This window comes from Pseudomonas sp. RA_105y_Pfl2_P56, assembly GCF_963970845.1.
Classification (GTDB): domain Bacteria; phylum Pseudomonadota; class Gammaproteobacteria; order Pseudomonadales; family Pseudomonadaceae; genus Aquipseudomonas; species Aquipseudomonas baetica_A.
Genome location: NZ_CAXAPL010000020.1, coordinates 57,672 through 106,550 on the forward strand (window position 1 = coordinate 57,672; position 48,879 = coordinate 106,550).

Genomic DNA, 48,879 nt, shown 5'->3' on the forward strand with positions numbered 1-48,879 from the left:
AACCCGGGACTCATGCGATCACCGCAGCGGTCCGGGCGCATGAATCTGCTGCGCCGCATGAGTGCGAATTCAGCGTGACCGCGATGGCCAGGAGTTCTTGGAAAGACAAGGTCAACATCACATTTGATCGTGGTCTGATCAACCAGGATCGAGGGGTTGCCTGCAAACGAGGTCTCACCCATTCCCTGGAGGTCACTGCCCTCGCCGGCAGTCCTCTTATCGGCCAGGAAATTACGTTGGCATGGGGCATCGACGAACCAGGCATCGGGCTGGTGGTGAGTGAACTTGGCGAGCCCAGGGTATTGCGGGCAGATGAACCGCTGATCTGGACCCTGAGCTCTGAATTCGCCAAGAGCCGCAGCAGCATGTTCGGACTGCGGTTGTTGACCAATTCACTGGAAGATCGAGAGTTGCTCGGCCGCTTGGTTTCACCGGACATTTACGATGAATTCACTCTGGAACTGGATCATATGAGCACCGACCGAGGTCAGTCGCTGTATCCCTGCCTGGGTGCCGTACACCGGTATATTTTCAGAACTAACGCACTGAGTGCCCTGGTGGGGCTTGCCATGGATTTGCAATGGAACGGAACTCCAGCGTCAGAGTTGGATATCGTTCTCGACCCGCCTCCACATAGCCACAATGTTATTGATGAAAGTGGCATGACCTGGACACTGGATTGTTCAGATAGTCGGGGGGGCGGGGCGTTCGGTCTGAAATTCTTGACGTGGGATGGCTCGACGGATGTCACCAGAATGCACTTGGGCCACAACAAACTCAGCATTGAAACCGTACGTGAGTCTGCCGTTTTCCCGATCGTGGGTCAGGATCCAGCATGGATGTGGGCGAAAGTACGTTCGGATTTCTCGCAAGCTGCCATGGTTCAAGTGCCAACTCAGTGGAAGGTGGATGGTCATTCTGAAGAACATGTGACTGCTGACGATGGCTGGGCAGGCTTTGCGTATGGGGCAACCACAGGCGGATCGGCAACGGTTGAGGTGTCTGTCAGCAGTCCGTATGACAATGCTACAGATACACGTTCGATGGAGATCTGTTCGCTGGCCGACGATCCATGGGCTCGATTGCAGTTCAGTATGGACAACGGGCCTGCACAGCCTTTCGGCCAGGACACCGGTTTTGCGCGACGCAAACTGACCCATAGAATCGACGTAACTGCCCCGCAAGACACCTTCTTGTCCGGTCGAAATTTGACGCTGGGCATGGTCGGCACCGGGCCTGAGGCACTCGGCATTCGTTTTACTCAGCCAGTACTCGGTTTGCCAAGGGTCTTTAGCCGCGAGGCGGGATTCACCGATTCCTTCATGGTCGATGACAAGCGTAACGGCAGTTTCGGCTTGTTTCTGGCCTGCGAAAGCCTGGCTCGATGGTCACCTGTCAATGCAATGTCGGTGGGTGAAGGCGCGCAAGTGGTGAAGATCGCCGAGCGTTCGAGGGTTAGCCAGACGCTGTACTGGGGCGAGGCTGTGTCCGAGCAGATCACCGTTGTTTCGACCATCAGCGGCAGGCCGATGGCGGGGATGAATGTTGTCTGGCGCACTCCGGATCTTGGCGAGGTGACGACGACCACCAACTTCTACGGCGAGGCGCGGATCCGCTTTGTGCCCAGGACTCCCGGAGCGGCGCAACTGACCGCGACGGTGGGGGATGCGCAGTATTCGGAATCGATTTCATTGCCGTATTTCCTGCATGAACCGCGAGAGATCAAGGAACTGTTCAGTGATGACCCGAGCGGTTATCCGGGGCAGGAAGTTTCAGCCCGGGTTTACGTCGTCTCGGCCATTACCGGTAATCCCTTGGCAAACGTTGAGGTCAATTGGGAATTCCCTGGAGTCGACATCGCGCCGACGACAACCGATAGCGAAGGTATCGCCAATGTTGTGTTCCGACTTTCGGCTCTTCAACCCGGTCTTCTCGATGCAGGCGTTCGGGGGGGCTTGGCTGGATGGGAGGTCAGTTCGATTCCTTTTACGCTTAAAGCGCATGAGCGAATGATGACTGAGATCAGAGGCAGTGGCAGTTACCCGGTGGATCAATCTGTGCCTGTCTCGTTCAGGATCGTCTCGATCCCCGACGGCAAGCCGATTGTCGGTCAGAAAGTTCTCTGGGGACTGAACAGTGTTCCCGATGGCTCATCATTTTCAACGGAAGATGGATGGGTGAGAAAAAGTTATTCGTCGCAAGGAATGGTTGGCTACAAGACCATTCGTGCTTCTGTTGTCGATGAGCAGGGGGCGGTACTTGATGAGGAAGTATTCCGGCTTCAATTCTTTGACTCGGAGTTGCCTTGAACCTCGTACAGAAATCAGTAGGGGGTCATGCGGTTCCGCTCCTTTTCCAACTGAGATACTGCGTCACCAGTTCGGCCCCCAACTCTGCGGGCCGGACATCCACCACCGGAACCCCATGAGCGCTCAACCGCTCATGGAGTTCTGCCCGCTCATTCAGGTAACTCACCGTGCCGCAGTAAGCCAGCGCTTCGGGCAGCGTTTGCACCGTGGTCTGGCGTAACGTGTCCAGCGTTTCTTCGCGCAGACTGGCGACCAATACCCGATGTTGTGCGCTCAGGCGTTTGACCGCGCTCAGCAGTTCCTCATCGTCCTCATCGCGCAGGTTGGTTACCAGCACCACCAAGGCCCGACGCTTCTGTCGCGTCAGCAGTTGATTGGCGGCGGCCTGATAGTCGGCAGGGCGCTGCGTGCTGTCGAGGTCATAAACCGTGTTCAGCAGTACGTTCAGTTGCGCGCTGCCTTTGACCGGCGCGAGATGGCGTGGGTGATCGCTAGCGAAGGTACTCAAACCCACCGCATCGCCCTGACGCAAGGCCACATAACTGAGCAACAGGCAGGCATTGAGCGCGTGGTCGAAGTGCGACAGTTCATCGTCCTGGCTGCGCATGCGTCGGCCACAGTCGAGCATGAGGATAATCTGCTGATCGCGCTCGTCCTGATATTCACGGGCAATCGGTGAGCGTTGGCGTGCGGTGGCTTTCCAGTCGATCTGGCGCAGGCTGTCGCCTTCACGAAATTCGCGCAGTTGGTGAAATTCCAGGCCCTGACCGCGACGTTGCCGCTGGCGCACGCCGAGCTGGCTGAGCCAATTGTCCACCGCCAGCAGTTCGCCGCCATAAAGTCTGGCGAAATCCGGATAGACGCGGGTGTTGTCGATCACGTCGAGCAAGCGCTTGCCTGACCATAATCCCAACGGGCTCGGCAGGTTCACTTCGCAATGCTCGAAGCTGAAATGGCCGCGTTGCAACGGGCGCAGGCGATAGCTGATCTGGCTGGTTTGACCGGGCTGCAGCTCGACGTTCAGTGGCAGGTTTTCAAAACTCAGGCCATCCGGCACATGGTCGAACAGCTCAATGTTCAGTGGCATGGCAAAGTCATGTGCAACCTTGAGTTGCACCTCACCCCAGCGCCCGAGCGCCAGACTGCCGGGCATCTGCCGTGTGATGCGCAATGCCGGCAGACGCTTGAGGCGCAGGGCGTCGAGCGTCGCCAATGCCAGCAGTGCCAGCAGCAATCCCCAGTTGATTGAAATCAGGCTGGCCGGGAGGTCGATCTGCAATGCCTGCAAGGTGCCCAGCAGTGTGCCGATGAGCAGCAGCAGAGCCAGCCAGATCAGCAGCAGGCGCGAGGGTTTCACAGGCGCGGCGCCGGAACTTGGTCGAGCAGTTGCAGCAGTACCTGATCGACTTGCAAACCTTCTATGTCCAGTTCTGGCGCGATGCGCACGCGGTGGCGCAGCACGGCCAGTGCGCAGCCCTTGATGTCATCGGGAATCACGAACTCGCCGCCGCGCAACAAAGCGCGGGCACGGGCGCAACGCACCAGCGCAATCGAGGCGCGTGGCCCGGCGCCAAGGGTCAGCCCCGGCCAGGTGCGCGTGCTGCGCGCCAGACGCACGGCGTAATCGAGCACCTGATCGTCCAGCGGCAAATCGCTGGCAATACGCTGCAAGGCCTGCACGTCCTTGGCTTGCAACACCGTGCGCAGCGGCTGCACATCGAGCATGTCGGCGCGGGTCGAGCGGCTGACCTGACGCACCATGTTCAGCTCCTGATCGGCGTCGGGGTAGTCCATGCGCACCTTGAGCATGAAGCGATCAAGCTCGGCTTCGGGCAGTGGGTAAGTGCCTTCCTGTTCGATCGGGTTTTGCGTGGCGAGAACCATGAACGGTTGCGCGATGGGCAGGGCACGACCTTCGAGTGTGACCTGACGCTCCTGCATGGCTTCGAGCAGTGCCGCCTGGGTTTTCGCCGGGGCGCGGTTGATTTCGTCGGCCAGTAACAGGTTGGTGAACAACGGGCCTTTGCGCAGCTTGAACTGCTCGGTGTGCAGGTCGTACACGGCGTGGCCGGTGACGTCGCTGGGCATCAGGTCCGGGGTGAACTGAATGCGCGCGAACTCACCGCCGAAACACCGGGCCAAGGCACGCACCAGCAGGGTTTTGCCCAGACCGGGAACGCCTTCAAGCAACACATGGCCGCCGGCGATCAGCGCGGTCAGCACGTCGTCGATCACCGCGTTCTGGCCGATCACGGCTTTGTGCAATTCGCCGCGCACCGCTTGAGCCAATTGACTGGCGCGCTGGCGTTGCTGGGCGGCGTGGCTGGCGCTGCCGGGCTCGATCTGTTCAGTCATAGCGTGTTCCTCAAGGTTTGCAGGTGGGCGACCTGGCGGCAGAAATCGGCACTGGATAAGCGTCGATCCGACACCGGGCTCAGGGCCTGGCTGATGGCGCGGGTGGGTTGTCGGGTCAGGCGCGACAACGCCAGCCATTGTTCGGCAACGTTCAATTGATCAAAGCCGGGGTGACGGCGACGGGCGCGGCGCAGCACATCCTGTTGCAGTGCTTGCAGCAGCGCCTGCTGGCCGTTGTGGCGCAACAGAAAATCGGCGCTGGCGCGCAGGTGTTCCTGCAATTGCCGGCGTCCACTCGGGGCGGGTAATTGCAGTGGGCCGTGACGCACGCCGACATGCCAGAGCCACAGACCGATCAACGCGAGCAAGGCGACAATGGCTTGCGGGAAGTAGCGCCAGAGCAAGCTCAGCAGGCCATCGTGCTCGGTGTTGTAGATCAGCGTGACATCGGTGTCAGCGCTCAGATACCAGAGCAGCCAGGCATTGTCGTATTGGCTGATGGTCTTGTTCTTCCACAACTCGGCGTCGGTGACCACGGTGATCGTGCCAAGGCTATAGGGCAGTTGCATCATGTGCGCGGCCTTGGCGCTGTTGGCCCAGGCTTGCGCGAGGTTCTTCGGGTCGTCGAGGTGGAAGTCGGTGTCGAAGCCGGCGTAGGCCGGTGCGTTTTCGTCTTCCAGATAGAGTTTGGTCAGTTTCGGGAAGCGCTCTGGTTCAGCGTCTGCGGGTAAGTCTTTCAGATCCTTGCTCAGGGATTGATGCAGTTGCACGCGATCGAGCAACAGATCGTTGCTTTGTTTGCTCTGCTCATCCCACAGCGACTCGGCGACGAACACCAGTCGCCCACCGGCCCGGGTCCAGTTCAACACTTGGTCAACCTGACGCGGGGTCATGCGTGAGCGGTCGTTGAACAACAGCAACGTGTGGCGGCGTGGATCGATATCGGGGAGAGCCGCGAGGCTTTCGGCATGGCTGACGTTGAGCCCGCGTTCACGTAAAAACAGCTCGGCAGCCAGATACGGATTCGCTTGCGCGGCGGGAGAGGGGCCGTGATCGACTTCTTCCTGATAAGGCGTGGCGTTGAGGTAGAGGAACACGCTCAGCGTGCCGATCAACAGGGCGATCAACGCAGCCACCCACCACAGTGTCCGGCGATTCAACGGGCGGCTCCGGGACCAAACAAGGCACGCCAGCCATCGCACAGCTCCTGCTTCAAGGGGGCTGCCGGGACGCGATGCCCATAGGCCATGTTCTGCCAATGGGTAGTCAGGCTGCGGCTGAAGGCGAGCAGTTCCGGGCGTTGCAATTGTTCAACGTGCGCGAGTACCTGAAGTTCGGTATCGGCGGGTTTCAGGGTCATATCGAAGTCGTGGAGCAGATGGCTGAGCAGCCCTCGATACAGCAGGCCCAGCGCTGCACGGGGTTGGCTTGGCCAGAGTTGTTCGGCGCTGCCTGCAATGTCGTCAGGCAAGGTGTCGCGGTTCAAATCCAGGCCGAAGGCTTGTTGCGGCAGCGCGCGTTTCGGTTTGGCAGACAGTCTGGGGCGGCGGCTGACGAACGCTTGCAGATAGTCGCGATAACGCCAGATCAGCCAGCCGAACGCAGCAATCACCGTGCCCCACAACAGCACTTCAATAATCTTCGCCAGTCCATTCAAGTGTTGCCCGTCGAGCCAGCCCAAAAGGGTTTTCAGCCACTGCGGCGCTTCACCCGGTGTTTGCGCTTGGGCAGGTTTCGCCGGGTCGTCGCTAAAGCGATAGCGGGTGACGGATTCCTTGTTCTTGAACGGCGGTTGCTCAAGCAGTGCCTTGATGCTGTCCCGTGAGGCCTGACTGGTCAGAGGCTGATTCAACAGTCGCGGTGCCTGTGGACTGTCATCCGGTTCATCAGCCAAGGTCGAAGGCACATTCGGCAGCACCAGAAAAACTGCCAGCAGCACTCCCAATACACCGTTGTTCAGGCGCTGTCGCAAGCGACGAAACACCAGTTCGATATCCCAGGCTTCCAGTTGTGTGCGCCGGTTCAGATAAAGACTGAAGCCGCAGGCGACATAGATCGGCTCCCACACCACCAGCACCAGCGCGTAGAAGGCATTGGTCAGGTGTTCGAGCCAGCGCCAGTCTTGATCCGCCGCGAGTATCAGCGACTGCCAGCTCCAGTCCGTTTCGATTTGCTGCGGCAGCAGCATGTAGAACAGCACCATCAGGCCGATCCACAACGCGGTTTCCAGGTGCACGCCGATGATGGTCAACCACTGCGCTTTACCTGCGTTGCGTTGCAGGAGCACGTGCAGACGCTGTTGTCTGGCGCTGCCGTCGAGGCCCTCGAGTTGTACCACCGGCAGCAGGAAGCTGCGGCTGAAACTCAGACGGCGCCAGGTCAGGCTGGCCAGCAGTTGCGGTTTGAGCAGGCGCGGCCATTCGCGCAGGGCTTGCTTGAGTGTCGGCGTTTCGCCAAACAGCGCTTTCGACAGGATATACAGCGGCAGGCGTTCATACGCCGGTTTCAGCCACCAGAAGATAAACACCGCCAGTGACGGCGAATCCCACAGCAACAGACTGAGCAAGGCGAACAGCGGCAGGGTGACAATCGCCCAACTGGTCATCAGCAGACGCCGATGTTGCTGGCTCATCAGCACGCCCAGGTCCATGGCTTCCCAGGTCGTGCGCGGGCGAATCACCACAGTGGCGTCACTCAGGCGCATGGCGGGTCCTTCCGGCGAACAACAGATAGACCGCGACCAGAGCCCAAAGCGCGGCGCCGACCAGATACTTGGTCAGTGGTGTGACGCTGGTTTTCGACGACCAATAAGCTTCGATAAACGCGGCAATCAACAGGAACAACATCACGCCGCAGACCAGCAACACGCTTTTGCGTGCGGCGCGTTTCAGCGCTTCGCTGCGGGTCAGCCGCCCGGGCGCGATCAATGCCCAGCCGAGTTCCAGGCCGGCGGCCCCGGCGAGGGCGATGGCACTGAGTTCAAAGGCGCCATGGGCGATGACGAATGACCAGAAGGTCTGGCCGAAACCGATCTCGCTGAGGTGCCCGGCCACCGCGCCGATGACCATGCCGTTGTAAAAAAGAAAGAACGCACTGCCGACGCCTAGCAACAAGCCACTGGCGAAAGTCTGAAAGGCAATGCCGATGTTGTGCATCACGTAGTAACCGAACATCACCCAGTCTTCGCTGGCCGCGCGTTCGGCGGGGCGCCCGAGGTGTCCGGCGACCGGGTCGTACATGCCTTGCATCTCGCGCACCTGATCGGCGGGGATCAGGTTGTAGACCAGTTCGGGAAAGAAATACACCAACACGCCGACGCCCATCAGGCTGCCGAAGAACAGCAGGCTGGCGACCAGCACAAAGGGCCATTCGGCACGGACCAGGCGGGGGAAGTCGGCGAGGATGAAACTCAGCAGATTGGCGCCGAGTCGACTGCGGTGACGGTAAAGCTGTTGATGCCCACGCAGCACTTGTTGTTGCAGCGAATCAATGAGGAAACTGCTGTAGCCGCGTTCCTGCGCCAACGCCAGATGCTGGCAAAGCCGGCGGTAGGCTTTGGGGAAACCGGCGACTTGCGAAGTCTCCTTGCCGCGCTCAAGGCGTTCAAGGGCCAGTGCAAAACGCTCCCATTCGGCCTTGTGCCGCGTTTCGAAAAGGCTTTGTTTCATGTCGGGCCCAACAAGCCGCGAGCGATGCCATTGAGTTCAGCCACAGCCTTGGGCGCTGGAATGTGCAATGGCTGGGCGAGCAGGGCCGCCAGTTCATTGACCCGTGCAGGCGATAACTCTCCTTGGCGCTCGGCAAAGCCCAGCACGGCGCGTTGTTCGGCGAGTGTCAGGGGCACCGGTGAGCGTCGAGGTTCGGCATCAGACAGTTGCGGACGACTGAGCGGGCGTTCGCTGTAGACCACCAATGTGCCGGCTGCGATGTCGCCCAGACGTTTGAAGGTCGGGTGTTGCAGGCAACTGATGGCGCCGAGGAAGTAACCGAATGGCAGCAGATCGACAAAGCGCAGCAGGTTGCGCAGCAGGGAGGCCGACCAGCCGATGGGGGTGCCGTCATCGTGCACCACGCGAAGCCCCATCCATTGTTTGCCCGGCGAACGTCCCTGACGCAGCACTTCAAAGAGCACCATGTACCACCAACTGATCGCGAACAGCAAAAGCGAGCCGAGGCCCATGCCGAGCTTGCCGAGAAATGCCAGCACGATAAACAGCACGCCCATGAGCACGCCGCGGAGGCCCAGATCAATCGCGAAGGCGATGGACCGCACCATCAACCCGGCCGGACGCAAGGGCAAGTCGATGCCTTCCGGTGTTTCGACCTGATGCCGCGTATCCAGCGGCGGGGCCAGCGATGCTTTCCTTGGCGGTGCTGTGGGTTCGAGCATGGGCTACCTGATGTTCGCCTGTTCGGGGTGCAAGTGAACCCGATGCTAGCAGCCTCTCGGGGGAAAACGACATAACTATGTATTGCACCGCGTGTGGCGCGAAGTGCTTGAATGACGCAAGGCTGGCCGCCACCGCGGTTGAACGCCTAGACTTTGCCGATCTTCAGTTCAGGAACCGCCCGTGACTTCCATCTTCTGGTACGACTACGAAACCACTGGCATCAATCCCCGTTGCGACCGTCCGCTGCAGGTTGCGGGGATTCGCACCGACCACGACCTCAACGAAATCGATGAGCCGGTCAACCTCTACTGCCAACCCAGCGAAGACATCCTGCCGCACCCGGCGGCGTGCGTGATCACTGGCATCACCCCAGGCCAACTCGCCGAAAAGGGTTTGAGCGAAGCCGATTTCATGACCCGGGTGCACGCGCAACTGGCCGCCCCTGGCACTTGCGGCGCGGGTTACAACACCTTGCGCTTCGACGACGAGATGACGCGCTACAGCTTGTATCGCAATTTCTTCGATCCTTACGCCCGTGAATGGCAGGGCGGCAACAGTCGCTGGGATCTGATCGACGTGGTACGTGCCGCCTGTGCGCTGCGCCCGGAAGGCCTGGTCTGGCCGACCGATGAAGAGGGGCGGGTAACGCTCAAGCTCGAACGTCTGACGGCCGCCAACAATATTGATCATGGCAATGCCCATGAAGCGTTGTCGGACGTGCGCGCGACCATCGCCCTGGCGCGGTTGATCCGCGAGAAACAGCCAAAACTGTATGACTGGCTGTTCCAGTTACGCAGCAAGCAAAAAGTCATGGATCAGATTCGCCTGTTGCAGCCTTTGGTGCACATTAGCGGGCGATTCTCGGCGGCGCGCAGTTATGTCGGTGTGGTACTGCCGCTGGCCTGGCACCCGAAAAACCGCAACGCCTTGATCGTCTGCGACCTGCACCTTGATCCGCAGGGCCTGCTCGACCTGGATGCACACGCCTTGCGGCAGCGTCTGTACACCCGTCGTGACGATTTGCTGGAAGGTGAGTTACCAGTGCCGCTCAAGCTGATTCATATCAACCGTTGCCCGGTGGTGGCGCCACTGTCGGTATTGCGTGCACAGGATCAGCAACGGTTGGGGTTGGACATGGCGCTTTATCAGGCGCGAGCGCTGCGGCTAACTGACGCACAACAAGTTTGGAAAGATAAAGTGGCGGCAATTTATGCCAGCGAAGATTTCACCCCGAGCGAGGATCCGGAACAACAGTTGTACGACGGATTTATCGGTGACCGCGACCGGCGTCTATGTGAGCAAGTGAGAGCGGCCGATCCTGCTCAATTAGCGCAAGAGCAATGGCCTTTCGATGATGAACGTTTGCCTGAATTACTCTTTCGCTATCGAGCACGCAACTTTCCTGAAACGTTGACTTTTGAAGAGCAAGAGCGCTGGAGAATATTTTGTCAACAACGGTTGTCCGAGCCGGAATGGGGCGCACCGAATACCTTTCAATCTTTTACAGAGAGCGCAGAGCAATGGACGCTTAATGCCACGCCGGAGCAGAGAGTGGTTCTCAATGAATGGCAGAATCATGTCCAGGCATTACGCAAACGATTGAATCTTTGAAATCGAACATGACCGGGTCTAAATCCCAGGCATAAAAAAACGCCAGCATTGGCTGGCGTTTCTTTTTTCGCGGATCGCTCTGCGAAGGCGCTGCGGCTTAGCCCAGCAGGGTAGCCCAGCCTTCAACCACGTCACCGCCCCACTTGAGTTTCCACTCTTTCAGAGTCTTGTGGTTGCCACCTTTGGTTTCGATGACTTCGCCGTTGTGCGGGTTTTTGTATTGTTTAACTTTGCGAGCACGCTTGGTGCCGGTAGTTTTTACTGCGCCGCCGCGTGGGGCTTTGGTTTTCGAATCCGGATCCAGCAGCGCGATGATGTCACGCAGGGATTTGGAGTATTCGCCCATCAGGGTGCGCAGCTTGCCTTCGAATTCCAGCTCGGCTTGCAGTTTGTCGTCTTCGGACAGGTTCTTCAAACGGGCTTGCAGCTCTTTGATAGCTTCTTCGGTGGCGCGATATTCGTTGATCAAGGACATGATTACTACCTTAGTAAAGTGCTGAATGGCAGGGACAGTGCCGCAATAATAGTCAGGCTGTTTCATCAAGTAAACATTTAACCGGCGTTTTTATTTAAATTAGTTACGGGATTTAGCTGCAGATTGAATGTTCAGTTAAATAATGTGATGCAGTCATCACGGATATTCACAGTTATCTGATCAAACAATGATCGCCCTGCGCACAAAAATGTGCGTCAGGGGCCGCCTCGATGCCTGCGTTCATCAATACTGCAGTTTTCCTGCGCAGTCGCTAGAATGGCGGCCTTTGCGAAGTTCTGGAGTTCCCCCTCATGCGCACTTTTCGGCTGGTGATTTCTTGCCCGGACCGCGTTGGCATTGTTGCCAAAGTCAGTAATTTTCTGGCAGCCCACAATGGCTGGATCACTGAAGCAAGCCACCACTCGGATAATCAGGTCGGCTGGTTCTTCATGCGTCACGAGATTCGTGCCGATTCGCTGCCGTTCGGTATCGACGTATTGCGCGAGAAGTTTGCGCCGATCGCCGAAGAGTTCTCGATGGACTGGCGCATCACTGACACCGAGCAGAAGAAGCGCGTTGTGCTGATGGCCAGCCGCGAATCCCATTGCCTGGCTGACTTGTTGCACCGTTGGCACAGCGACGAACTGGACTGCGAAATCTCCTGCGTCATCTCCAACCACGACGACCTGCGCAGTATGGTCGAGTGGCACGGCATTCCTTATTACCATGTCCCGGTCAATCCACAGGACAAGCAACCGGCGTTCGCCGAAGTGTCGCGTCTGGTCAAACAGCACGACGCTGAAGTGGTGGTGCTGGCGCGCTACATGCAAATCCTGCCGCCGGAACTGTGCCGTGAATACGCACACAAGGTCATCAACATTCACCACAGCTTCCTGCCGTCGTTCGTGGGCGCCAAACCGTATCACCAGGCCTCTCTGCGCGGCGTGAAGCTGATCGGTGCGACCTGCCACTACGTGACCGAAGAGCTGGACGCCGGTCCCATCATCGAGCAGGACGTTGTCCGCGTCAGCCACAGCGACAGCATCGAAGACATGGTGCGTTTCGGTCGTGACGTCGAGAAAATGGTATTGGCTCGCGGCTTGCGTTATCACCTGGAAGACCGGGTGCTGGTGCACGGCAACAAGACCGTGGTGTTCTGATCGAACTCACGCATGCTTGAATATCGAAGGGCCTGGGCGTTCAATCGCTCCAGGCCCTTCGCCGTTTCAGCCCTTGAGGAAATGCCATGAGCGATCCACTGGACAAAGCCACTTCCAAAGCGCCTGCCACCTTGGGGGAAGGTTGTTTGAGCCGTTATGACCCGGATGACATGAGGGAGGAGGATGGGACGGAGTTTCCCGGCGCCGCCGAGTTGTGGGAGCAAATAAAAGAAGAGCAGGATGGGCCTAAGAAGCCTGCCGCGCCTTCATCAGCTTCTTGAGCAGTGGTCTGCCTAGCATCGACAGGAACACCGGGCCGCCGACCAGTAGATAGAAGTAGTACGTCACCACCCGCCAGATCAGAATGGCCGCCGCCGCGGTGGATTTTCCCACCATTGGCGCCAACAGTGCCGCCGAGGTCAACTCCGCAGCGCCCGCGCCACCGGGTAACAGACTGAGCTGTCCGGCGCCCAGCGAGAGCATCTGAACCAGAAAACTCCAGGCCCACTGCAAGTCCGCGCCCAGTCCACGCAACGCCAGATACAGCACGCTGTAGCGCAGCAGCCAATGCACGCAGGTGAGGGCGAACACTTTGCTCAACGTCTGCCAGGGCAACTTCAGAGCATTGATGAAGTCGGCGAGAAAGTGCAGCACCTTGCGCGTCCAGCGACGGCGCGTGCTCGCGGGCACGTTCATTCTGGCCAGTAGCCGTCCGCTCAGGCGAATCAGTGGGCGGTGGTATCGCGCCAGCAGTACGCAACTGAACAGCCCGCCGAACAACGATACGGCGCTGACGATCAAAAGCCATTCGAGACGATCACTCAGGTGCCGGAACACGGCGTAAATCAGAATGCCACTCAAGGCGCACAGAAAGAACAGCAGGTCACTCAACTGATCCATGGCAAACACGGCGCTGCTGCGGGACGGGCGCACGCCGCAGCGGCCCAGTAGGGCCATGATCGTCAGGGGGCCGCCACTGCCGCCCGGTGTCGCGCAGTAGGCGAATTCAACGGCCATGACCACGCCCAGGCTCTTCATCGGCGTGATGCGATTACGCTGATCGCCGAGCAATAAGCGCAGACGCAGGGTGTTGATGCCCCAGCAAAGCAGAATCATGGCGAACATGATCAGCAGCCATTGCAGCGGAAAGTTTTGCAAGCGCGCCCAGATTCCGCTGCCGCCGAGCAGCAGCGGGATCAGCACGGCTGCGAGCAGACCAAGCAACAACACAAGGCCGCGACTCATGCGGCACGTACCCGTTGACCGCGCTGTTGTGCAAGCCAGTTCACCTTGGTCATCGGCACTCGTCCTGACGCCAGCAGCCGCAGGAGGGTATTGAGCCAGTAATCGCGGGAGTAACCATGACGCATGTCCACCGGGTGCAAGCCTAGACGAATCACTGGGGCGTGACGCCAGCGGTGTTCGCGCTGATCGCTGACCATCTTCGACAGACCACGACGCCAGGCGCTGCGCGCACTCCATACCAGCCCCGGCGCATCGACAGGGGTGAAGTCCGGCAGACGATAAAGGTGCTGAGGATCGCTGGTGTAGCGCAGCGGTAATTGGCGCAGAGCTTGTCGCGTGCCTTCGCTCATCAACCAGGCTGGAGCAACGAAGCCGTGCAGCGGCCAATCGTAGCGCTGGAACAGTTCAATGCCGGTGCGCAGGCGGGCGAGCGCGGCGTTGTGGGATAAACGATAGAACTCGCCTTCATGGGTATAGAGACGGCGCATGAACCAATCGCGTGGCGTGGTCGGGTCAGGTTCCTGGTCATCATGAAAATAACCGTGCAAAGCCAGTTCATCGCCGCGTGCGAGGCGGGTGCTCAGCAGTCGACGAAAGTCCGGGTGAGCGTCAAGGGCATCACGGCGATGAAAATCCGGTACCACCAGCCAGGTCATCGGCACGTTGCCTAAAGCATCGACTGTTTCTACAAAAGGTCGGTAATCCGCCCAGGTAGAGGGGGCCACGTCGTGCAGCGTCAGCAGTACGGCGGGGCGATTCAGGGAATCAGCCATTGGCCACCTTCCGTGTCACATGGCCGAGGACGGCGTGGTAGTGGCTCAGCAAACTGTCGACCACGGTGTCCCAGGCGTAATGCCGTTCGACATGTTGGCGCGCCTGTTGGCCAAGTCTTGCGCTGTCGCGACTGAACAACTCGTGCACGGCGTTGGCCATGGCTTGTGGGTTGTTCGGTGCGCACAGCAGGCCGCAGGATTCTGGCACGATCTCTTGAAAAGCCCCGGCCGCCACCGCCACAACCGGAATACCGCAGGCCATGGCTTCGAGGATCACCAGACCGAAGGTTTCCTGATCGCCGGCATGCACCAAGGCATCGGCACTGGCCATCAGTCGGGCAATGGTCGGTGCCGGGCAGAATTGATTGATGACGCTGACGTTGTCCGGCACCACGGCGGGCATCGATGAACCCACCAGCAGCAGGTGATAGCGCGGGCCGAGGCGTTGCATGCATTTGAGCAGGACCGGCAGGTTTTTCTCTTTCGAGCCGCGCCCGGCGAAGATCAGCAGGCGCGTGTCTTCGGCGATCCCCAGTTGGGCGCGCAAGCCTGGATCAGCGGCGCCCGGGTGGAAGTTTTGCAGGTCAACGCCCAGCGGTTGCACGAAGACGTTGCGCACCCCCAGGCCCGTCAGCTTGTCAGCCATAACCTGGCTCGGCGCCAGTACCCGATCAAAGTTGCCGTAGAGCTTGGTGACATAGGCCTCGACGTTGGGCGTAACCCAATGTCCCATGCGGTTACTGGCCAGCAGCGGCAGGTCGGAATGGTAAAAACCGATCACCGGTACATCCAGTTGGCGCCGGGCATCCAGTGCGGCCCATGCGGTGAGGTACGGGTCGCCCACTTCAATCAGATCGGGCTGCAAGTCCTGCAGGACGTTTCGCCAAGGGGCCAAACGCACGGGGAAGCGGTAACCCTTGCCAAAGGGCAGGGCGGGAGCGGGAACCGTATAAACACCATCGTTTTCACCGAAATGCGCGCCCGGGATCAGCAGACTGTGACGAGTCCCGGGTTTGACGCCCAACCGGCGGTGTTTGGCGTCAAGATAAGTGCGTACGCCACCGCTGGCCGGGGCATAGAACATGGTGATATCGGCGATGTGCACAGTGATCGTCCCTCCGCAGCGTTGCTCTCCTTTGGTTGACCTTTATCCACAATAGATGTTCGGTCGGGATTTGTGCGGTGCAACGAAGCGCAGCCCTCTCCCGGAAGGAGAGGGCTGCGCGAAGTGTTTGGGCTTGATACATCGACCTGAGAGTTTGAGCCCAACTCAGGTTTGAAACGCTTGAAGATCGGCGCCCTTTTCCCTCACACCTTGGGGTGAGGGGGGAGGTTTTTGATCTTAAATGCGGAAACTGCCCACCAACTGCGTCAACCGCGAAGCCTGCTGCTCCAGATCCGAACAGGCACGCAACGTCGCCTGCAGGTTCTCAACGCCTTCCTGATTCAGCGTGTTGATTTCGGTGATGTCCACGTTGATCGACTCGACCACGGCCGTTTGCTCTTCGGTCGCGGTGGCCACCGACTGGTTCATCCCGTCGATCTCGCCAATGCGCTGGGTCACACTGTTCAAACGCTCACCCGCGAGGTTGGCAATCTCCACGCTGTCCTGGCTGTGACGCTGGCTGTCACTCATGGTGCTCACCGACTCACGGGCGCCGACTTGCAACTCCTCGATCATGGTCTGCACCTGTTGCGCTGATTCCTGGGTGCGGTGTGCCAGGTTACGCACTTCATCCGCCACCACGGCAAAACCACGACCCGCCTCGCCGGCACGCGCCGCTTCGATCGCAGCGTTGAGTGCCAGCAGGTTGGTTTGCTGGGAAATGCTGGTGATCACTTCGAGAATCTGGCCGATGTTCACGGTTTTGCTGTTCAGCGACTCAATGTTGCTGCTCGATGCGCTGAGCATGCTCGACAGTTGATTCATCGCCTTGATGCTGCGATCCACCACTTGCTGGCCGTCCTCAGCGAGGCCGCGGGCATCGCTGGCCTGATTCGAGGCTTGCGCGGCATTGCGGGCGATTTCCTGAGCCGCGGCACCTAGCTCATTGATCGCGGCGGCGACACTGCTGGTGCGCGAAGCTTGCTGATCGGAGTTGTACATCGACGAGTTCGACGCGGCGACCACGCGAAGCGCGACTTCGTTGACTTGCCCTGTGGCCGACGACACTTCGCGGATCGAGCGGTGGATGCGCTCGACGAAGCGGTTGAACGCGGTGCCGAGGGTGCCGAACTCATCGTTATTGACGATGGTCAGGCGTTTGGTCAGGTCGCCTTCACCATCGGCGATGTCTTCCATGGCGCGGGTCATGACGTGCAGTGGCTGGATGAGGATACGGATCAGCATGCCGAGCAGGGCAATGATGATGGCTACCGCGATAACCGTCGCAATCACTGCCGAGGCGCGGAATTGGCTGAGCATCGCGAAGGCTTTGTCCTTGTCCACCGACAGGCCGATGTACCAGTTCACCGACGGCAGGCCTTTGATCGGGGCAAAAGTGACGATGCGGGTTTTGCCATCGACGGTGATTTCACTGAAGTCGCTGCTGATGCGCGGGGTGTCCTGCGGATACGCTTCTTTCAGCGATTTCATCACCAGCGCTTTGTCCGGGTGCACGAGGATCTTGCCGTCGGCGCTGACCAGGAACACATAACCCATGCCGTCGAAGTCCCGGGCGGCGAGGGTGTCGACCAGCGATTGCAGGCTCAAGTCGCCGCCAACCACGCCGACGCTCTGGCCGGCCTTTTTCGAGGCGGTGGCAATGGAAATGATCAGTTGGCCGGTGGCCGCGTCGATGTAGGGCTCGGTCAGGGTCGGGGTACTGCTGCTCTCGGCACCTTTGTACCAAGGGCGAACCCGTGGATCGAAACCGTCCGGCATCTTCACGTCCGGGCGGATGGTGAAATGACCGGTGGCATCGCCCAGGTAGGTGGCCATGAACGTCGAGGTCAGGGCCTTCTGGTCCAGCAGATTGGCGACATTGGCGGGTTCGGGGTTGATGGCGATGTTTTGTGCGGCGTTCTCGACCAGCAGAATGCGGCCGCTGAGCCACGTCTGAATATTGCCGGCGGTGACTTCGCCCATTTCGTTGAGGTAGTTGTTCAGGTCATCTCGAATCGCATTGCGCTGGAGCCAGTCGTTATACAGCGTGAACGAGGCGAAGGCAGCAATGACGATGAGGGCGGCGGCAAGCAAAATTTTATGGCTGAAGCGCAGATTTTTGTTCATGGCTTGGGGTTCCGCTAAGGTCTTAATGTCCAGGGCGTGCTTTTATAGAAACATGCGCAATGGGCAAGGATGAAAGTAAGCTGATATTTCCGTCTCTCCTTAGGGAAATGTCTGTCCTGACTTTTGGTCGGGCTCTCACCTTTCTTTATCGGCCATGCAGAATCAAAGATTAACCAACGGGTGACAAAATGCCTGACTCATCGCAACTCGTAATCGGCGCCGATCTCGCGGGGCAACCGATCGCCCAGGCCATGCGTCTGGCGAATCGACACGGGCTGGTCGCCGGCGCGACCGGTACGGGTAAAACCGTCACCTTGCAGCGTCTGGCCGAAGCCTTCAGCGACGCGGGCGTGGCGGTATTCGCTGCCGACATCAAGGGTGATCTGTGCGGCCTTGGTGCTGCCGGCACCCCCCAGGGCAAAGTCGCCGAGCGCATTGCCGGGATGCCTTGGCTCAACTACAAACCGCAGGCTTATCCGGTGACGTTGTGGGACATCCACGGCGAGTCGGGCCATCCGCTGCGCACCACGTTAAGTGAGATGGGCCCGCTGCTGATCGGCAGCCTGCTGGAACTCACCGACAGCCAGCAAGCGGCGCTGTATGCCGCGTTCAAAGTCGCGGATCGTGAGGGGCTGTTGTTGCTGGATCTGAAGGACCTGAAAGCGCTGCTCAATCACCTCAAAGACAATCCGCAAATGTTGGGAGACGACGCCGCGCTGATGACCACCGGTTCCAGTCAGGCGCTATTGCGTCGGCTGGCAACCCTGGAACAGCAGGGCGCAGAAGCCTTGTTTGGCGAGCCGGCACTGCAACTTGAAGACATCCTGCAACCGGCCGCCGATGGCCGTGGGCGCATTCATCTGCTTGACGCCAGCCGTCTGGTGCATGAGGCGCCGAAGGTCTACGCGACGTTCTTGCTGTGGCTGCTGGCCGAGTTGTTCGAACAACTGCCAGAGCGCGGTGACGCGGATAAACCGCTGCTGGCGCTGTTTTTCGATGAGGCGCATTTGTTGTTCGGCGACACACCCAAAGCCTTGCAAGAGCGCCTGGAACAGGTGGTGCGGTTGATTCGGTCCAAAGGTGTCGGTGTGTATTTCGTCACCCAATCACCGGCTGACTTGCCGGACGATGTGCTGGCGCAGCTTGGTTTGCGCATCCAGCACGGGTTGCGCGCCTTCACCACCAAAGAGCAGAAATCCCTGCGCGCAGTGGCGGACGGGTTCCGGCCCAACCCTGCGTTCAACAGTTTGTCGGTGCTGACTGAGTTGGGTATCGGCGAGGCGCTGGTCGGCACACTCGCGGACAAGGGCACGCCGCAAATGGTTGAGCGCGTGCTGGTCGCGCCGCCGCAGTCACGAATCGGGCCGTTGTCGCAAACCGAGCGCACGATGCTGATAGCCGGCTCACCGTTCAAGGGCCGGTATGACAAACCGATTGACCGGGAGTCGGCTTATGAAATTCTCATGGGACGCAAAAACCTGGCGCCGGAGCCTGAAACACCAGCGGGCAAGCCAGCAGTACCAGAGCCTAGTCTGGCCGACAGGGCAGGGGAGTTTCTTGGTACGGCGGCAGGGCAGGCGCTGAAATCGGCCATGCGCCAGGCTGCCAACAACCTGGGCAAGCAACTGGTACGCGGCCTGATGGGCTCCCTGCTCGGCGGCAGCAAACGCCGCTGATCAACCGGTGGGAGCGGGCTTGCTCGCTCCCCGTCAGATCGATGTCAGGTCTTGGCTTTGGCGTGCGCGGCAAGGCGCTCCAGCGCTGCGCGCAAACCCGGATCAGTGATCCCGTCCGCCGTCGCCTGAATCGTCGCCGCTGCATCCGTCGACAGGTCCATGGTATGCCCGCTCGCGCCACGCTGAACCGTTGGCGGTTGCACCTTGAACAGAATCCGCGTCAGGCTGGCGAACTCGTCGAACATTTGTAATTGCCGTTGCAGACGCTTTTGCTGATAACGCAGGCGTGTGGCCCAGTGGCCGTCGGTGACAATCAGCAACAGACTGCCTTCACGCCACGAAGCGACATGGCAGTGTTCGCGGGCAGCGGGTTGCAGTTGGCTTTCAAGTAGACGCTGCAAATGACCCAAACGCTGGGCATGGCCGAGGATGGCTTTGAGCGGCTTGGCTTCGCGCAGTAGAACGGCGGGTGCTCTGGCCGTAAGAGGGCGAAATGCCATGATCGAACACCTGAAGTAACAGAAGCGCCATGGTAGCAGAAAGCAGCGAGATCACTCGCCCATTGCTTTTGCCCCTGCTTTGCCCATTAAATCAACCACTAACTTCTTTTCTGCATGACTTGAAGTTGAGCAAAACGCCCCTATTTCAAGTGAGCCCCGTCAAAGCGCAGTGCCAGCATCGTGGAACATCGCCACTTTCCTCACCACCGTTTCCGGGTAGAATGCTCGTTCGCATGCGGCCATGAGGGCTGCACGGGCGACTCACGGGGCCGCCCTCCATCCCTTTAGTGTGGAAGATCCTGCCGATATGTTTGCGCCTTTGTTAAAGAAACTTTTTGGAAGCAAGAACGAGCGTGAAGTCAAACGCATGCTCAAGACGGTGCAGCTCGTCAATGCCTTCGAAGAGCAAATGGTGGCCCTTTCGGACGATCAATTGCGCGCCAAGACCGATGAGTTCAAGGCCCGCATCGCCAAAGGGGAAACCCTCGACAAGCTGTTGCCAGAAGCCTTCGCGGTCGCCCGTGAAGCCGGCAAGCGCATCATGGGCATGCGCCACTTCGACGTACAACTCGTCGGTGGCATGACCTTGCATGAAGGCAAGATCGCCGAAATGCGTACCGGTGAGGGTAAAACCCTCGTGGCTACCCTGGGTGTTTACCTCAACGCACTGTCCGGCAAGGGCGTGCACGTTGTGACCGTGAACGACTACCTGGCCCGCCGTGACGCCAACTGGATGCGTCCGCTGTATGAGTTCCTCGGCCTGACTGTCGGCGTCGTGACGCCGTTCCAGCCGCCGGAAGAAAAACGCACGGCTTACGCTGCCGACATTACTTACGGCACCAACAACGAATTCGGTTTCGACTACCTGCGCGACAACATGGCGTTCAGCATGGAAGAAAAATTCCAGCGCGAACTCAACTTTGCCGTGATCGACGAAGTCGACTCCATCCTTATCGACGAAGCGCGTACCCCGCTGATCATTTCGGGTCAGGCCGAGGACAGCTCCAAGCTGTACATCGAGATCAACAAACTGATCCCGCAGCTGGAACTGCACGTTGAAGAAGTCGAAGGCGAAGTCACCAAGGCCGGCCATTACACCGTCGATGAGAAGACCCGTCAGGTCGAACTCAACGAAGCCGGTCACCAGTTCATTGAAGACATGCTTACCCGCGTTGGCCTGCTGGCTGAAGGCGAGAGCCTGTATTCGGCACATAACCTGGGCCTGCTGACCCACGTCTATGCCGGTCTGCGTGCGCACAAGCTGTTCAATCGCAACATTGAATACATCGTGCAGGACGGCCAGGTCGTACTGGTCGACGAACACACCGGCCGTACCATGCCGGGCCGTCGTTTGTCCGAAGGCCTGCACCAGGCCATCGAAGCCAAGGAAAACCTGAATATTCAGGCCGAGAGCCAGACCCTGGCCTCGACCACGTTCCAGAACTACTTCCGTCTGTACACCAAGCTGTCCGGCATGACCGGTACCGCCGACACCGAAGCGTTCGAATTCCACCAGATCTATGGTCTGGAAGTCATGGTCATTCCGCCGAACAAACCGTTGGCGCGTAAAGACTACAACGACCTGGTATTCCTCACCGCCGAAGAGAAATACACGGCGATCGTGGCGGACATCAAGGAAAGCATGGCCGCTGGCCGTCCGGTGCTGGTGGGTACTGCCACCATCGAAACCTCCGAGCACATGTCCGCACTGCTCGTGAAGGAAGGCATCGAACACAAGGTTCTGAACGCCAAGTTCCACGAAAAAGAAGCCGAGATCATCGCGCAGGCCGGTCGTCCGGGCGCACTGACCATCGCCACCAACATGGCCGGTCGTGGTACCGACATCCTGTTGGGCGGTAACTGGGAAGTTGAAGTCGCTTCGCTGGAAAACCCGACCCCTGAGCAAATTGCCCAGATCAAGGCCGACTGGCAAAAGCGTCACCAGCAAGTGCTGGAGTCCGGCGGCTTGCAGGTCATCGCCTCCGAGCGTCACGAATCCCGCCGTATCGACAACCAGTTGCGTGGTCGTGCCGGCCGTCAGGGTGATGCCGGTTCCAGCCGCTTCTACCTGTCGCTGGAAGACAGCCTGATGCGCATCTTCGCCTCTGACCGGGTGAAGAACTTCATGAAAGCCCTGGGCATGCAGCCGGGCGAAGCGATCGAGCACCGCATGGTGACCAACGCGATCGAGAAGGCGCAGCGCAAGGTTGAAGGGCGTAACTTCGACATTCGTAAGCAACTGCTCGAGTTCGATGACGTCAACAACGAACAGCGTAAAGTGATTTATCACATGCGTAACACGTTGCTGGCCGCCGACAACATCGGTGAAACCATCGCCGATTTCCGTCAGGACGTGCTCAACGCGACCATCAGCGCCCATATTGCGCCGCAGTCCCTGCCAGAGCAGTGGGATGTGGCCGGTCTGGAAGCAGCGCTTGCCAGCGACTTCGGGGTGAAACTGCCGATCCAGCAATGGCTCGATGAAGACGATCACCTGTACGAAGAAACCCTGCGCGAGAAGCTGATGAACGAGCTGATCGCTGCGTACAACGAGAAAGAAGATCAGGCCGGTGCCGAAGCACTGCGCTCCTTCGAGAAGCAAATCGTTCTGCGCGTGCTGGACGATCTGTGGAAAGATCACCTGTCGACCATGGATCACCTGCGTCACGGCATCCACCTGCGTGGCTACGCCCAGAAGAACCCGAAGCAGGAATACAAGCGCGAGTCGTTCACGCTGTTCTCCGAGCTGCTCGATTCGATCAAGCGCGACTCGATCCGCGTGCTGTCGCACGTTCAGGTGCGCCGCGAAGATCCGGAAGCCGAAGAGCAACGCCTGCGTGAGGAAGCTGAGGCACTGGCTGCCCGCTTGCAGTTCGAACATGCCGAAGCTCCTGGTCTGGATCAACCGGACGCGTTGGGTGAAGAGGTCGATGTGGCCCTCGCCACCGCCCCGGTGCGCAACGAGCAGAAGCTGGGCCGCAACGAACTGTGCTACTGCGGTTCGGGCAAGAAATTCAAGCATTGCCACGGGCAGATCCAGTAAAACCCGTTACAACGGCTGAAATACCCGCGCCGCGACCGGCTTCTGCCGTCGCGGCGTTTTGCCATTCAAGCCACCGTCCCAACGATGGGCGGTGCTGACATCATTGAGTAAGGAGCGCATTCATGGCTGTTGGTCTTGGTCCTTTGCCAACGTTGCACCCGGTTGCCGGTTTTGAACTCGGTATCGCCTCGGCCGGCATCAAGCGCCCCGGGCGCAAAGATGTTGTGGTGATGCGCTGCGCTGAGGGTTCGACCGTGGCGGGCGTGTTCACGTTGAACGCTTTTTGTGCTGCGCCTGTGATCCTGGCGAAACAACGCGTGCAGAACGCTGTGCGCTACTTGCTGACCAACACCGGCAATGCCAACGCAGGCACCGGCGAGCCAGGCCTGGCCGCGGCTGAGCGCACTTGCGCCAGATTGGCTGAGCTGACTGGCGTCGACGCCAATCAGATTCTGCCGTACTCCACCGGTGTCATCGGCGAGCCACTGCCGGTCGAGAAAATCGAAGGTGCGCTGCAAGCCGCGCTGGATGATCTGTCGGAAAACAACTGGGAAGCGGCCGCCACCGGCATCATGACCACCGACACCCTGCCCAAGGGTGCCAGCCGCCAGTTCCAGCATGACGGCGTGACCCTCACGGTGACCGGCATCAGCAAAGGCGCAGGCATGATTCGCCCGAACATGGCGACCATGCTCGGCTACATCGCGACAGACGCCAAAGTTGCCCGCGACGTGCTGCAAAATCTGATGCTCGACGGCGCCAACAAGTCGTTCAACCGCATCACCATCGACGGCGACACCTCGACCAACGATTGCTGCATGCTGATTGCCACCGGCCAGGCGGCTCTGCCGGAAATTACCCGTGCCGAAGGCGAACTGTTTGCCAAACTCAAGCAAGCGGTGTTCGAAGTGTGCATGGACGTGGCCCAGGCCATCGTGCGTGACGGCGAAGGCGCGACCAAGTTTGTGACCGTTGAAGTCAACGGCGGCGGCAATCATCAGGAGTGTCTGGACGTCGGTTACACCGTGGCACACTCGCCGCTGATCAAGACCGCACTGTTCGCCTCCGATCCGAACTGGGGTCGCATCCTGGCCGCTGTCGGCCGTGCCGGCGTGCCGGAACTGGATGTGAGCAAGATCGACGTGTTCCTTGGTGATGTGTGCATCGCCAGCCGTGGCGCTCGTGCTGAGACCTACACTGAAGCGCAAGGCTCGGCGGTGATGCAGCAGGAAGAGATCACGATCCGTATCGAGCTGGGTCGCGGCGATTGCAGCGAAACGATCTGGACCACCGACCTGTCGCATGAATACGTGAAGATCAACGCCGAATACCGGACCTGATCCACAGGCCGGGTATGAGCTGCCCGCGAAGACGGCAGTCCAGACACCACAAGTCCCAAAGCTTTTCCTCTGACGAAAAGGCGCCAAAACCATGTCCCTGCACCTGATCATCGGCGACAAACTGCTTTCCTCATGGTCGCTACGTGCTGCGCTGGCTGTTGAGCTGACCGGCGCGCCTTACAGCGAAGAACTGATCAAACTCGGCACGCCCGACACCCGTGAGCAACTGCTCAAGCATTCACCGACGGCCAAGGTGCCGCTGCTGAAAACCGCGCGCGGTACCATCGCCGATTCGCTGGCGATTGCCGAATACCTCGCTGAGCAGTTCCCGTCCGAGTCACTCTGGCCGACTGACATCGCGGCCCGCGCCCAGGCCCGATCCGCCTGTGCACAAATGCACAGCGGCTTCTTCGCCATGCGTAACCACATGCCGTTCAACCTCAGCCACGATGCGCCGCTGAACCCGGTGCCGCCGGAGGTGAAGGTCGATATCGAACGCATGCTCGCGTTGTGGGCCGAATGCCGTGCTGTCGCCACAGAAGAAGGGCCGTACCTGTTTGGCCGCGTGAGCCTGGCCGATGCGTTCTTCGCTCCGATTGCCGTGCGTCTGCGCACCTATCAGGTGAAGCTGCCCGCGGCTGACGAAGCCTATGTTGAAACCGTCTACCAATGGCCGGCCTTCAAGGCCTGGCAGAAGGCTGGACTGGAGGAATTGAACCCGTGAAGCGTGTACACGTCGCTGCTGCCGTCATCCGTGACGACAGTGGCAAGATTCTCATTGCCCGCCGTGCCGATACCCAGCATCAGGGGGGCTTGTGGGAATTCCCCGGTGGCAAGGTCGAGGCTGGCGAATCCGTTGAAAGCGCGCTGGCCCGTGAGCTGCAGGAAGAGTTGGGTATCGTCGTTGGCGCTGCCCGGCCATTGATCAAAGTGCTCCATGACTATCCGGACAAGCAGGTGCTGCTGGATGTCTGGGAAGTCTCGAGCTTCAGCGGCGCCCCCCATGGCGCCGAAGGCCAGCCATTGGTCTGGGTGAGCGCCAAGGAACTGGCGAATTATGAGTTCCCGGCCGCCAACCAGCCGATCGTTGCGGCGGCGCGGTTACCTGCTGAGTACCTGATCACCCCGCAAGACCTGGAAACTGCGGCGTTGTTGCGCGGCATCCAGAAGGCGATTGCTGGCGGGATCAAGCTGATCCAGTTGCGCGCGCCCAATGGCTATGACCCGAAGTACCGCGATCTGGCAGTAGACGCCGCCGGTCTGTGTGCCGGTAAAGCGCAGTTGATGATCAAAGGGCCGTTCGAATGGCTCGGTGATTTCCCGTCTGCGGGTTGGCATATCACTTCTGCGCAGTTGCGCAAATACGCCGCGGCGGGTCGCCCGTTGCCGGCGCAGCGTTGGTTGGCGGCGTCTTGCCATAGCGCAGAAGAGTTGGCTCTGGCCGAGCAGATGGGGGTGGATTTCGTGACCCTGTCGCCGGTGCAGCCGACGTTGACTCACCCGGATGCGACGCCGCTGGGCTGGGAGCAGGCTTCAGCGTTGATCGAAGGTTGCAGCAAACCGGTGTTCCTGCTCGGCGGCGTTGGTCGGGCGGAGCGGGAGAAGGCTTGGGGGGTTGGTGCTCAGGGTGTGGCGGGGATTCGGGCGTTCTGGCCAGAGAGCTGAAATATGTGGTGATGCTGCTGGCCTCTTCGCGAGCAAGCCCGCTCCCACAGTTGATCGGGTTCCTTTAATTGGAATGCAATCAACTGGGGGCTTGCTCGCGAAGGCGTCCGCTCAGGCGCTACTGTCCTGAAGGTTTTGCAGCAGGCTGCCAAAGAATCTCCGCCACCCCCTGCCGCCGCGCAATCAGCCGCGCCGCGACAAACAATAAATCCGACAGCCGATTGATATATGCCAGCCCAACCCCGGCCAACGGCTCAATGGCGTTCAAATGCTGACAGCGTCGCTCGGCACTCCTGGCCAGGCTTCGGCACGCATGGGCCTGAGCGATCAGCATCGAACCGCCCGGCAGAATGAAATTCTCCAGCGGCCCCAACTCCTCATTCCACACATCAATCGCCGTTTCCAGCCGTTCGATTTCCGCTGCGTTGAGCGCCTGATATTCCGGCATTGCCAACTCGCCACCCAAGTCGAACAGTCGATGCTGACAAGGCGCCAATACCTCGATCAGTTCACTCAGGCTCGGATAGGCCTCGCGCTCGGCAATCAGGCCGGCCAGCAATACGCCGACCTGGCTGTTCAGCGTATCGACTTCGCCAATCGCCTCGATGCGTGGGTGATCCTTCGGCACGCGGCGGCCATCGCCCAGGCCGGTTTCGCCAGTGTCACCGGTGCGGGTGTAAATCTTCGACAGGCGAAAGCCCATGGGTTACCTCGATAGTTGATGGGTTTGGGCCGCAACGGGCGCAGGTTGGGCCAGCGGAAGGCGCAGGGTGAAGCAGGTGTCCTGGCCCGGCGCCGATTGCACCTCCATCTGCCCTTTGTGGTTATTGGTGATGATGAAGTACGACACCGACAACCCAAGGCCTGTGCCCTGGCCGACTTCCTTGGTGGTAAAGAACGGTTCGAAAATGCGTTTACGCACGTTCTCGCTCATGCCGATGCCGTTGTCCTCGACCTGAATCTCGGCCCACGGTGGATTGAGCCTGGTACGCAGAATGATTCGCCCCGGCTCGCTGTCGTCTTCGCGTTGGTGAATCGCTTGCGCGGCGTTTTTCAGCAGGTTGAGCAGGACTTGTTCCAGTTCGTTGGCCGTGCCTGGAACCGGGCCGAGCGCAGGGTCGAACTGACGGATGATCGCCTGTCCCTTGAAGTCAAAACCGATGGCCAGATCGAAGTCGTTGCCAGCGATTTCCACCGCTTGATCAATCAGCGCCGGCAAATCACACGGGGCCAGTTGCCGGGTGCTACGACGGCTGAAGCTGAGCATGTGGGTGACGATTTTCGCCGCCCGGGCGCCGGCCTGCTGAATGCCATCGAGCAATTTCGGGACTTCTCGGCCCTGCAGGTAGCGGTTGACCGTGTCGAGTTCAATGCCCAGCTGTTCGGCGGTTTCGAGGTTCTTCGGCAGGTCCGGCGACAGGCGCCGGCGGATGTTCTGCACGTTGTGCAGGATTGCGCCCAGCGGGTTATTGATTTCGTGGGCCATGCCTGCGGCGAGGCCGCCGACCGAGAGCATTTTCTCCGACTGCACCATCATTTCTTCCAGCGACAGGCGTTGGGTGATGTCGTCGATGCGGATCACCACGCCACGCCCGGCGCCGCCCATCAGCGGGTAGAACGTCAGGGCGTAGTGCTTGGGCTCGTCGTCCTTGAACCAGGTTACGCGCTCGATTTTCGCTACCGTGTGTTGCTCTACGGTTTCCTTGAGCTGCGGCAGAAACGGCTTGAGCGGTTCAAACGCCAGGAAGATCGGCTGGTTCAGCGCTTCGTCGAGTCGCGTGCCGGACAGGGCACTGGCTTCCTGGTTCCACTGGGTGACGTAGAGCTGCTCGTCGAGGGCGATCAGCGCCGAGGGCATGGAGTCGATGATGCTGTTGAGGTAGTTCTGGAAACCGGTGAGTTTTTTCTCGATCTTGCTGCGCACCTGGACCTCCAGTTCCAGTTTGCGGTTGGTGTGGCGGGTTTCTTCGGCCAGCCCCTGAGCTTGATCGAAAGCGGCTTGCGAGTCGTCGCGGGCGCGTTTGAGCTGCTGTTCGCGGGCTTCGATGCGCGAGAGCATGGTGTTGAACGCCTCGGCAAGACTGCCGATTTCGTCGTGGTTACCGCGCGAGGCGCGCAGGGCGTAGTTCTCTTCGCGGGTGACCTGGCGCGAGAGTTCTTCAAGTTCGTGAATCGGGCGGGTGATCAGGCGTTTGATCTGCCGGGCAATCACCAGCCAAAGCAGCACACTGAAAATCAGGATGCCGAGACTCGCGGTCAGCGTGCCGGTGTAGAACGCCATCGGCAATTCGCTGCTGGCCACCAGCAACAGATGACCGGGTGAAGTGCCAGGGCGGGGCAGGGTGATCAATTGATTGCTGCGAAACTCGGTCAGTTGCCAGGCTTCGATGTGCCGATCGTGTTCCGGCAAGTTGAGCTTGTCACCATGCTGCACTTGCGCCAGTCGTTCGCCATTGCCGTCATACAGGGCGGCGGCGCGCAATGGTGAATAGCTGTCGAGCTCCTTGAGCAGGCGTTCGGCGCTGCGCGGCGATTGCAGGGCTTCGCTGACCAGACTTGGGTTGGCAATCAGCCGGCCGATGGTCTGCAAGGCTTGCGGGGCCATGCTTTCCTGGGAGATGTAATAAGCGGCGCTGATAAAAGTCAGGTTGGCGACGAGCAAGACAGTGGTCAACAGCACCAGCAGGGCGGCCAGCAGTTTCTGGCCGACGGGCAGGTTTTCGAGGCGCTGGCGCAATGGCATCAGGTTTATCGCAGCAAGGGAACAAGTGGCCAGCGTAGCCGCTGCTCAGTCGCTGGGCAATCCGAGGCTGCGCAGATGAGCGACCAGTCGTTGTTGCAATTGGCTGAGGTGCGGCAAGTTGAGTTGATGGCGTGCGGCGACTTTGCAGGCGTGCCCCAATAGATAGCTGATCTCGGTGCGCCGCTGGTTGGCCACGTCCTGATACATCGATGAGTAATTGGCGGCGGTGGCCTGGATCACTCGTTCCACTTCCTGTTGCAGGTTGTCGGCGGCTACCGGTTGGCCGCAACGCTGAAGCAACTCCGCCAGTTCTGCGCACAACGTGGCCACTTCGCAGTGGTGCGCCTGCAAGCCGCCATTGCGGCAGTTGTGCAACACGGTCAGCGGATTGATCGCGCAGTTGAGCGCCAGCTTGCGCCACAGTCGGGTGAGGATGTCGGTGCTCCATTCATGGGGAATATTCGCTGCCTCCAGATCATCCAGCCAGATCGGCGCTACCGGGTGAGCGGCATCGCCAAGCCAGGTGTAACCGTGGCCGGCAAACACCACGCGCCAGTCGCCATCGCGGAACGCGCCTTCGGTGCTGGAGGCACTGATGCAGCGTGCTTGCGGCACTTGCGCGGCGACAGCGTCCTGGCTGCCCAGGCCGTTTTGCAGCAGGATCAATTCGGCATCCGGCGCCAGGCGCGGAGCGAGGAGGGCGACCGCGCTTTCGGCATCGTAGGCCTTGCAGGCCAACAACAGGCGACGGATTGGTTGCGGGCTGTCCGGCGTTTCGCCGGGAACTGCATAAGTCTTGGCTTGTCCTTGTTCCACGAGGGTTAATCCGCCGGCTGCCTGATAGCTGTGCAAGCGCATCGCGTCCCGCACGATCAGCCGGACCGGCAAGCCAGCGCGAGCCAGGCGCGCAGCCCAAAGAGTGCCGAGACTGCCGGCGCCAAGAACATGCCAAGGGATAGACATCAGATTTTTGCTCGATTGGTTGCAGGCATGTGCGGCTCGCCGTGTCGGTAAGAAAAGACCCGTTATAATGAGCCCGATTTTAACCGCAAGCCAAGCGCGCTCCATCCTCATCGAGCGCGCCTTTTTATTGGAGAGATTACATGCCGTCGTTCGACGTGGTATCCGAACTGGACAAACACGAACTCACCAACGCGGTCGAGAACGCCGTGAAGGAACTCGATCGTCGTTATGACCTGAAAGGCAAAGGCAGCTTCGAGTTCAAGGAAAAAGACCTGACCGTCAACCTGACCGCTGAAGCCGATTTCCAGCTGGAGGCGATGATCGAGATCCTCAAACTGGCCTTGGTCAAGCGCAAGATCGATGTGCAGTGTCTTGAGGTCAAGGACGCTTACGCATCGGGCAAGCTGATGAAACAGGATGCCGTGCTCAAGGAAGGTATCGACAAGGAACTGGCGAAGAAGATCGTCGGCCACATCAAGGACGCCAAGCTCAAGGTACAGGCCGCCATTCAGGGCGAGCAGGTGCGCGTTACCGGCAAGAAGCGTGATGACCTGCAAGAAGCCATCGCGGCCCTGCGTGCCAAGGAGTTCGGCATGCCGCTGCAGTTCAACAACTTCCGCGACTAAGCGCTATCCGCACAATCTGTGGGAGTGGGCTTGCTCACGAACGCGGTGTGTCATTGAGCAATAAGGTTCACTGAGACACCGCTTTCACGGGCAAACCCTCTCTCGCTCGGATTTATTTTCCCCGGCGGATTTTTGCGCTACTTATTCTTTGCGTGCCGCGTAGCCGGAAATCAGGAGATAGAACATGGATTTGAATGCTGAAGTGGATAACCTGGTCAAGGCATCCCAAGCGTGGATCCCGATGATCATGGAATACGGCAGCCGCGTGCTACTGGCAGTGATCACGTTGGCCATCGGCTGGTGGCTGATCAACAAGGTCACGCGCAAGCTCGGTGGCTTATTGGCTCTGCGTAACGCCGACCTGGCGCTGCAAGGTTTTATCAGTACGCTGGCCAATGTCATTCTCAAAGTGCTGCTGATCGTCAGCGTCGCTTCGATGATCGGTGTGGAAACCACCTCGTTTGTTGCAGCCATCGGTGCTGCCGGCCTGGCCATCGGTCTGGCATTGCAGGGCAGCCTGGCTAACTTTGCTGGCGGCGTGCTGATTCTGCTGTTCCGTCCGTTCCGTATCGGTGACTGGATCGAGGCGCAAGGCGTGTCGGGTACGGTCGACAGCATCCAGATTTTCCACACCGTGCTGCGGACCGGCGACAACAAAACCATCATCCTGCCGAACGGCAACCTCTCGAACGGCATCATTACCAACACCAACCGTCAGCCAACCCGTAAGGTTGTGTTCGATGTGGGTGTGGATTACGAAGCCGATCTGCAGCAGGCGCGTCAGGTGCTGCTGGATCTGGCCAAGGATGAGCGTGTTCTGCAAGATCCAGCGCCACAGGCGGTGATTTCGACCTTGGGCGACAGTTCGATCACGGTTTCCCTGCGAGCGTGGGTTAAAACCGCGGATTACTGGGATGTGATGTTCATGTTTAACGAACAATCACGGGATCGCTTGAAGGCTGCAGGGATTGATATTCCGTTTCCACAGCGAGTCATTCGTGTGGTTCAGGAAACGGCTGCACAATAACTCTATTGATAACTGATCTTGCGGTCAGTTAATTAACACCAAACCCGAGAGATGTTCACACTCTTGGGTTTTTTGTGCTTGAAGTTAAAGTTCGCTGGCTAATAGATAGTTGGCTAATATTTTATTTTGAGTTCAAGTTACTCCGCGCATAAAAAAACCGCCCACCTGAGTCAGGTGGGCGGTTTTTTTAGAGCAGGGCTCTGTAGTACTTTAGCTGTGCATCCCTATTAGAGGATGTTCAGTGGGTACTCAACGATCAGACGGGTGTCGTTGTTGTCAGAAGCGTAGCCGCTGTATGCACCGTTGGAGCGATACATAGCATAACGCAGACGGAACGACAGGTCTTTGGCCGGGCCTTCCTGGATCACGTACTTGGACTCGGCGTTCCACTCGTTTTCTTTGCCTTCACCCAGACCGTTGGTCTTGATGTTGTCACCCATCACGTAACGGGTCATGAAGCTCAGGCCCGGTACGCCGTAAGTTTTCATGTTCAGGTCGTAGCGAGCCTGCCAGGATTTCTCTTCGCGGCCCACGAAGTCGGAGATCTGGATGGAGTTGGCTACGAAGATGGTGCTGTTACCGTCAACGCCGTAGTAGTAAGCGTTGTCGCCGCTCGACTGCTGGTAGGCAACGGTGAACTTGTGAGCGCCCAGGCTGTAAGCAGCTGCCAGGGACCACAGGTTGTTGTCAACGCCAGTGGTGCCGTCGCCGATGGCATCGACTTGGTCGCCGCGTTTCTCGCCTTTGGTGTGATAACCGTTCAGGTCGAAGTTCAACGACTGATCGTCGTTGATCGGCAGGGTATAGTTGGCGTTGACGTAGTACTTCTTGAAGTAATCATCAGCGTCGGATGCAGCCAGTGCAGCGGTGAAGTTATCGGTGAACGCGTAGCTGGCACCGAAGATGTTGATGTTGGTCAGGCCTTTGCCGCCATTGCCGTTCTCATCAGGCAGACCGCCGACGCTGTCACGGCCCATGCCGGTTTGCTTGCTCAGCGCGGTGAAGCGACCTGCGCTCAGTTCCAGACCTTTGATCTCTTTGGAAGTGATCAGGGTACCGGTCGCGACTTCTGGAATCAGACGGCTGTCGTCAGTGGCGAAAACCGGGCTGGCAACGAATTGCTGACCGTATTTCAGAACAGTGTCGGATACGCGGAACTTAACTGCGCCACCGATTTTACCTTGGGATTTTTCCGGGTTGCCGTCGCTGTCGTTGGCGAACAGGCCGTTACCGCGGTGGCCCGAGCCGCCGTCGAGTTTGACTGAACCCATGGCCATGGCGTCGAGACCGAAGCCTACGGTGCCCTGAGTGAAGCCCGATTCATAAGTCAGCAGTTGGCTGACACCTGTGTCCTGACGATAGCCAGCAGTGCCCGAAGAGCTATTGCCTGCACCGTTTTTGAAGTCACGGTTCATGTATTCCATACGAGTCTTCAGTTTCAGACTCTGGTCTTCCAGGAAACCTTTGGATTCCTCTTGGGAAGACGCCATTGCGAACTGCGAGGTGCCTGCTGCAACAGCCAGGGCGATCATGCTCCACTTCATCACGCGCATCGTGATTTGCTCCTTTGGTTTTTAGAAGAGTACTGCCGTCCCACCTGTTTTATTATCTGGGCGGCTCTTTCTTTTTGTGTCGGCGCAAACTTATATCACGCTGACAATGTTGGCGATACTTGCGAGTCCAACCTTTCACCTTCTTTACGACTCTGTCGCAGATGGCTGGGTAGATGTCGCAAATTCACAGTACCGATGCAATCGGACCGACAACTTTTCGCTGTTTTTCTAGCCTTTTGCATCGCTAAAAAAGAGTCCCTGGCAAAACACTTGAATCTCCATCGGGCAGCCTTGCCACTGTTTTTGTTGGTCTTAAGGCTCCCACGTCCCGTGGTGCGCTTAGAGTCCATATGAGTACGAATGCAACAAGCGTGCACAAACCGCAATTTCGGTGTGGCTTTTTTTCTGAACGCCTGTTTTTACCTGTAAAAGCCTCATAAATACTGGGCGAAAAGCCCCTCGGTTCTCAGGGCTTGACGCGATTGTTCTTATGGTGTTGCCGTGCCGTTGCAAGCGCGTGACAACCAAAAACGTTACCGGTTCACCCCACAGGTGAGTATTTGGCGGATGCCTTGCGCATTGAGCGTAGACGCATTGTGCGGTTTTGGTGCAAAAAATTTTACGGCTGTACCAGATTCATACCGTTCGGGTTGAGGTTGGTCTCAAGTGTTTCAGGGTTTTCGGTCATTTTCGTGTGCTGCTCTTCAATCCGGGGCCCGCGTTGGTGCAGGGTGTCGATAAATGTCCCATCTCGGGGCGTTCGGAGAATGCCCAACGGCATTGCCGTCGTGAAGGCGGGCGCATTCGCAGGTATGCTGCCTGTCTGTCGCTTGGCGCGCCGCCCTCGGGCGAGGCCGCTAAGCTCAATTATGTAGATCAGCCGGGAGTGCGCGCAGTGTTTGCTTTAGATTCACGACTACAACAGGACACCCTTGCCATCGGCGACTTCCCGCTCTGCCGGCTGCTGCTGTCCAACGACGCCAGCTACCCGTGGTTCATCCTGGTACCTCGTCGTGACGATATCAGTGAGTTGTTTCAGTTGGATGTCGCCGATCAACAGCAAATGTGGTTGGAAACCACCGCATTGGCCGAGTTGCTCAAAGACTTGTTCGATGCCGATAAAATGAATGTCGCAGCGTTGGGTAACGTGGTCAGCCAGTTGCACATGCATGTGATAGTGCGAAAACGCGATGACGCCGCCTGGCCAGCGCCTGTGTGGGGCAAGCACCCGGCCAAGCCTTATGGCAGCGAAGAGGTGGCCGCTATTCGCGATCGATTGCGTGTCGTGCTGACCGATGATTTCACCTTTGTGGAGGGCTGAGTCATGAGTCTGGAACAACGCGTTAACGATCTGGAAAGCCGTTTGGCGTTTCAGGATGACACCATTCAGGCCTTGAACGATGTGCTGGTGGCGCAGCAACGGGTGGTCGAGCGCCTGCAATTGCAAATGGCCGCACTGCTCAAGCGTCAGGAAGAAATGGTCGGGCAGTTCGAATCCTTTGATGAAGAGGCGCCACCCCCGCACTATTGAGCCACAGCACTGTTTTGTGCAGGCATAAAAAAACCGCGAACAGTCTGGCTGTTCGCGGTTTTTTATTGCCTGGGATCAGCGACGCGGCAAAGCCGCGATCACGTCCTCGGCTTGCAGGCCCTTGTCCCGGTTCATCACCGAGAACTCTACACGCTGGCCTTCGACCAGAACGCGGTGGCCTTCGCCACGGATCGCGCGAAAGTGCACGAAAATATCATCACCGGAATCCCGGGAGATAAAGCCGAAGCCCTTGGACGTGTTGAACCACTTGACGGTGCCGGTATCGCGGTTGGTCATGTCGTAGCTGGTTGGCGCGGCGGCAGGTGAAGATCTATAGAAGCTGACGGCCAGGTGCAGGATTACGGCTGTCAGGGCAATTACCAGGCTGAACAACACCGCTGGTTGGCCGGCGATGACGGGCATCGGCGCGATCAGGGTCAAGGTTTGCAGGACGACAGTCAGCACCAGAAGCGCGCTGACCAGGTTTTGCAGATGCTGGCGCGGGCCTTTGTTCCAGTAAGGAATCACTGGAGCAATCACCAGGTTCAGCAGGCCGAAAAAGGCCAGGTAAAGTGCATCGGGTTGTTGCAGGTAAGGAACGGCTTCGGATTTCAGGCTAGGTATGAACGACAGCAGCAATGCCGCTGCGCCCATCAGCAGGTGGACGATTTTCAACATTTTGAATGGCTCACTTTATAACGGCTCACAAGGAAGAGCTGAAGATGCACGGTTCGCTTCGGGACAAAATAAGAGGCGGTGGACACGTACACGGCATCAGCCTATGCGCGAAACCCCGAAAAACGGGGCGTAGCGACACACTGCCTATTTAACAGCAAAGCCTGCTGCTACTCAAATCAGCCCGGCCAGCGGCACAGCGCCGGTCTTTTTGTCGCAGCCTGTTCAGGTTTTCGAGGCTGCGGGCTGGCGACAGCCTTGCTAGAGTGGGCCTGCACCTGTTGGATGAATTCAATCGCCGTTAGGGGGTAAACATGGCAATCGATATCGGTATCAGTGAAGAGGATCGCAAGTCCATCGTCGAGGGGCTGTCGCGTCTGCTGTCGGACACCTACGTGCTGTATCTGAAAACCCATAACTTCCACTGGAACGTCACAGGCCCGATGTTTCGTACGCTGCATTTGATGTTCGAAGAGCAGTACAACGAACTGGCGCTGGCCGTGGATCTGATCGCCGAACGCATTCGCGCGCTGGGCTTTCCGGCACCGGGCGCCTATGCCACTTACGCACGTCTGTCCTCTATCAAGGAAGAGGTGGGCGTACCGAGCGCTGAAGACATGATCAAGCAACTGGTCGATGGGCAGGAAGCCGTGACCCGCACCGCGCGCGGCATCTTCCCGTTGCTCGACAAGGTCAGTGATGAGCCGACTGCCGACCTGTTGACCCAGCGCATGCAGGTTCACGAGAAAACCGCATGGATGCTGCGCGCTTTGCTCCAAGCATAACCCTGGCATGCGAGCAGGTCTGCGGACTGCTCGCGTGCTGTCCGGATTCGTACCTGTGTCGTTGGCTTATCCTACGGTGATGGTCACCAAGTCATCTGGATATAACTTTGCGTCTGCGCTTTTATGAAGTCACAGGATGTGGCTTTGAAAACAAGCAGAGATGGCAAAGGAGTGTCACCGATATGGTAGAAGGAGACAGGCGGGGCGACAGGATTGTCGGCTTGCCACATGAGTTGAAAGTCGATCCGTTCGTCAACGAATTCGACATGTCATTGATTCAGCCGTTGTCCCGATCCGTGCGTTTGAACGGATACGCGACATGCCTGCGACTTGAGCAGGTTTACTGGAATATCCTCGGCGATATGGCCGCAGATAATTGTTGTTCGATCAGTTCGCTGTTGTCCCACGTTGATCGTGAGGTGCATCTGCGTCATGGCGGCGTGAAAAATTTCAGCGCTCTGGTGCGAGTGGTGTGCGTCATGAACGGGGTCAAGTAAGCCACACCGGTCAATTCGCTTTGACACAGTGGTTGCAAACGAGGTCGCGGCCTGTGCAGTCTTACGGCTGCACAGGCCGCATTTAATGGATATAATCCCGCTCTTTCGCCGCAAAGCCCTGCGCGCGGTGGCAATCTGATCGCCGAGACACCCCCCATGCCGATGTACGATTACCAATGCGCTTCCTGTGGTCATCAGTTGGAAGCCATTCAAAAGATCAGCGAGGCACCGCTGGTCGACTGCCCTGCCTGCCAGGCGCCAGAGCTCAAGAAGCAGCTGTCCATGCCCGGCTTTCGCCTTAGCGGCAGCGGTTGGTACGAAACCGATTTCAAGACCGGAACCAAGAAGAATCTGGCCGGTGGCGACAAATCTGACTAGGGTTCAAACCCCGGTCGAACGACACGCGTGAGTTTCCGTCAGTCGCACAATGCTTGAGTGCGGCGGGATCTCCACCGAATTTCGAATTACGAGAAGCGAACCACTACCATGATGCGCAGCCACTATTGCGGCCAACTGAACGAAAGCCTGGAAGGCCAGGAAATTACCCTTTGCGGATGGGTTCACCGTCGTCGCGACCACGGCGGGGTGATTTTCCTCGATATCCGTGATCGTGATGGTCTGGCTCAGGTGGTATTCGACCCGGATCGCGCCGAGAGCTTCGCCGCCGCCGATCGCGTGCGCAGCGAATACGTCGTCAAAATCACCGGTAAGGTTCGCCTGCGTCCGGCCGGTGCCACCAACGCCAACATGGCGTCGGGCATGATCGAAGTCCTGGGCTACGAGCTGGAAGTGCTGAATGAGTCGGAAACCCCGCCGTTCCCGCTGAACGAGTTCTCTGACGTTGGCGAAGAAACCCGCCTGCGCTATCGCTTCCTCGACCTGCGTCGCCCGGAAATGGCCGAGAAGCTGCGTCTGCGTTCGCGTATGACCACCAGCATCCGTCGCTTCCTCGACGAAAACGGCTTCCTCGACGTCGAAACACCGATCCTGACCCGTGCTACTCCGGAAGGCGCGCGTGACTATCTGGTGCCGAGCCGTACCCATGCCGGTTCGTTCTTTGCCCTGCCGCAATCGCCGCAACTGTTCAAGCAACTGCTGATGGTGGCCGGCTTCGACCGTTACTACCAGATCGCCAAGTGCTTCCGTGACGAAGACTTGCGCGCTGACCGTCAACCGGAATTCACTCAGATCGACATCGAGACCAGCTTCCTCGATGAAAAAGAGATCATGGGCCTGACCGAAGAAATGATCCGCAATCTGTTCAAGGAAGTGCTGGGTCTGGAGTTCGGCGATTTCCCGCACATGACTTTCGAAGAGGCCATGCGTCGTTACGGTTCCGATAAGCCAGACCTGCGTAACCCGCTGGAACTGGTCGACGTTGCCGATCAGTTGAAAGAAGTCGATTTCAAGGTGTTCAGCGGCCCGGCCAACGATCCGAAATGCCGTATCGCTGCGTTGCGCGTTCCAGGCGGGGCGAGCATGCCGCGCAAGCAGATCGACGATTACACCAAGTTCGTCGGCATCTACGGTGCCAAGGGCCTGGCGTACATCAAGGTCAACGAGCGCGCTGCTGGTGTTGAAGGTCTGCAATCGCCGATCGTAAAAAACATCCCGGAAGACAAGCTGAACGTGATCCTCGATCGCGTTGGCGCAGTCGATGGCGACATCGTGTTCTTCGGCGCCGACAAGGCCAAGATCGTCAGCGAAGCGCTGGGTGCACTGCGCATCAAGCTCGGTCACGACCTGAAGCTGCTGACCTGCGAGTGGGCGCCAATGTGGGTCGTCGACTTCCCGATGTTCGAAGAAAACGACGATGGCAGCTTCTCCGCGCTGCACCACCCGTTCACCGCGCCGAAGTGCACGCCGCAAGAGCTGGAAGCCAACCCGGCTGGCGCTCTGTCGCGTGCGTACGACATGGTGCTGAACGGCACCGAACTGGGTGGCGGTTCGATCCGTATCCACCGCAAGGAAATGCAGCAGTCGGTATTCCGTCTGTTGGGTATCGATGAAGCGGAACAGGAAGAGAAGTTTGGCTTCCTGCTCGACGCGCTGAAATACGGTGCGCCGCCGCACGGTGGTCTGGCCTTCGGTCTGGACCGTCTGGTGATGCTGATGACCGGCGCCCAGTCGATCCGTGAAGTGATCGCCTTCCCGAAAACCCAGAGTGCTGCCGACGTGATGACGCAAGCACCGGGTGTGGTGGATGCCAAGGCACTGCGCGAACTGCACATTCGTTTGCGTGAAACGCCAAAGGCTGAGTAAGACGGGCCTGAAGGCGCATCTTCGGATGCGCCTTTTTTCTTTCTGTAGAAAGCAGGTCGAGATTTTTTTGTTTGCTGGCTGCGCGACATGCGCGGCGGGCGACGTTTCAAAGAGAATTCGGAGCGAGTTATGGCAGGTCATTCCAAGTGGGCGAACATCAAGCACCGCAAAGAACGTCAGGATGCCAAGAGAGGCAAGATTTTCACCAAGTGGATCCGCGAGCTGACCGTTGCGGCCCGTCAGGGCGGCGGTGATCCGGGTTCCAACCCGCGTCTGCGTCTGGCCCTGGACAAGGCGCTGAGCGCGAACATGAGCCGCGACATCATCGATCGTGCCGTTGCGCGTGGCGCCGGTGCGACCGAAGCGGACAACGTCGAAGAGCTGACCTACGAAGGTTACGGCCCTGGCGGCGTGGCGGTGATGGTTGAATGCATGACCGACAACCGCAATCGCACAGCAGCAGCGGTACGCCATGCGTTCAGCAAATGTGGCGGTAACCTCGGTACTGACGGTTCGGTGGCGTACCTGTTCGAACGCAAGGGGCAGATCAGCTTCGCGCCGGGCGTTGACGAAGACGCGTTGACCGAGGCGGCTCTGGAAGCCGATGCCGACGACGTGGTCACCCACGAAGACGGATCGATCGACGTTTTCACCTCGTTCACCAGCTTCTACGCCGTACGAAACGCGCTGGAAGCGGCCGGGTTCAAGGGTGATGACGCGGAAATCGTCATGCAGCCGACCACCAGCGCCGAACTGGATCTGGATGGCGCGGAAAAGGTGCTCAAGCTGATCGACATGCTTGAAGACCTGGATGACGTGCAGAACGTCTATTCCAACGCGGACATCCCGGAAGACGTGGCCGCTCAGCTCGGTTAAGAGCGACCAGCCTTGAATGTGGGAGCGGGCTTGGTTATTCGTCGTTTTGAAATTCGTGTTTTCACCGAATCTGCAGGCGTTATGACTTTAATTCTTGGTATCGACCCCGGTTCGCGTATCACCGGTTACGGCATTGTTCGCGATACCGGACGCGGCGGCTGCATTTATGTGGCCTCGGGTTGCATTCGCACCGGTGCTGGCGAATTGCATGAGCGTCTGCAAATCGTCTATCGCGGTGTGCGTGAAATCATTCAGACCTACGGCCCGGTCACCATGGGCATCGAAAAGGTGTTCATGGCGAAAAACGCCGATTCGGCGCTGAAGTTGGGACAGGCCCGTGGAGCCGCGATTGTCGCCGGCGCGGAAGAATGTCTGGAGATTGCCGAATACACGGCGACCCAGGTCAAACAGGCCGTAGTCGGCACTGGCGCGGCGAATAAAGAGCAGGTGCAGATGATGGTCATGCACATGCTAAAGCTGACCAGCAAACCGCAAATCGATGCATCCGATGCCCTGGCGATTGCCATTTGTCACGCGCACACCCGCTCCAGCCTGTTGCCGCATGGCCTGGGAACAGCACGCAGTCGTGGCGGGCGCCTGCGTCTCTGATAGCATCAGCATCAAATTTACGGAGCGAAAGGTTTGGCGCCTGTGTTGTCGGCCCGACGTCTTCGCTCTGACTGTCGCCAGCCAACGGCTGGCCAACGCTCAAGGATCTGAAACGTGATTGGACGCTTGCGCGGCACCCTGGCTGAGAAACAGCCGCCGCACCTGATTCTGGATGTAAACGGCCTCGGGTATGAGCTGGAAGTGCCCATGACCACCCTTTACCGCCTGCCGTCGGTCGGTGAGCCGCTGACCCTGCACACCCATTTGGTCGTACGTGAAGATGCGCAGTTACTCTATGGTTTTGCCGGCAAGCGTGAGCGAGACTTTTTTCGCGAGTTGATCCGTCTCAATGGTGTCGGGCCAAAACTGGCGCTGGCATTGATGTCGAGTCTGGAAGTCGATGAATTGATCCGCTGCGTGCAGTCCCAGGACACTTCGGCGCTGACCAAGGTGCCCGGCGTCGGCAAGAAAACCGCCGAGCGTTTGTTGGTCGAACTGAAAGATCGCTTCAAGGCCTGGGAAACCTCGCCGGCCATGTTTGCCCTGGTGCCGAACCAGCCGGATGGCCCGGCGCCGGTCAATACCGCCGAAAACGATGCGGTCAGCGCACTGATTTCCCTGGGTTACAAGCCGCAGGAAGCCAGCAAGGCCATTTCCGCGATCAAGGACAAGAATCTGAGCAGTGAAGACATGATCCGCCGCGCCCTGAAGGGAATGATTTAAGTGATTGAAGCTGATCGTCTGATCGCTGCCGCGCATAGCCCGCGTGAGCGCGAAGAAGTCCAGGATCGGGCCATTCGTCCGGTCAGCCTGGCTGACTACATTGGCCAACCGACCGTGCGCGAGCAGATGGAACTGTTCATCCAGGCTGCCCGTGGCCGTAGTGAATCGCTCGACCACACGCTGATTTTCGGTCCGCCGGGTCTGGGTAAAACCACGCTGGCCAACATCATTGCCCAGGAAATGGGCGTGTCGATCAAGAGCACTTCGGGCCCGGTGCTTGAGCGCCCCGGTGATCTGGCCGCGTTGTTGACCAATCTTGAACCGCACGATGTGCTGTTCATCGACGAAATCCATCGCCTGTCGCCCATTGTCGAAGAAGTGCTGTACCCGGCAATGGAAGATTTCCAGATCGACATCATGATCGGTGAAGGGCCGGCGGCCCGTTCGATCAAGCTCGACCTGCCGCCGTTTACCTTGGTCGGTGCGACCACCCGCGCCGGCATGCTGACCAACCCGCTGCGGGACCGCTTTGGTATCGTCCAGCGCCTTGAGTTCTACAGCACGGCGGATCTGTCGACGATTGTCAGTCGTTCGGCGAATATCCTCGGCCTGCCGCTGGATCCGGAAGGCGCCTTCGAAATTGCTCGTCGTGCCCGTGGTACGCCACGCATTGCCAACCGCCTGCTGCGCCGGGTGCGCGATTTTGCTGAAGTGCGGGCCAAGGGGCATATCACCAAATCGGTTGCCGATCTGGCGCTGAACCTGCTGGATGTCGACGAACACGGTTTCGATCATCAGGACCGGCGTTTGCTGTTGACCATGATCGAGAAGTTCGATGGCGGTCCGGTCGGGATCGACAGCCTCGCGGCAGCGATCAGCGAGGAGCGCCACACCATTGAAGATGTGCTGGAACCGTACCTGATTCAGCAGGGCTACATCATGCGCACACCGCGGGGCAGGGTAGTGACGCGCCATGCGTACCTGCATTTCGGTTTAAATGTTCCGTCACGAATGGGTGAGATGCCCGTGGTAGACGAGTTTCTCGATGCCGTGGACGATTAATACACATTTGTTGTCGATTTATTCAGGGTTTGTACTGTCAGAGGACGGTACTTTTACGGTAAAGCCTTTGAACAACGAAAAAACAGTTGCCTGGCCGGATTGGCAACCTGAGGAGTAAGCACTAGAGTATGCGCGCGCAAAACGGGCTTGAGCCGTTCGCACATCGTTGTCGCGTTTATTACGAAGACACCGATGCGGGCGGCATCGTGTATTACGTTAATTACCTCAAGTTTATGGAACGGGCTCGAACCGAGCGGCTCCGCGAGCTGGGCTTTGCCCAATCGCAGCTGGCAGGGGAGGACCTGTTGTTTGTCGTGCATTCCAGCGAAGCGCGTTACCACGCGCCGGCGCGACTGGACGACGAACTGCTGGTAAGCGCTGAAGTAATCGAATTGAACCGTGCCAGCCTGCGCTTTAAACAGCAGGTCAGGCGGGCTACGGATAATGTGCTGCTCTGTGAAGGGCAGTTTTTGGTGGCCTGTGTGCGCACTAACAGTTTGAAACCCCGGGCCCTTCCCGAAGACCTGCGTGCGGCCTTTGCCGACGTGGGCGGCCCGGGTACACACTCTAAGCAGGAGATAAAGCGTGGAAGCTAACGTCGTCGACCATTCCTCCATGTGGAGCCTGGTCAGCAATGCCAGCATCGTGGTGCAGTTGGTAATGTTGACCCTGGTGGCCGCATCGGTGACCTCATGGATCATGATCTTTCAGCGCAGTAATCTGCTGCGTGCCGGTCGACGTGCCCTGGAGAGCTTCGAGGAGCGCTTCTGGTCGGGTATCGATCTGTCCAAACTGTATCGTCAGGCCGGCAGCAACCCGGATCCGGATTCCGGTGTCGAGCAGATCTTCCGCGCCGGTTTCAAGGAGTTCTCCCGTCTGCGTCAGCAGCCCGGCGTCGATCCTGAAGCCGTGATGGAAGGCGTGGCCCGTGCCATGCGCGTAGCCATTTCCCGTGAAGAAGAGAAACTGGAGCAAAGCCTGCCGTTCCTCGCCACTGTGGGGTCGGTCAGCCCGTACATCGGTCTGTTCGGTACCGTTTGGGGCATCATGAACTCCTTCCGCGGTCTGGCCAGCGCCCAGCAAGCGACCCTCGCCACGGTGGCTCCGGGTATCGCTGAGGCCTTGATCGCCACGGCGATCGGTCTGTTCGCCGCGATTCCGGCCGTTATTGCTTACAACCGTTTCTCTGCACGCAGCGAAACCTTGCTGAGCCGCTACTACACCTTCGCCGATGAATTCCAGGCGATCCTGCACCGCAAAGTGCACACCAGCGAAGAATAAGCAGGTAATTTCCAATGGCTTTAATCGCTCGAGCTCGCAAAAAGCGCAAGCCGGTTGCCGAGATGAACGTAGTGCCCTACATCGACGTGATGTTGGTGCTGCTGGTCATCTTCATGGTGACCGCGCCGATGCTCAATCAGGGCGTGAAAGTTGATCTGCCCAAGGTTTCCAGCGAAGCCTTGCCGCAGGACAACAACACCCAGGTCCTGACCATTTCGATCAAGGCTGACAAGACCTACTACTGGAACCTTGGCAGTGAAGTCGACACCGAGAAGCAACAGGACAGGGCCATGACCCTGCCGCAAATGACCGATGCGGTGACCAAGATCATTCGTGCCGGCAACGAAGGCGGCAAGCGTACTCAGGTCTTTATCCGTGGCGACAAAACCGTTGACTATGGTGCCGTCATGGGCGCCATGGGCGGGTTGCAGAAAGCCGGGGTCGGTAATGTTGGTTTGATTACCGAGGCCCCCTGATGCGGCAACAGAGAGAGCCGTCCGCCTCGGAAAGCTTCTTCTGGCCTAGTGTCTGGGCGATTGTCTTGCACGTGCTGGTGTTCGGCATGCTGTTTGTCAGTTTTGCCTTCACACCGGAACTGCCTCCGGCCAAGCCGATTGTCCAGGCGACCCTGTACCAGCTGAAATCGAAAAGTCAGGCAACCACCCAGACCAATCAGAAGATTGCGGGTGAGGCGAAGAAGTCCGCCGCACGTCAGACCGAAGTCGAACAGATGGAGCAGAAAAAGGTCGAGCAGGAAGCGGTGAAAGCTGCGGAACAAAAGAAAGAAGAAGCGGCTCAAAAGGCCGAGGAAGCCAAGAAGGCCGACGAGTCCAAAAAAGCGGACGAGGCGAAAAAGGCTGATGAAGCCAAGAAAGCCGATGAAGCGAAGAAGACCGCCGAAGCCAAGAAGGCAGAAGAGAAACAATTGGCTGATATAGCCAAGAAGAAAGCCGAAGAAGAAGCGAAAAAGGCTGCTGAAGAAGAGGCCAAGAAAGCGGCCGCTGAACAAGCGAAGAAGAAGATCGTCGAAGACGCGAAGAAGAAAGCCGCCGAAGACGCCAAGAAGAAAGCTGAAGCTGAAGAGGCGAAGAAGAAAATCGCCGACGACGCGAAGAAGAAAGCGGCTGCCGATGCTGCGAAGAAGAAAGCGCAAGAGGCGGCACGTAAATCTACCGAAGACAAAAAGGCTCAGGCCCTGGCAGATTTGCTTTCCGACACGCCACAGCGCCAGCAGGCCTTGGCTGATGAGCAGGGTGACGAAGTCGCGGGCAGTTTCGATGACTTGATTCGTGCGCGAGCCGCAGAGGGGTGGGCACGTCCACCTTCAGCGCGCAAAGGCATGACGGTCGTGCTGCAAATCGGCATGTTGCCGGACGGCACGGTGACTACGGTCAACGTGTCCAAGTCCAGTGGCGATGGTCCGTTCGATGCTTCGGCAGTGGCGGCAGTGAAGAATATTGGACGTTTGACAGAAATGCAGGGAATGAAGCCGAGCGATTTCGCTCCGTATCGTTCATTCAAGATGACATTCACACCTGAGGATCTAGCCTTGTGAGAAACCTTCTTCGAGGAATGCTGGTCGTGATCTGCTGCATGGCAGGGATCGCGATGGCTGAGGAAAAGAACATTCTGGTCACCAGCGGTAGTGATCGGGCCACCCCGATCGCTGTTGTACCGTTCGGTTTCCAGGGCGGTGCTGTTCTGCCGGACGACATAGCTGAAATCATTGGTAACGATTTGCGGAACTCGGGCTACTACTCGCCGATTCCCAAGCAAAACATGATCAGTCAGCCAAGCCAGCCGAGCGAAATCATCTTCCGTGACTGGAAGGCGGTAGGTGCGCAATACATGATGGTCGGCAGCATCGCTCCAGCAGGCGGTCGCCTGCAGGTCCAGTGGGCACTGTTCAACGTTGCCACCGAACAGAAAGTGGCTGACGGCAGTGTTTCCGGTACCACCGAGCAACTGCGCGACATGGCGCACTTCATCGCTGACCAGTCGTTCGAAAAGCTCACCGGTATTCCGGGTGCGTTTTCGACCCGTCTGCTTTACGTGACGGCGGAGCGCTTCTCCGAGAAGAACACTCGCTACACCCTGCAGCGTTCGGACTACGATGGTGCCCGCGCCGTGACTCTGCTGCAATCGCGTGAACCGATCCTGTCGCCGCGTTTCGCTCCGGATGGCAAACGCATCGCCTACGTGTCGTTCGAGCAGAAGCGTCCGCGCATCTTCATGCAGAACATCGACACCGGTCGCCGTGAGCAGATCACCAACTTCGAAGGCCTGAACGGCGCGCCAGCCTGGTCGCCGAATGGCGATCGCCTGGCATTCGTGCTGTCCAAAGACGGTAACCCGGATATTTACGTGATGAACCTTGCATCGCGTCAGATCACCCGTGTAACCGCAGGTCCGGGCATCAATACCGAACCGTTCTGGGGCAAAGATGGCTCGACCATCTACTTCACCTCCGACCGTGGCGGCAAGCCGCAGATCTACAAAACCAGCGTAAGCGGTGGTGGTGCTGAGCGTGTGACCTTCATTGGCAACTACAATGCCAACCCGAAGCTTTCGGCTGATGAAAAGACCCTGGTGATGATCCATCGCCAGGACGGTTTCACCAATTTCAAGGTGGCGGCCCAGGATTTGCAGCGCGGCAGTGTAAAGATCCTCACTGATAGCACTCTGGACGAGTCACCCACTGTTGCGCCCAACGGCACCATGGTAATCTACGCCACCCGCCAGCAGGGCCGGGGAGTCTTGATGCTCGTGTCCATTAATGGACGCGTTAGGCTCCCGCTTCCTACCGCTCAAGGCGAAGTCAGAGAACCGTCCTGGTCCCCTTACCTGAAGTGAGCGGGCGCTACACGTTTTACTTAACACACTGGGGTTCATTAGGAGTTTCACGATGGAAATGCTGAAGTTTGGTAAATTTGCTGCGCTGGCTCTGGCCATGGCTGTAGCTGTAGGTTGCTCGTCCAAAGGCGGCGACAACGCCGGTGAAGGCGCTGTTGATCCAAACGCTGGTTACGGCGCAAACACTGGTGCCGTTGACGGTTCCCTGAGCGAAGAAGCTGCTCTGCGCGCAATCACCACCTTCTACTTCGAATACGACAGCTCGGACCTGAAGCCAGAAGCCATGCGCGCTCTGGATGTTCACGCCAAAGACCTGAAAGCAAACGGCGCTCGCGTTGTTCTGGAAGGCAACACCGACGAACGTGGTACTCGTGAGTACAACATGGCACTGGGCGAGCGTCGTGCGAAAGCCGTTCAGCGCTACCTGGTACTGCAAGGTGTTTCCCCAGCTCAGCTGGAACTGGTTTCCTACGGCGAAGAGCGTCCAGTTGCTACCGGCAACGACGAGCAGTCCTGGGCTCAAAACCGTCGCGTCGAACTGCGTAAGTAATTCGATATGCGAACGTGCCGTCGTGCTGTAACTGTTCTGGCTCTCAGCCTCCTGCCGCTTGCGGCGTGGGCTGCGGTTCCTGTGGTCGATGACAACTCCGGTTATAACAATAGCGGGAGTAGTTATCCGCCTGCGGGTTACGGTACGAACGGCGCCTATGCCGGGGGAGCGGCTTCGGCCCCTACCTCGGCACAAGGCATGCTGTTCAATCAACTGCAACAAATGCAGGATCAGATATCGCGCCAGCAAGGTGTGATTGAAGAACTGCAAAATCAGGTTGCGCGCATGAAACAAGAATCCCTGGAGCGATACCAGGATCTTGATCGGCGCATAGGATCCGGTGCTGCACCTGCCGCGACTCCTGAGAATTCTTCTGCCGGTGGCGACGCAAGTGCTGCTGCCGGTGCGGCTGCCCAAGCGCCTGCTGCAAGTAGCGAACCGGCTGATCCGGCCAAGGAAAAGCTGTATTACGATGCCGCTTTCGACCTGATCAAAGCCAAGGATTTCGACAAGGCCAGCCAGGCTTTTGCCGCGTTCCTGCGCAAATACCCGAACAGCCAATACGCGGGCAATGCCCAGTACTGGTTGGGTGAGGTAAACCTGGCAAAGGGCGATCTGCAAGGTGCGGGTCAGGCTTTCGCCAAGGTTTCGCAGCTATATCCCAAGCACGCCAAAGTGCCGGACTCGCTGTACAAGCTGGCTGATGTAGAGCGCCGCCTCGGTCATACCGACAAGGTGAAAGGCATTCTGCAGCAGGTGGTTGCCCAATATCCGGGCACATCCGCCGCTCAGTTGGCTCAACGCGATCTGCAGCGCATGTAAGCCTGTTTGACTGTTTTGAAGAAACCCGCGCCTGTCGCGGGTTTTTTCGTTAGAATTCACGCCCTTTTTCTGAAACACGCTTCTTGAGGCCTGCGCGTTGGCGAGGCTGCCTGAAGTGCCTGACGGAGGCGGACAGCCTGTTTAGCTGTTACGCCCGTGGCGACTATGCAAGACACATTGAGAATTACCGAAGTTTTCTACTCGTTGCAGGGGGAAACGCGGACTGCCGGGCTGCCCACCGTTTTTGTGCGCCTGACCGGTTGCCCCTTGCGTTGCCAGTACTGCGACAGCGCCTATGCGTTCACGGGTGGTACGATTCGCACCCTCGACGATATCCTCGAGCAAGTAGCCGGCTATCGTCCGCGCTATGTCTGTGTCACGGGCGGTGAGCCTTTGGCGCAGCCGAATGCCATTCCTTTGCTTAAACAGTTATGTGATGCCGGTTACGAGGTCTCGCTGGAAACCAGTGGTGCCTTAGATATCTCGGCAGTGGACCCGCGCGTCAGTCGTGTGGTCGATCTGAAAACCCCAGGTTCGAAAGAAGTTCATCGCAATCTTTACGAGAACATCGAACGGCTGACTCCCAACGATCAGGTGAAGTTTGTCATCTGTTCGCGGGAAGATTACGACTGGGCGGTATCCAAGCTGATCCAGTACGGTCTTGATCGACGCGCTGGCGAAGTCTTGTTTTCACCAAGTCACCATGATCTGAATGCTCGGGATCTGGCGGACTGGGTGGTGGCGGACAACCTGCCTGTGCGCCTGCAATTGCAGCTGCATAAATATCTTTGGAATGACGAGCCGGGGCGCTGATATGACTGAGCAACTGAACACCACCGAAAAGCGTGCGGTCATCCTGCTGTCCGGCGGCCTGGACTCGGCGACCGTCGTGGCCATGGCCAGGGCCGAAGGCTACAGCTGCTACACCATGAGTTTTGATTACGGCCAGCGCTCGCACGCAGAATTGCACGCTGCGGCGCGTGTCGCTCGCGACCTGGGTGTGGTCGAACACAAGGTGATTGGCCTGAACTTCAACGGCATGGGCGGTTCGGCCCTGACCGACACCAGCATCGACATTCCAGAGGCGCTGGGCGAGGGCATTCCGGTTACGTACGTGCCGGCGCGCAATACCGTTTTCCTGTCGCTCGCTTTGGGTTGGGCAGAAGTGCTTGGCGCGCGAGACATTTTTATTGGCGTCAACGCGGTGGATTACTCCGGCTACCCGGATTGCCGTCCCGAGTTCATTGAATCGTTCGAGCGCATGGCCAATCTGGCGACTAAAGCCGGCGTTGAAGGCAACGGCTTCCGCATTCAGGCACCGCTGCAGAATCTGAGCAAGGCGCAGATCGTCCAGGCGGGCGTGAAGCTGGGCGTTGATTATGGGCTGACTGTTTCCTGCTATCAGGCCGATGATGACGGCCGTGCCTGCGGCAAATGCGACAGCTGCCGCCTGCGTGCGGAAGGCTTTGCAGCGGCTGGCGTGAGCGATCCAACACCTTATTTTTGATTATTTTAAAAAAGGTGTTGAATAGTCCTTAAAAATCAGTATTATACGCGCCACCACACAGCGGGTCGTTAGCTCAGTTGGTAGAGCAGTTGGCTTTTAACCAATTGGTCGTAGGTTCGAATCCCACACGACCCACCATATTTGGCGGTTTAGAAAATC

The 48,879-nt window shown here is 58.6% G+C and carries 47 protein-coding genes, 1 tRNA gene and 1 pseudogene (1 of these 49 cut by a window edge); 31 read left to right on the plus strand and 18 right to left on the minus strand.

Going from position 1 to position 48,879, the window contains the following annotated elements:
• Positions 1–2,309, plus strand: partial view of a hypothetical protein gene (locus AACY11_RS15440; protein ID WP_339495161.1) — the 3' portion only. Its footprint begins 1,744 nt before the window's first position; the window shows 2,309 of its 4,053 coding nt (coding positions 1,745–4,053); its start codon lies beyond the left edge, outside the window; the stop codon is at positions 2,307–2,309.
• A gap of 25 nt (positions 2,310–2,334) precedes the next feature.
• Here the strand turns inward: AACY11_RS15440 and AACY11_RS15445 are convergent, their stop codons facing one another.
• Genes AACY11_RS15445 through AACY11_RS15470 form a run of 6 tightly spaced genes read right to left on the minus strand, consistent with a single transcriptional unit; the run spans position 2,335 to position 9,054 of the window.
• Positions 2,335–3,666, minus strand: coding sequence for a DUF58 domain-containing protein (locus AACY11_RS15445; RefSeq protein ID WP_339495163.1), 1,332 nt, complete (start codon positions 3,664–3,666; stop codon positions 2,335–2,337).
• On the minus strand, positions 3,663–4,664 hold the full coding sequence (locus AACY11_RS15450; protein ID WP_339431001.1) for an AAA family ATPase: 1,002 nt from the start codon (positions 4,662–4,664) through the stop codon (positions 3,663–3,665). Before AACY11_RS15450 ends, AACY11_RS15445 begins: the two co-directional genes overlap by 4 nt.
• On the minus strand, positions 4,661–5,824 hold the full coding sequence (locus AACY11_RS15455; protein WP_339495165.1) for a DUF4350 domain-containing protein: 1,164 nt from the start codon (positions 5,822–5,824) through the stop codon (positions 4,661–4,663). Before AACY11_RS15455 ends, AACY11_RS15450 begins: the two co-directional genes overlap by 4 nt.
• Positions 5,821–7,368 (minus strand): DUF4129 domain-containing protein, encoded by a 1,548-nt coding sequence (locus AACY11_RS15460; protein WP_339495167.1) that lies wholly within the window; start codon positions 7,366–7,368, stop codon positions 5,821–5,823. Before AACY11_RS15460 ends, AACY11_RS15455 begins: the two co-directional genes overlap by 4 nt.
• A complete protein-coding gene (locus tag AACY11_RS15465; protein WP_339430998.1) occupies positions 7,355–8,332 on the minus strand; it encodes a stage II sporulation protein M in 978 nt (325 codons plus the stop codon). The genes AACY11_RS15460 and AACY11_RS15465 overlap by 14 nt, the downstream gene beginning before the upstream one ends.
• Positions 8,329–9,054 carry an RDD family protein gene (locus tag AACY11_RS15470; protein WP_339430997.1) on the minus strand — a complete coding sequence of 242 codons (726 nt, stop codon included), beginning with the start codon at positions 9,052–9,054 and terminating at the stop codon, positions 8,329–8,331. Before AACY11_RS15470 ends, AACY11_RS15465 begins: the two co-directional genes overlap by 4 nt.
• Positions 9,055–9,235: 181 nt before the next feature.
• Between AACY11_RS15470 and sbcB the strand changes: the two genes are divergently transcribed.
• Entirely contained in the window at positions 9,236–10,666 is a 1,431-nt protein-coding gene (sbcB, locus tag AACY11_RS15475; protein WP_339430996.1) for an exodeoxyribonuclease I, read from the plus strand.
• Between the two features lie 97 nt (positions 10,667–10,763).
• On the opposite strand, the gene mvaT is transcribed toward sbcB, so the two are convergent.
• Positions 10,764–11,141 (minus strand): histone-like nucleoid-structuring protein MvaT, encoded by a 378-nt coding sequence (gene mvaT, locus AACY11_RS15480; RefSeq protein WP_339430995.1) that lies wholly within the window; start codon positions 11,139–11,141, stop codon positions 10,764–10,766.
• A 311-nt stretch (positions 11,142–11,452) separates the two neighbouring features.
• On the opposite strand from mvaT, the gene purU reads away from it, so the two are divergent.
• Together purU and AACY11_RS15490 are read left to right on the plus strand one after the other, a co-directional pair.
• Complete coding sequence (purU, locus tag AACY11_RS15485) at positions 11,453–12,301, plus strand: formyltetrahydrofolate deformylase (RefSeq protein WP_221730666.1); 849 nt, start codon at positions 11,453–11,455, stop codon at positions 12,299–12,301.
• 86 nt (positions 12,302–12,387) lie between these two features.
• Positions 12,388–12,582, plus strand: a complete 195-nt coding sequence (locus AACY11_RS15490; protein WP_339430994.1) for a hypothetical protein — start codon at positions 12,388–12,390, stop codon at positions 12,580–12,582.
• Here AACY11_RS15490 and AACY11_RS15495 read toward each other — a convergent pair.
• From AACY11_RS15495 to AACY11_RS28435, 5 genes and pseudogenes are all read right to left on the minus strand, one after another.
• A complete protein-coding gene (locus AACY11_RS15495) occupies positions 12,548–13,546 on the minus strand; it encodes a lysylphosphatidylglycerol synthase transmembrane domain-containing protein (RefSeq protein WP_339495168.1) in 999 nt (332 codons plus the stop codon). The two genes, AACY11_RS15490 and AACY11_RS15495, sit on opposite strands and share 35 nt — an antisense overlap.
• The gene (locus tag AACY11_RS15500; RefSeq protein ID WP_339495169.1) at positions 13,543–14,319 is read right to left on the minus strand and encodes a polysaccharide deacetylase family protein; all 777 of its coding nucleotides are present in this window, start codon (positions 14,317–14,319) and stop codon (positions 13,543–13,545) included. Before AACY11_RS15500 ends, AACY11_RS15495 begins: the two co-directional genes overlap by 4 nt.
• Positions 14,312–15,424: a glycosyltransferase family 4 protein gene (locus AACY11_RS15505; protein WP_445261484.1), complete on the minus strand. Its 1,113-nt coding sequence runs from the start codon at positions 15,422–15,424 to the stop codon at positions 14,312–14,314. Before AACY11_RS15505 ends, AACY11_RS15500 begins: the two co-directional genes overlap by 8 nt.
• A gap of 237 nt (positions 15,425–15,661) precedes the next feature.
• Positions 15,662–16,426, minus strand: coding sequence for a methyl-accepting chemotaxis protein (locus AACY11_RS28430; RefSeq protein WP_401160180.1), 765 nt, complete (start codon positions 16,424–16,426; stop codon positions 15,662–15,664).
• Positions 16,427–16,519: 93 nt separating this feature from the next.
• Positions 16,520–17,551, minus strand: a pseudogene (locus AACY11_RS28435) (HAMP domain-containing protein); the annotation flags it as partial.
• Positions 17,552–17,739: 188 nt separating this feature from the next.
• Between AACY11_RS28435 and AACY11_RS15515 the strand changes: the two are divergent.
• On the plus strand, positions 17,740–19,227 hold the full coding sequence (locus tag AACY11_RS15515; protein ID WP_339495172.1) for a helicase HerA-like domain-containing protein: 1,488 nt from the start codon (positions 17,740–17,742) through the stop codon (positions 19,225–19,227).
• Positions 19,228–19,271: 44 nt separating this feature from the next.
• Here the strand turns inward: AACY11_RS15515 and AACY11_RS15520 are convergent, their stop codons facing one another.
• Positions 19,272–19,727: a DUF721 domain-containing protein gene (locus AACY11_RS15520; RefSeq protein ID WP_339430990.1), complete on the minus strand. Its 456-nt coding sequence runs from the start codon at positions 19,725–19,727 to the stop codon at positions 19,272–19,274.
• A 307-nt stretch (positions 19,728–20,034) separates the two neighbouring features.
• Between AACY11_RS15520 and secA the strand changes: the two genes are divergently transcribed.
• From secA to AACY11_RS15540, 4 genes are all read left to right on the plus strand, one after another.
• Positions 20,035–22,770 carry a preprotein translocase subunit SecA gene (gene secA, locus AACY11_RS15525; protein WP_339430989.1) on the plus strand — a complete coding sequence of 912 codons (2,736 nt, stop codon included), beginning with the start codon at positions 20,035–20,037 and terminating at the stop codon, positions 22,768–22,770.
• Between the two features lie 122 nt (positions 22,771–22,892).
• A complete protein-coding gene (argJ, locus tag AACY11_RS15530) occupies positions 22,893–24,110 on the plus strand; it encodes a bifunctional glutamate N-acetyltransferase/amino-acid acetyltransferase ArgJ (RefSeq protein WP_339430988.1) in 1,218 nt (405 codons plus the stop codon).
• A gap of 91 nt (positions 24,111–24,201) precedes the next feature.
• Positions 24,202–24,834 carry a glutathione S-transferase family protein gene (locus tag AACY11_RS15535; protein ID WP_339465242.1) on the plus strand — a complete coding sequence of 211 codons (633 nt, stop codon included), beginning with the start codon at positions 24,202–24,204 and terminating at the stop codon, positions 24,832–24,834.
• Complete coding sequence (locus AACY11_RS15540; RefSeq protein ID WP_339495173.1) at positions 24,831–25,775, plus strand: Nudix family hydrolase; 945 nt, start codon at positions 24,831–24,833, stop codon at positions 25,773–25,775. The genes AACY11_RS15535 and AACY11_RS15540 overlap by 4 nt, the downstream gene beginning before the upstream one ends.
• Positions 25,776–25,893: 118 nt before the next feature.
• On the opposite strand, the gene AACY11_RS15545 is transcribed toward AACY11_RS15540, so the two are convergent.
• Genes AACY11_RS15545 through AACY11_RS15555 form a run of 3 tightly spaced genes read right to left on the minus strand, consistent with a single transcriptional unit; the run spans position 25,894 to position 29,481 of the window.
• Positions 25,894–26,478: a cob(I)yrinic acid a,c-diamide adenosyltransferase gene (locus AACY11_RS15545; protein WP_339465244.1), complete on the minus strand. Its 585-nt coding sequence runs from the start codon at positions 26,476–26,478 to the stop codon at positions 25,894–25,896.
• A gap of 3 nt (positions 26,479–26,481) precedes the next feature.
• A complete protein-coding gene (locus tag AACY11_RS15550) occupies positions 26,482–28,518 on the minus strand; it encodes a sensor histidine kinase (RefSeq protein ID WP_339430984.1) in 2,037 nt (678 codons plus the stop codon).
• 45 nt (positions 28,519–28,563) lie between these two features.
• The gene (locus AACY11_RS15555) at positions 28,564–29,481 is read right to left on the minus strand and encodes a putative 2-dehydropantoate 2-reductase (protein WP_339465246.1); all 918 of its coding nucleotides are present in this window, start codon (positions 29,479–29,481) and stop codon (positions 28,564–28,566) included.
• Between the two features lie 140 nt (positions 29,482–29,621).
• Here AACY11_RS15555 and AACY11_RS15560 point away from each other — a divergent pair, with 140 nt between their 5' ends.
• Positions 29,622–30,107 (plus strand): YajQ family cyclic di-GMP-binding protein, encoded by a 486-nt coding sequence (locus AACY11_RS15560; RefSeq protein ID WP_027619814.1) that lies wholly within the window; start codon positions 29,622–29,624, stop codon positions 30,105–30,107.
• Between the two features lie 184 nt (positions 30,108–30,291).
• Positions 30,292–31,134 carry a mechanosensitive ion channel family protein gene (locus AACY11_RS15565; RefSeq protein WP_339495175.1) on the plus strand — a complete coding sequence of 281 codons (843 nt, stop codon included), beginning with the start codon at positions 30,292–30,294 and terminating at the stop codon, positions 31,132–31,134.
• 227 nt (positions 31,135–31,361) lie between these two features.
• On the opposite strand, the gene AACY11_RS15570 is transcribed toward AACY11_RS15565, so the two are convergent.
• Entirely contained in the window at positions 31,362–32,687 is a 1,326-nt protein-coding gene (locus AACY11_RS15570; RefSeq protein WP_339495178.1) for an OprD family porin, read from the minus strand.
• An 895-nt stretch (positions 32,688–33,582) separates the two neighbouring features.
• Here AACY11_RS15570 and AACY11_RS15575 point away from each other — a divergent pair.
• Together AACY11_RS15575 and AACY11_RS15580 are read left to right on the plus strand one after the other, a co-directional pair.
• A complete protein-coding gene (locus AACY11_RS15575) occupies positions 33,583–34,008 on the plus strand; it encodes an HIT family protein (RefSeq protein ID WP_339495190.1) in 426 nt (141 codons plus the stop codon).
• A 3-nt stretch (positions 34,009–34,011) separates the two neighbouring features.
• A complete protein-coding gene (locus AACY11_RS15580) occupies positions 34,012–34,218 on the plus strand; it encodes a SlyX family protein (protein WP_339495179.1) in 207 nt (68 codons plus the stop codon).
• A 75-nt stretch (positions 34,219–34,293) separates the two neighbouring features.
• On the opposite strand, the gene AACY11_RS15585 is transcribed toward AACY11_RS15580, so the two are convergent.
• Complete coding sequence (locus tag AACY11_RS15585) at positions 34,294–34,896, minus strand: cold-shock protein (RefSeq protein ID WP_221730684.1); 603 nt, start codon at positions 34,894–34,896, stop codon at positions 34,294–34,296.
• 311 nt (positions 34,897–35,207) lie between these two features.
• Between AACY11_RS15585 and AACY11_RS15590 the strand changes: the two genes are divergently transcribed.
• The 18 genes from AACY11_RS15590 (at position 35,208) to AACY11_RS15675 (ending at position 48,858) form a co-directional block, all read left to right on the plus strand.
• Complete coding sequence (locus tag AACY11_RS15590) at positions 35,208–35,678, plus strand: Dps family protein (protein WP_339430978.1); 471 nt, start codon at positions 35,208–35,210, stop codon at positions 35,676–35,678.
• Positions 35,679–35,860: 182 nt separating this feature from the next.
• Complete coding sequence (locus AACY11_RS15595) at positions 35,861–36,175, plus strand: ribbon-helix-helix domain-containing protein (protein ID WP_339465273.1); 315 nt, start codon at positions 35,861–35,863, stop codon at positions 36,173–36,175.
• A gap of 156 nt (positions 36,176–36,331) precedes the next feature.
• A complete protein-coding gene (locus tag AACY11_RS15600; RefSeq protein ID WP_064119106.1) occupies positions 36,332–36,553 on the plus strand; it encodes an FmdB family zinc ribbon protein in 222 nt (73 codons plus the stop codon).
• Between the two features lie 108 nt (positions 36,554–36,661).
• A complete protein-coding gene (aspS, locus tag AACY11_RS15605) occupies positions 36,662–38,437 on the plus strand; it encodes an aspartate--tRNA ligase (protein ID WP_038366634.1) in 1,776 nt (591 codons plus the stop codon).
• Between the two features lie 129 nt (positions 38,438–38,566).
• Entirely contained in the window at positions 38,567–39,313 is a 747-nt protein-coding gene (locus AACY11_RS15610) for a YebC/PmpR family DNA-binding transcriptional regulator (RefSeq protein WP_122589593.1), read from the plus strand.
• An 81-nt stretch (positions 39,314–39,394) separates the two neighbouring features.
• The gene (gene ruvC / locus AACY11_RS15615; RefSeq protein WP_007962095.1) at positions 39,395–39,922 is read left to right on the plus strand and encodes a crossover junction endodeoxyribonuclease RuvC; all 528 of its coding nucleotides are present in this window, start codon (positions 39,395–39,397) and stop codon (positions 39,920–39,922) included.
• A 114-nt stretch (positions 39,923–40,036) separates the two neighbouring features.
• A complete protein-coding gene (gene ruvA, locus AACY11_RS15620) occupies positions 40,037–40,645 on the plus strand; it encodes a Holliday junction branch migration protein RuvA (protein WP_123467207.1) in 609 nt (202 codons plus the stop codon).
• Positions 40,646–41,707, plus strand: coding sequence for a Holliday junction branch migration DNA helicase RuvB (ruvB, locus tag AACY11_RS15625; RefSeq protein ID WP_339495180.1), 1,062 nt, complete (start codon positions 40,646–40,648; stop codon positions 41,705–41,707).
• Between the two features lie 128 nt (positions 41,708–41,835).
• Positions 41,836–42,303: a tol-pal system-associated acyl-CoA thioesterase gene (ybgC, locus tag AACY11_RS15630; RefSeq protein ID WP_339430976.1), complete on the plus strand. Its 468-nt coding sequence runs from the start codon at positions 41,836–41,838 to the stop codon at positions 42,301–42,303.
• Positions 42,293–42,988, plus strand: coding sequence for a protein TolQ (gene tolQ / locus AACY11_RS15635; protein WP_007912733.1), 696 nt, complete (start codon positions 42,293–42,295; stop codon positions 42,986–42,988). The genes ybgC and tolQ overlap by 11 nt, the downstream gene beginning before the upstream one ends.
• Positions 42,989–43,011: 23 nt before the next feature.
• Positions 43,012–43,464: a protein TolR gene (gene tolR, locus AACY11_RS15640; RefSeq protein WP_221730777.1), complete on the plus strand. Its 453-nt coding sequence runs from the start codon at positions 43,012–43,014 to the stop codon at positions 43,462–43,464.
• Positions 43,464–44,543 (plus strand): cell envelope integrity protein TolA, encoded by a 1,080-nt coding sequence (gene tolA, locus AACY11_RS15645; protein ID WP_339430975.1) that lies wholly within the window; start codon positions 43,464–43,466, stop codon positions 44,541–44,543. The genes tolR and tolA overlap by 1 nt, the downstream gene beginning before the upstream one ends.
• A 17-nt stretch (positions 44,544–44,560) precedes the next feature.
• Positions 44,561–45,841, plus strand: coding sequence for a Tol-Pal system beta propeller repeat protein TolB (tolB, locus tag AACY11_RS15650; RefSeq protein WP_339431015.1), 1,281 nt, complete (start codon positions 44,561–44,563; stop codon positions 45,839–45,841).
• Between the two features lie 52 nt (positions 45,842–45,893).
• Complete coding sequence (gene pal, locus AACY11_RS15655) at positions 45,894–46,391, plus strand: peptidoglycan-associated lipoprotein Pal (protein WP_003178634.1); 498 nt, start codon at positions 45,894–45,896, stop codon at positions 46,389–46,391.
• A gap of 6 nt (positions 46,392–46,397) precedes the next feature.
• The gene (gene ybgF / locus AACY11_RS15660; protein WP_339495182.1) at positions 46,398–47,213 is read left to right on the plus strand and encodes a tol-pal system protein YbgF; all 816 of its coding nucleotides are present in this window, start codon (positions 46,398–46,400) and stop codon (positions 47,211–47,213) included.
• A gap of 165 nt (positions 47,214–47,378) precedes the next feature.
• Positions 47,379–48,026 carry a 7-carboxy-7-deazaguanine synthase QueE gene (gene queE, locus AACY11_RS15665; RefSeq protein ID WP_339430973.1) on the plus strand — a complete coding sequence of 216 codons (648 nt, stop codon included), beginning with the start codon at positions 47,379–47,381 and terminating at the stop codon, positions 48,024–48,026.
• Between the two features lies 1 nt (position 48,027).
• Entirely contained in the window at positions 48,028–48,720 is a 693-nt protein-coding gene (queC, locus tag AACY11_RS15670) for a 7-cyano-7-deazaguanine synthase QueC (RefSeq protein ID WP_339430972.1), read from the plus strand.
• 62 nt (positions 48,721–48,782) lie between these two features.
• Positions 48,783–48,858 (plus strand) — tRNA-Lys (locus AACY11_RS15675).
• Positions 48,859–48,879 lie beyond the last annotated feature (21 nt).

Bases quoted from the DNA above. Each gene is read 5' to 3' on its own strand.
- argJ (WP_339430988.1), top strand. From the start codon at position 22,893: ATGGCTGTTGGTCTTGGTCCTTTGCCAACGTTGCACCCGGTTGCCGGT.
- AACY11_RS15550 (WP_339430984.1), bottom strand. From the start codon at position 28,518: ATGCCATTGCGCCAGCGCCTCGAAAACCTGCCCGTCGGCCAGAAACTG.
- AACY11_RS15500 (WP_339495169.1), bottom strand. From the start codon at position 14,319: ATGGCTGATTCCCTGAATCGCCCCGCCGTACTGCTGACGCTGCACGAC.
- AACY11_RS15585 (WP_221730684.1), bottom strand. From the start codon at position 34,896: ATGTTGAAAATCGTCCACCTGCTGATGGGCGCAGCGGCATTGCTGCTG.
- pal (WP_003178634.1), top strand. From the start codon at position 45,894: ATGGAAATGCTGAAGTTTGGTAAATTTGCTGCGCTGGCTCTGGCCATG.
- secA (WP_339430989.1), top strand. From the start codon at position 20,035: ATGTTTGCGCCTTTGTTAAAGAAACTTTTTGGAAGCAAGAACGAGCGT.
- AACY11_RS15570 (WP_339495178.1), bottom strand. From the start codon at position 32,687: ATGCGCGTGATGAAGTGGAGCATGATCGCCCTGGCTGTTGCAGCAGGC.
- ruvC (WP_007962095.1), top strand. From the start codon at position 39,395: ATGACTTTAATTCTTGGTATCGACCCCGGTTCGCGTATCACCGGTTAC.
- AACY11_RS15490 (WP_339430994.1), top strand. From the start codon at position 12,388: ATGAGCGATCCACTGGACAAAGCCACTTCCAAAGCGCCTGCCACCTTG.
- AACY11_RS15520 (WP_339430990.1), bottom strand. From the start codon at position 19,727: ATGGCATTTCGCCCTCTTACGGCCAGAGCACCCGCCGTTCTACTGCGC.
- aspS (WP_038366634.1), top strand. From the start codon at position 36,662: ATGATGCGCAGCCACTATTGCGGCCAACTGAACGAAAGCCTGGAAGGC.
- tolA (WP_339430975.1), top strand. From the start codon at position 43,464: ATGCGGCAACAGAGAGAGCCGTCCGCCTCGGAAAGCTTCTTCTGGCCT.
- ybgF (WP_339495182.1), top strand. From the start codon at position 46,398: ATGCGAACGTGCCGTCGTGCTGTAACTGTTCTGGCTCTCAGCCTCCTG.
- AACY11_RS15560 (WP_027619814.1), top strand. From the start codon at position 29,622: ATGCCGTCGTTCGACGTGGTATCCGAACTGGACAAACACGAACTCACC.
- AACY11_RS15535 (WP_339465242.1), top strand. From the start codon at position 24,202: ATGTCCCTGCACCTGATCATCGGCGACAAACTGCTTTCCTCATGGTCG.
- queC (WP_339430972.1), top strand. From the start codon at position 48,028: ATGACTGAGCAACTGAACACCACCGAAAAGCGTGCGGTCATCCTGCTG.
- AACY11_RS15545 (WP_339465244.1), bottom strand. From the start codon at position 26,478: ATGGGCTTTCGCCTGTCGAAGATTTACACCCGCACCGGTGACACTGGC.
- AACY11_RS15580 (WP_339495179.1), top strand. From the start codon at position 34,012: ATGAGTCTGGAACAACGCGTTAACGATCTGGAAAGCCGTTTGGCGTTT.
- AACY11_RS15555 (WP_339465246.1), bottom strand. From the start codon at position 29,481: ATGTCTATCCCTTGGCATGTTCTTGGCGCCGGCAGTCTCGGCACTCTT.
- AACY11_RS28430 (WP_401160180.1), bottom strand. From the start codon at position 16,426: ATGTACAACTCCGATCAGCAAGCTTCGCGCACCAGCAGTGTCGCCGCC.
- AACY11_RS15495 (WP_339495168.1), bottom strand. From the start codon at position 13,546: ATGAGTCGCGGCCTTGTGTTGTTGCTTGGTCTGCTCGCAGCCGTGCTG.
- AACY11_RS15595 (WP_339465273.1), top strand. From the start codon at position 35,861: ATGGTAGAAGGAGACAGGCGGGGCGACAGGATTGTCGGCTTGCCACAT.
- AACY11_RS15450 (WP_339431001.1), bottom strand. From the start codon at position 4,664: ATGACTGAACAGATCGAGCCCGGCAGCGCCAGCCACGCCGCCCAGCAA.
- AACY11_RS15565 (WP_339495175.1), top strand. From the start codon at position 30,292: ATGGATTTGAATGCTGAAGTGGATAACCTGGTCAAGGCATCCCAAGCG.
- ybgC (WP_339430976.1), top strand. From the start codon at position 41,836: ATGCGCGCGCAAAACGGGCTTGAGCCGTTCGCACATCGTTGTCGCGTT.
- tolB (WP_339431015.1), top strand. From the start codon at position 44,561: ATGCTGGTCGTGATCTGCTGCATGGCAGGGATCGCGATGGCTGAGGAA.
- AACY11_RS15610 (WP_122589593.1), top strand. From the start codon at position 38,567: ATGGCAGGTCATTCCAAGTGGGCGAACATCAAGCACCGCAAAGAACGT.
- AACY11_RS15465 (WP_339430998.1), bottom strand. From the start codon at position 8,332: ATGAAACAAAGCCTTTTCGAAACGCGGCACAAGGCCGAATGGGAGCGT.
- AACY11_RS15590 (WP_339430978.1), top strand. From the start codon at position 35,208: ATGGCAATCGATATCGGTATCAGTGAAGAGGATCGCAAGTCCATCGTC.
- AACY11_RS15470 (WP_339430997.1), bottom strand. From the start codon at position 9,054: ATGCTCGAACCCACAGCACCGCCAAGGAAAGCATCGCTGGCCCCGCCG.
- queE (WP_339430973.1), top strand. From the start codon at position 47,379: ATGCAAGACACATTGAGAATTACCGAAGTTTTCTACTCGTTGCAGGGG.
- mvaT (WP_339430995.1), bottom strand. From the start codon at position 11,141: ATGTCCTTGATCAACGAATATCGCGCCACCGAAGAAGCTATCAAAGAG.
- AACY11_RS15600 (WP_064119106.1), top strand. From the start codon at position 36,332: ATGCCGATGTACGATTACCAATGCGCTTCCTGTGGTCATCAGTTGGAA.
- AACY11_RS15460 (WP_339495167.1), bottom strand. From the start codon at position 7,368: ATGCGCCTGAGTGACGCCACTGTGGTGATTCGCCCGCGCACGACCTGG.
- AACY11_RS15515 (WP_339495172.1), top strand. From the start codon at position 17,740: ATGCCTGACTCATCGCAACTCGTAATCGGCGCCGATCTCGCGGGGCAA.
- purU (WP_221730666.1), top strand. From the start codon at position 11,453: ATGCGCACTTTTCGGCTGGTGATTTCTTGCCCGGACCGCGTTGGCATT.